The organism is Ensifer sp. D2-11, from assembly GCF_054161295.1.
Genome location: NZ_CP096433.1, coordinates 3,247,672 through 3,305,342 on the forward strand (window position 1 = coordinate 3,247,672; position 57,671 = coordinate 3,305,342).

General features: G+C 62.9%; 48 protein-coding genes (1 of these 48 running past the window's edge). 23 read left to right on the top strand and 25 right to left on the bottom strand.

Translation table 11 applies throughout. The annotated features are described in order from the left end of the window. The 4 genes from M1D34_RS15555 to M1D34_RS15570 all read right to left on the bottom strand — a co-directional run. On the bottom strand, positions 1-89 hold the start of the coding sequence (locus tag M1D34_RS15555; protein ID WP_498779797.1) for a sugar ABC transporter ATP-binding protein. 1,465 nt of this gene lie to the left of the window's left edge; 89 of the gene's 1,554 nt are visible here — the first part of the coding sequence; the start codon lies at positions 87-89; its stop codon lies off the left edge, out of view. A gap of 111 nt (positions 90-200) precedes the next feature. Beyond that, a complete protein-coding gene (locus tag M1D34_RS15560) occupies positions 201-1,190 on the bottom strand; it encodes an ABC transporter substrate-binding protein (RefSeq protein ID WP_003536438.1) in 990 nt (329 codons plus the stop codon). A 108-nt stretch (positions 1,191-1,298) separates the two neighbouring features. Then, the gene (locus M1D34_RS15565; protein ID WP_498779799.1) at positions 1,299-2,318 is read right to left on the bottom strand and encodes an aldo/keto reductase; all 1,020 of its coding nucleotides are present in this window, start codon (positions 2,316-2,318) and stop codon (positions 1,299-1,301) included. Between the two features lie 153 nt (positions 2,319-2,471). Further along, complete coding sequence (locus tag M1D34_RS15570) at positions 2,472-4,007, bottom strand: UxaA family hydrolase (RefSeq protein ID WP_164819206.1); 1,536 nt, start codon at positions 4,005-4,007, stop codon at positions 2,472-2,474. 137 nt (positions 4,008-4,144) lie between these two features. Between M1D34_RS15570 and M1D34_RS15575 the strand changes: the two genes are divergently transcribed. Continuing rightward, entirely contained in the window at positions 4,145-5,023 is an 879-nt protein-coding gene (locus M1D34_RS15575; protein ID WP_003536424.1) for a GntR family transcriptional regulator, read from the top strand. A 12-nt stretch (positions 5,024-5,035) separates the two neighbouring features. Here the strand turns inward: M1D34_RS15575 and hpaI are convergent, their stop codons facing one another. Continuing rightward, the gene (gene hpaI, locus M1D34_RS15580) at positions 5,036-5,836 is read right to left on the bottom strand and encodes a 4-hydroxy-2-oxoheptanedioate aldolase (RefSeq protein ID WP_107607800.1); all 801 of its coding nucleotides are present in this window, start codon (positions 5,834-5,836) and stop codon (positions 5,036-5,038) included. 268 nt (positions 5,837-6,104) lie between these two features. Beyond that, the gene (gene gabD / locus M1D34_RS15585; RefSeq protein WP_498779801.1) at positions 6,105-7,559 is read right to left on the bottom strand and encodes an NADP-dependent succinate-semialdehyde dehydrogenase; all 1,455 of its coding nucleotides are present in this window, start codon (positions 7,557-7,559) and stop codon (positions 6,105-6,107) included. 166 nt (positions 7,560-7,725) lie between these two features. Here gabD and M1D34_RS15590 point away from each other — a divergent pair, with 166 nt between their 5' ends. Then, on the top strand, positions 7,726-8,322 hold the full coding sequence (locus tag M1D34_RS15590) for a nitroreductase family protein (RefSeq protein WP_107607798.1): 597 nt from the start codon (positions 7,726-7,728) through the stop codon (positions 8,320-8,322). 99 nt (positions 8,323-8,421) lie between these two features. On the opposite strand, the gene gyrB is transcribed toward M1D34_RS15590, so the two are convergent. The 5 genes from gyrB to M1D34_RS15615 form a co-directional block, all read right to left on the bottom strand. After that, positions 8,422-10,857 (bottom strand): DNA topoisomerase (ATP-hydrolyzing) subunit B, encoded by a 2,436-nt coding sequence (gene gyrB, locus M1D34_RS15595; RefSeq protein WP_003531714.1) that lies wholly within the window; start codon positions 10,855-10,857, stop codon positions 8,422-8,424. A 134-nt stretch (positions 10,858-10,991) separates the two neighbouring features. Beyond that, positions 10,992-11,369, bottom strand: coding sequence for a helix-turn-helix domain-containing protein (locus M1D34_RS15600; RefSeq protein ID WP_003531717.1), 378 nt, complete (start codon positions 11,367-11,369; stop codon positions 10,992-10,994). Continuing rightward, the gene (locus M1D34_RS15605; RefSeq protein ID WP_027992958.1) at positions 11,366-11,932 is read right to left on the bottom strand and encodes a Smr/MutS family protein; all 567 of its coding nucleotides are present in this window, start codon (positions 11,930-11,932) and stop codon (positions 11,366-11,368) included. Before M1D34_RS15605 ends, M1D34_RS15600 begins: the two co-directional genes overlap by 4 nt. Continuing rightward, complete coding sequence (gene mltA, locus M1D34_RS15610; protein ID WP_498779803.1) at positions 11,925-13,043, bottom strand: murein transglycosylase A; 1,119 nt, start codon at positions 13,041-13,043, stop codon at positions 11,925-11,927. Before mltA ends, M1D34_RS15605 begins: the two co-directional genes overlap by 8 nt. 17 nt (positions 13,044-13,060) lie before the next feature. Beyond that, a complete protein-coding gene (locus tag M1D34_RS15615) occupies positions 13,061-13,762 on the bottom strand; it encodes a Tim44/TimA family putative adaptor protein (RefSeq protein WP_498779805.1) in 702 nt (233 codons plus the stop codon). Between the two features lie 134 nt (positions 13,763-13,896). Between M1D34_RS15615 and M1D34_RS15620 the strand changes: the two genes are divergently transcribed. Both M1D34_RS15620 and secB read left to right on the top strand, forming a co-directional pair. Beyond that, a complete protein-coding gene (locus M1D34_RS15620) occupies positions 13,897-14,460 on the top strand; it encodes an FxsA family protein (RefSeq protein WP_498779806.1) in 564 nt (187 codons plus the stop codon). A gap of 166 nt (positions 14,461-14,626) precedes the next feature. Next, positions 14,627-15,136, top strand: coding sequence for a protein-export chaperone SecB (secB, locus tag M1D34_RS15625; protein ID WP_026169012.1), 510 nt, complete (start codon positions 14,627-14,629; stop codon positions 15,134-15,136). Positions 15,137-15,242: 106 nt separating this feature from the next. Here the strand turns inward: secB and dnaQ are convergent, their stop codons facing one another. From dnaQ to M1D34_RS15650, 5 genes are all read right to left on the bottom strand, one after another. Beyond that, positions 15,243-15,971, bottom strand: a complete 729-nt coding sequence (gene dnaQ, locus M1D34_RS15630; RefSeq protein WP_107607795.1) for a DNA polymerase III subunit epsilon — start codon at positions 15,969-15,971, stop codon at positions 15,243-15,245. A 193-nt stretch (positions 15,972-16,164) separates the two neighbouring features. Beyond that, complete coding sequence (gene coaE, locus M1D34_RS15635) at positions 16,165-16,749, bottom strand: dephospho-CoA kinase (protein WP_003531725.1); 585 nt, start codon at positions 16,747-16,749, stop codon at positions 16,165-16,167. Continuing rightward, positions 16,746-17,606 (bottom strand): shikimate dehydrogenase, encoded by an 861-nt coding sequence (locus M1D34_RS15640; protein ID WP_027992957.1) that lies wholly within the window; start codon positions 17,604-17,606, stop codon positions 16,746-16,748. The genes coaE and M1D34_RS15640 overlap by 4 nt, the downstream gene beginning before the upstream one ends. Continuing rightward, the gene (locus tag M1D34_RS15645) at positions 17,599-18,198 is read right to left on the bottom strand and encodes a Maf-like protein (protein WP_498779810.1); all 600 of its coding nucleotides are present in this window, start codon (positions 18,196-18,198) and stop codon (positions 17,599-17,601) included. The genes M1D34_RS15640 and M1D34_RS15645 overlap by 8 nt, the downstream gene beginning before the upstream one ends. A 47-nt stretch (positions 18,199-18,245) precedes the next feature. Further along, complete coding sequence (locus M1D34_RS15650) at positions 18,246-19,067, bottom strand: pyruvate, water dikinase regulatory protein (RefSeq protein WP_010968285.1); 822 nt, start codon at positions 19,065-19,067, stop codon at positions 18,246-18,248. 405 nt (positions 19,068-19,472) lie between these two features. On the opposite strand from M1D34_RS15650, the gene hemE reads away from it, so the two are divergent. The 8 genes from hemE (at position 19,473) to M1D34_RS15690 (ending at position 28,568) form a co-directional block, all read left to right on the top strand. Further along, on the top strand, positions 19,473-20,504 hold the full coding sequence (gene hemE, locus M1D34_RS15655; RefSeq protein WP_003531729.1) for a uroporphyrinogen decarboxylase: 1,032 nt from the start codon (positions 19,473-19,475) through the stop codon (positions 20,502-20,504). Positions 20,505-20,514: 10 nt separating this feature from the next. Next, the gene (hemJ, locus tag M1D34_RS15660; protein ID WP_003531730.1) at positions 20,515-21,057 is read left to right on the top strand and encodes a protoporphyrinogen oxidase HemJ; all 543 of its coding nucleotides are present in this window, start codon (positions 20,515-20,517) and stop codon (positions 21,055-21,057) included. A 195-nt stretch (positions 21,058-21,252) separates the two neighbouring features. Then, on the top strand, positions 21,253-22,518 hold the full coding sequence (gene rho / locus M1D34_RS15665; protein ID WP_010970587.1) for a transcription termination factor Rho: 1,266 nt from the start codon (positions 21,253-21,255) through the stop codon (positions 22,516-22,518). Positions 22,519-22,871: 353 nt separating this feature from the next. Continuing rightward, positions 22,872-24,191, top strand: a complete 1,320-nt coding sequence (mnmE, locus tag M1D34_RS15670) for a tRNA uridine-5-carboxymethylaminomethyl(34) synthesis GTPase MnmE (protein ID WP_498779814.1) — start codon at positions 22,872-22,874, stop codon at positions 24,189-24,191. A gap of 123 nt (positions 24,192-24,314) precedes the next feature. Further along, positions 24,315-26,186: a tRNA uridine-5-carboxymethylaminomethyl(34) synthesis enzyme MnmG gene (mnmG, locus tag M1D34_RS15675; protein WP_498779816.1), complete on the top strand. Its 1,872-nt coding sequence runs from the start codon at positions 24,315-24,317 to the stop codon at positions 26,184-26,186. Between the two features lie 8 nt (positions 26,187-26,194). Continuing rightward, on the top strand, positions 26,195-26,836 hold the full coding sequence (rsmG, locus tag M1D34_RS15680) for a 16S rRNA (guanine(527)-N(7))-methyltransferase RsmG (protein ID WP_498781733.1): 642 nt from the start codon (positions 26,195-26,197) through the stop codon (positions 26,834-26,836). A 14-nt stretch (positions 26,837-26,850) separates the two neighbouring features. After that, positions 26,851-27,645 carry a ParA family protein gene (locus M1D34_RS15685; protein WP_013844943.1) on the top strand — a complete coding sequence of 265 codons (795 nt, stop codon included), beginning with the start codon at positions 26,851-26,853 and terminating at the stop codon, positions 27,643-27,645. Between the two features lie 32 nt (positions 27,646-27,677). Beyond that, on the top strand, positions 27,678-28,568 hold the full coding sequence (locus M1D34_RS15690) for a ParB/RepB/Spo0J family partition protein (RefSeq protein WP_010970582.1): 891 nt from the start codon (positions 27,678-27,680) through the stop codon (positions 28,566-28,568). 9 nt (positions 28,569-28,577) lie between these two features. Here M1D34_RS15690 and holA read toward each other — a convergent pair whose 3' ends face one another. Genes holA through leuS form a run of 3 tightly spaced genes read right to left on the bottom strand, consistent with a single transcriptional unit; the run spans position 28,578 to position 32,784 of the window. Then, positions 28,578-29,609 (bottom strand): DNA polymerase III subunit delta, encoded by a 1,032-nt coding sequence (gene holA / locus M1D34_RS15695; RefSeq protein WP_010970581.1) that lies wholly within the window; start codon positions 29,607-29,609, stop codon positions 28,578-28,580. 12 nt (positions 29,610-29,621) lie between these two features. Then, entirely contained in the window at positions 29,622-30,167 is a 546-nt protein-coding gene (locus M1D34_RS15700) for an LPS assembly lipoprotein LptE (RefSeq protein ID WP_003531740.1), read from the bottom strand. Beyond that, a complete protein-coding gene (gene leuS, locus M1D34_RS15705) occupies positions 30,154-32,784 on the bottom strand; it encodes a leucine--tRNA ligase (RefSeq protein ID WP_498779819.1) in 2,631 nt (876 codons plus the stop codon). The genes M1D34_RS15700 and leuS overlap by 14 nt, the downstream gene beginning before the upstream one ends. A 263-nt stretch (positions 32,785-33,047) precedes the next feature. On the opposite strand from leuS, the gene M1D34_RS15710 reads away from it, so the two are divergent. Both M1D34_RS15710 and M1D34_RS15715 read left to right on the top strand, forming a co-directional pair. Next, positions 33,048-33,707 (top strand): YggS family pyridoxal phosphate-dependent enzyme, encoded by a 660-nt coding sequence (locus tag M1D34_RS15710; RefSeq protein ID WP_003531743.1) that lies wholly within the window; start codon positions 33,048-33,050, stop codon positions 33,705-33,707. Positions 33,708-33,819: 112 nt separating this feature from the next. Further along, positions 33,820-35,727 (top strand): AMP-binding protein, encoded by a 1,908-nt coding sequence (locus M1D34_RS15715; protein ID WP_498779820.1) that lies wholly within the window; start codon positions 33,820-33,822, stop codon positions 35,725-35,727. A gap of 275 nt (positions 35,728-36,002) precedes the next feature. On the opposite strand, the gene M1D34_RS15720 is transcribed toward M1D34_RS15715, so the two are convergent. After that, positions 36,003-36,701 carry a DUF1013 domain-containing protein gene (locus M1D34_RS15720; protein WP_003531751.1) on the bottom strand — a complete coding sequence of 233 codons (699 nt, stop codon included), beginning with the start codon at positions 36,699-36,701 and terminating at the stop codon, positions 36,003-36,005. Between the two features lie 277 nt (positions 36,702-36,978). Here M1D34_RS15720 and acs point away from each other — a divergent pair, with 277 nt between their 5' ends. Beyond that, on the top strand, positions 36,979-38,928 hold the full coding sequence (gene acs / locus M1D34_RS15725) for an acetate--CoA ligase (RefSeq protein ID WP_498779822.1): 1,950 nt from the start codon (positions 36,979-36,981) through the stop codon (positions 38,926-38,928). 237 nt (positions 38,929-39,165) lie between these two features. Here the strand turns inward: acs and M1D34_RS15730 are convergent, their stop codons facing one another. Next, positions 39,166-39,420, bottom strand: coding sequence for a DUF1674 domain-containing protein (locus tag M1D34_RS15730; protein WP_498779824.1), 255 nt, complete (start codon positions 39,418-39,420; stop codon positions 39,166-39,168). Between the two features lie 130 nt (positions 39,421-39,550). On the opposite strand from M1D34_RS15730, the gene htpX reads away from it, so the two are divergent. The 4 genes from htpX (at position 39,551) to purH (ending at position 45,526) form a co-directional block, all read left to right on the top strand. Then, complete coding sequence (gene htpX, locus M1D34_RS15735) at positions 39,551-40,510, top strand: zinc metalloprotease HtpX (protein ID WP_003531758.1); 960 nt, start codon at positions 39,551-39,553, stop codon at positions 40,508-40,510. Continuing rightward, positions 40,510-41,922, top strand: coding sequence for an RsmB/NOP family class I SAM-dependent RNA methyltransferase (locus tag M1D34_RS15740; protein ID WP_498779826.1), 1,413 nt, complete (start codon positions 40,510-40,512; stop codon positions 41,920-41,922). Before htpX ends, M1D34_RS15740 begins: the two co-directional genes overlap by 1 nt. A 167-nt stretch (positions 41,923-42,089) precedes the next feature. After that, positions 42,090-43,775: a heparinase II/III family protein gene (locus M1D34_RS15745; protein WP_498779828.1), complete on the top strand. Its 1,686-nt coding sequence runs from the start codon at positions 42,090-42,092 to the stop codon at positions 43,773-43,775. 140 nt (positions 43,776-43,915) lie between these two features. Beyond that, on the top strand, positions 43,916-45,526 hold the full coding sequence (purH, locus tag M1D34_RS15750; protein WP_498779830.1) for a bifunctional phosphoribosylaminoimidazolecarboxamide formyltransferase/IMP cyclohydrolase: 1,611 nt from the start codon (positions 43,916-43,918) through the stop codon (positions 45,524-45,526). A 133-nt stretch (positions 45,527-45,659) separates the two neighbouring features. Here purH and M1D34_RS15755 read toward each other — a convergent pair whose 3' ends face one another. Both M1D34_RS15755 and M1D34_RS15760 read right to left on the bottom strand, forming a co-directional pair. Further along, positions 45,660-47,051 carry an MFS transporter gene (locus tag M1D34_RS15755; RefSeq protein WP_498779831.1) on the bottom strand — a complete coding sequence of 464 codons (1,392 nt, stop codon included), beginning with the start codon at positions 47,049-47,051 and terminating at the stop codon, positions 45,660-45,662. 125 nt (positions 47,052-47,176) lie between these two features. Next, positions 47,177-51,964, bottom strand: a complete 4,788-nt coding sequence (locus tag M1D34_RS15760) for an NAD-glutamate dehydrogenase (protein WP_107607780.1) — start codon at positions 51,962-51,964, stop codon at positions 47,177-47,179. Between the two features lie 283 nt (positions 51,965-52,247). Between M1D34_RS15760 and pdxY the strand changes: the two genes are divergently transcribed. Both pdxY and M1D34_RS15770 read left to right on the top strand, forming a co-directional pair. Continuing rightward, positions 52,248-53,129, top strand: a complete 882-nt coding sequence (pdxY, locus tag M1D34_RS15765; protein ID WP_015008003.1) for a pyridoxal kinase PdxY — start codon at positions 52,248-52,250, stop codon at positions 53,127-53,129. 173 nt (positions 53,130-53,302) lie between these two features. Continuing rightward, entirely contained in the window at positions 53,303-53,986 is a 684-nt protein-coding gene (locus M1D34_RS15770) for a carbonic anhydrase (RefSeq protein WP_010970569.1), read from the top strand. Positions 53,987-54,331: 345 nt separating this feature from the next. Here M1D34_RS15770 and M1D34_RS15775 read toward each other — a convergent pair whose 3' ends face one another. Together M1D34_RS15775 and M1D34_RS15780 are read right to left on the bottom strand one after the other, a co-directional pair. After that, on the bottom strand, positions 54,332-55,153 hold the full coding sequence (locus M1D34_RS15775; protein WP_013844939.1) for a lytic murein transglycosylase: 822 nt from the start codon (positions 55,151-55,153) through the stop codon (positions 54,332-54,334). Positions 55,154-55,325: 172 nt separating this feature from the next. Then, entirely contained in the window at positions 55,326-56,360 is a 1,035-nt protein-coding gene (locus M1D34_RS15780) for an aspartate-semialdehyde dehydrogenase (RefSeq protein WP_003531790.1), read from the bottom strand. A gap of 412 nt (positions 56,361-56,772) precedes the next feature. Between M1D34_RS15780 and M1D34_RS15785 the strand changes: the two genes are divergently transcribed. After that, positions 56,773-57,033, top strand: a complete 261-nt coding sequence (locus tag M1D34_RS15785) for an AbrB/MazE/SpoVT family DNA-binding domain-containing protein (protein WP_003531793.1) — start codon at positions 56,773-56,775, stop codon at positions 57,031-57,033. Beyond that, entirely contained in the window at positions 57,030-57,434 is a 405-nt protein-coding gene (locus tag M1D34_RS15790) for a type II toxin-antitoxin system VapC family toxin (protein ID WP_498779835.1), read from the top strand. The genes M1D34_RS15785 and M1D34_RS15790 overlap by 4 nt, the downstream gene beginning before the upstream one ends. The last annotated feature ends 237 nt before the right edge of the window (positions 57,435-57,671 follow it).

A 57,671-nucleotide genomic window follows, 5' to 3' on the forward strand; every position in this document is an offset into this window, starting at 1 on the left:
AGGATGGGTGCGCCCTTCGGAACCGGACGGCCGCCCGCCGCCCTCACCTGTTCGTCATGGCGATGGCTGACCTCTTGAAGCCCTATCATGGCATTGTCCTCCACTTCCCGGATCGCAACGGCCGATCCCCTCGGCCGTTGCACTGTTCTCCTGAAGGCGATGCGCAGCGCCGGTCCTGCGGCGCCGCGCAATTCCGTTCGTCAGTTGACCTTCGGATTCAGAAGCGCGTCGATCTTCGGCTCGCTCATATTGGCCTTGGTGACCAGATTCGCGCCGGTATCGACATTGGCTTCGACCTTCTCGCCCTTGGAGACCGCGAGAGCCGTCTTCACGCCGTCATAGCCCATGCGGTAGGGATCCTGGACGACGAGGCCCGCCAGCACGCCTTCCTTGAGGAAGCCCACGGTCTTCTCGTCGCTGTCGAAGCCGATCACCTTGATCTTGTCGCCGAGCTTGTTCTCGGCGATCGCCTGGCCGACGCCCTGCGCCATGATCAGGTTCGAGGCGAAAACGCCGACGAGGTTGGGGTTGGCGGTGATCAGATCGGTCATGATGTTGAGACCGGTCGTCGCCTGTCCGTCGGCATACTTGTCGGCAACCACTTTCAGGCCCGGATATTTCGTCTTGACCTGATCGAGAAAGCCTTCGCGGCGCTGGTCGAGCGAGCCGACGCCCGGCAGGCTGGTAATAATAGCGATCTCGCCCTCTTCCTTGCCGGTCGCCTCCTTGATGGCGGCGGCAAGACCGTCGGCGGCTATGCGTCCGCCCTGGACGTTGTCCGTGGTCAGGAAGGAGGTGAAGGCCTTCGAATCCGCCCCGGAATCGATGCCGATCACCGGAACCGATTTCGCGGCCTCGTCGACGGGCTTGCCGAGCGCCTTGAACTCCGTCGGCGCGATCACGACCGCGGCCGGCGCGCCCGCAACGGCGTTTTCCAGGATGGTGATCTGGCCGTTGATGTCGGATTCCGACTGGGCGCCGAGCTCCGGCACGTTGACGCCGAGGTCCTTGCCGGCGGCGCGCGCGCCCGCAAGCACGATCTGCCAGTAGAAGGAGGTGGTGTCCTTGACGATGATGGGAATCGTGACGTCCTGCGCGAAAGAGGTCGCGGGGACCATTGCGGCGACGAAAGCGGCGCCGGCCAGGGCGTTGAAGGCACGGCGTGAAAGAATGCGCTTGGCTATGCTCATCGGGTTCTCCTCTCAGTGACACCTTGTTCCGTTATCGACCGGGCCGCCAGGTGCATGCGGGCCCGGTTGCTTATGAGAGTGGCGGCCGCCATCGAGGGCGGCAAAGCATCAGGCCCTTACCGCCTCCGGCCCCAGCTCGGGCGCGACAAGCGTATGGGGTTCGAAGGCCGCGTAATCTTCCGGCGCGATCCCGTAGCGGGTCAGTTCCATGTTGCGCGTCAGGCTCGACGGTTTGGCGGTTCCGAGCAGCACCGAGGCGACGTGAGGATTGGCCAGCGGGAACTGCAGGGCCGGGGCGGCCAGCGGCATGCCGCGCTCTCCGGCGATACGCTCCATCGCCGCGACTTTGGCGCGCACCTCGCCGGTCGCGGGCATGTAATCGAAATGCGCTCCCTCGATCGGTCCGGTCGCGAGAATGCCGGAATTGAACACGCCGCCGACGACCAGCGAGGTGTCCTTCTTCGCGCAGAGCGGCAGGAGCTCGGCAACCGCGGAGCGGTCGAGGAGCGTATAGCGACCGGCAAGCAGGATGCAGTCGATGTCGGCCTGGCGCATGACATCCAGGCAGACCGGCACCTCGTTGACGCCGAGGCCGTAGGCTGAAATGACGCCGCTCGATTTCAGCTCATCGAGTGCTTTCAGGCCGGAATCCAGAAGCTGCCGCAGGTAGACGGCGTTTTTCGCCGCGCCATGCGTGTAGCCGCCGATGTCGTGGACATAAAGAATGTCGATGCGGTTGAGACCGAGACGGGCATAACTCATCTCGACCGAACGCATGATCGCGTCGTAGCCGTAGTCATAGGTGACGTCGAAGTTCAGCGGCTTGACGTAGGAATAGTCAGGGACCTGGTTCTCAGGCACCGGATGAAGCAGGCGGCCGACCTTCGTCGACAGCACGAAGCTGTCGCGCGGCTTGTCGCGCAGGAAGTCGCCGACCCGCCGCTCGGCAAGGCCCAGCCCATAGAACGGCGCCGTATCGAAATAGCGGATACCCGCTTCCCAGGCGGCGTCGAGCGTCACCATCGCCGCTTCGCGGGTACATTCGCGATAGAGACCGCCCAGTCCCGCCGTGCCGAAACTGTATTTGGTCACCGCAAGCGCGGTCCGGCCTATCCTTCTCGTCTGCATTCCTTGTCTCCTCCCTCCAAGGAAAATCTGCCCCTCACCTAACCCTCTCCCTGTACACGGAGCGCACGAGCCGGCGCCGCGAGTCCCTTCTCCCCGCCTGCGGGGAGAAGGTGCCGGCAGGCGGATGAGGGGCAACCATAATCGCCCCTCACCCTAGAGCGTCGCCCCCAGATGCCAGGGCACGAATTCGTTGTCGCCGTAGCCGAAAAGCTCGCTCTTGGTCTTGCGGCCCGATGCGGTCTCTATGATGAGCTCGAAAATCCCCCGGCCGAGATCGGCGATGGTGGTTTCACCCGAGGCGATGACGCCGCAGTCGATGTCCATGTCCTCTTCCATGGCCCGATAGAGCGCCGTGTTGCTGGTGAGCTTGATCGACGGCGCCGGCCGACAGCCGAAACAGCTGCCGCGGCCGGTCGTGAACGCGATGACGTTGGCTCCGCCGGCGACCTGGCCGGTTGCCGAGACCGGATCGTAGCCGGGCGTGTCCATGAAGACCAGGCCGGGCTCGGTCACGCGCTCGGCGTAATTGTAGACAGCCGTCAACGGCGAGCGGCCGCCCTTGGCGACGGCGCCAAGCGACTTCTCGAGAATCGTCGTCAGGCCGCCCCGCTTGTTACCCGGCGAAGGATTATTGTCGAGCGAGGCGCCATGCATCGCCACATAGTCCTCCCACCAAGCGATCAGGCCGTCGAGCTTGACCGCAACCGTCTCGTTGACCGCTCGGCTGCGCAGCAGATGCTCGGCTCCGTAGATCTCGGAGGTCTCGGAAAGGATCGCCGTGCCGCCGGCGGCGGCGAGTATGTCGACCGCCGCGCCGAGCGCCGGATTGGCGGTGATGCCGGAAAGCCCGTCCGAACCGCCGCATTGCAGGCCGACGATGATCTCGCTGACCGGGATCGGCACGCGCCGGGCGGCCGCGACTTCCTTGGCGATTTCGTCGAGAATGCCGAGGGCGCGCTCGACCGAGCGGCGCGAACCGCCGGCCTCCTGGATGTTGAAATGCCGCTTCTCGGCCCCGGCCCCGCTCTGGCCGTAGAGCGTCAGCTGATTGACCTCGCAGCCGAGCCCGACCATCAGCACGCCGCCGAAATTCGCGTGGCGCGCATAGCCGGCGAGCGTCCGGTGCAGGTTCTTCATGCCGTCGCCGGTGGACGACATGCCGCATCCCTGGTCGTGGACGATCGGCACGAAACCGTCGATACCTTCATATTTTGGCAGAATGCGCCTGTTCGCCTCGTCGGCGATCGCGCGACAGACCGTGGTGGAACAGTTCACGCTGGCGACGATGCCGATATAGTTGCGCGTTGCGGCCCTACCGTCCGCCCGGCGATAGCCGAGGAATGTGCGCGCCTTGTCCGCCTCGCTCGCAGTCTCCGGCGGAACGGCGGCGCCAATGGCGAGCCGGCCCTGATCGAAGGCAAGATTATGGGAATGAACGTGCTCGCCGGGCGCGATGGGGGATGTGGCGCGGCCGATCGCCTGGCCGTATTTGACCACCGGCTCACCGACGTCGATCCTGCGGATCGCGGCCTTGTGGCCCGGCTCTATGCGCGCGACCGCCGACACTCCGCCGGCCAGCCGGTCGCCCGGCGCAATCGCCGCGGTGGCGACGACGACGTTATCGTCCGGCGAAAGAAGGATCGAAGACGGTGCGGGCAAATCAAGCTCCTCCCGAACGGTTTCCAACATGTGCAAGCACCAGTTCTGTCTTTTATCTACAATAGACAGATGTTCGTCAATGGCTATTATGGGGCCATTGCGGTCGTCGCGGAACGGAGCCAAGACGTGCCGACACCAGAAACCCGAACCGGGCCGGATCCGCGCCAATGGCGAAGCAAAACACCGTCTTCAAGGATGCCTTCAACCGCTGCCTCGAGCTGTTCGCGGAGACCACCACGCTTCCGTCCGAGCCGGAGCTCGGGCAGGCACTCGGTGTCAGCCGCACGACCGTGCGCGCCATCCTTACGCGCTGCGAGGAACTGAGCCTCATCGCCTGGGACAAGCGCAGCAAGACGGTGCTGAGAAGGCCTGAGCCCTCGGACTACTTCCCGACCGCGGAGACCGATTCGCTCGCCGAAAGGATCGAGCGGAGCTTCATGCGCCGGATTCTGGCAGGCGGCGCCGAGCCCGGCATGCAGATCAACGAGCTCGAGCTTGCCCGCGAAATCGGTGCCGGGACGACCAGCGTGCGCGAATTCCTGATCCGCTTCAGCCGATTCGGATTGATCGAGAAACGGCCGAACAGCCACTGGGTTCTCAAGGGGTTCACGCGCGAATTCGCACTCGAACTGACGGAAGTGAGGGAGATGTTCGAGCTGCGCTCGGCCGCCCGCTTCGTCTCCCTTCCCGACCAGGACCCGGCCTGGGAGGAGCTGAAGAAGATCGAGGCGGTGCATCGGGAGATCCTCGCCGACATCGACAATCGCTATAGCGAATTTTCCGAACTCGACGAGCGCCTCCACCTGCTGGTGCACAAATCGTCGAGCAATCGCTTCATCATCGATTTCTACGATGTCATCGCCATCGTCTTCCACTATCACTACCAGTGGAACAAGGCGAATGCGCGGGAGCGCAACGCCCGGGCGCTGGAGGAGCATCTCGACTACATCGCCGCGCTGCAATCGCGCGATCCCATGCTCGCCGAACAGGCCTGCCGACGGCACCTGAAATCGGCGCGGGAGACGCTGCTCCAGTCGATTTCGTAGTAGGCAGATCGATCAATAGCCGGATTCTATCCGTGTCGGTCCGCTCTCTCCAAGAAATTCCCGGCGCAGCCGCTCCGTTGCGCTGACGAGCAATGTCACGTCGGTGCCGATCGCCATGAAATCGGCCCCGAGGTCACGATAGTCGCGCGCCTGGGCGGGATCGAGGGTCATGATGCCGCGCGCCTTGCCGGCGCGCTCGATCCGCGCGAAGGCCTCGATTATCGCTGTCCGTACCTCCGGATGGCCCGGATTTCCGAGATGTCCCATGTCCGCGGCAAGATCCGCCGGACCGACGAACAGACCATCGACGCCGTCCAGCGCAGCGATGGCGTCGATCGCGTCGAGCCCTGCCCGGCTCTCGATCTGCAGCAGCAGACAGATCTCGTCGTTGGCGTTTTCGAGATAGTCGCCGATGCGGCTGAAGTTCGTTGCCCGGCCGAGCGCGGCACCGACACCGCGAACGCCATGCGGCGGGTAGCGCACGGCGCGCACGAGCTGCCGCGCCTGCTCGACATTGTCGACCATCGGGATCAGCAGCGTTTGCACGCCGGCATCCAGGATCTGCTTGATCATGACCGCGTCGCCGACCGGCAAGCGGACGATCGGATGACTGCCTCCGCCGGCGACGGCGCGATACTGCGCCGCCAGCATGGGAAGGTCGTTCGGCGCATGCTCACCATCGATCAGCAGCCAGTCATAACCGCTGCCGGCCACCACTTCCGCCGCATAGGGACTGGCGAGCGCCACCCAGAGACCGAGCTGAAAGCGGTTTTCGCGGATCGCCGCTTTGAAGGTGTTTTTGGGGGCGGGCATAGTCGTCTCCTCTTGCGTCCGAGTCTGTCTGGTTGGGATGCGGAGAAGTCGTCCGCTTTCTCTGCCCCTCATCCGCCTGCCGGCACCTTCTCCCCGCCTGCGGGGAGAAGGGATATGCCGCACCGCTCCAGTCCCCTCTCCCCGTCTGCAGGGAGAGGGTTAGGGTGAGGGGCAATCCCGAATTTCAAAACGTCGATTAACCTCTTAACGGCAAAAGAAAAAACCGGCCAGAACTTTCCGGCCGGCTTGTTTCCGATCGCGAGCAGCCTCAGGCAATGCCGCCGAGGCAGACATATTTGATCTCCATGAATTCCTCGATGCCGTATTTCGAGCCCTCGCGGCCAAGGCCCGAGAGCTTGACGCCACCAAAGGGTGCTTCGGCCGTGGAGATCAGGCCTGTATTGACACCGACCATGCCGTATTCCAGCGCTTCCGCCACGCGGAAGACGCGGGCGAGGTCCTTGGCGTAGAAATAGGAGGCGAGGCCGAATTCGGTGTCGTTCGCCTGTGCTATCACATCCGACTCGTCCTTGAAGCGGAAGAGCGGCGCTACCGGTCCGAAGGTCTCTTCCCGCGCGACCGCCATCGCCTGGGTCACGTCGGCCAGCACCGTCGCCTCGTAGAAGGTGCCGCCGAGTGAATGGCGACGGCCGCCCTGCACCACGCGCGCGCCCTTCGCAAGCGCATCCGCCACATGCTCCTCGACCTTTTCCAGCGCCGGCTGGTCGATCAGCGGTCCGAGGATGACGCCGTCCTCCATGCCGTTGCCGGTCTTGAGCTTGGCGACGGCCTGGGCGAGCTTGTCGGAGAAGGCCTCGTAGACGCCGTCCTGCACATAGATGCGGTTGGCGCAGACGCAGGTCTGGCCATTGTTGCGGAACTTGGCGATCAGCGCGCCTTCGACCGCCGCATCGAGATCGGCATCATCGAAGACGATGAACGGGGCGTTGCCGCCGAGTTCCAAGCCAAGCTTCTTGATCGTTGCCGCGCTCTGGCGGTAGAGCTCTGCGCCGACCTCGGTCGAGCCGGTAAAGGTAAGCTTGCGGACGGTCGGGTTCGAAGTCATCTCGGCGCCGATCTCGCGCGCGGAGCCGGTAATGACGCTGAAGAGACCTTTCGGCATGCCCGCGCGCTCGGCGAGCACGGCGATGGCGTTGGCCGAGAACGGCGTCTGCGCGGCCGGCTTCAAGACCATGGCGCAGCCGGCGGCAAAGGCCGGCCCGGCCTTGCGGGTGATCATCGCGTTCGGGAAGTTCCACGGCGTAATCGCGGCGACGACGCCGATCGGCTGCTTCATCACCAGAATGCGCTTGTCCTTCTGATGGCCGGGGACGAGATCGCCATAGACACGCCGCGCCTCTTCCGCGAACCATTCGATGAAGCTCGCTCCGTAGACGATCTCGCCTGTCGCCTCCGCTAGCGGCTTGCCCTGCTCCATCGTCAGAATCCGGCCGAGATCGTCCTTGTTTTCGATCATCAGCTCGAACCAGCGGCGCAGCACCGCCGAGCGCTCCTTGGCGGTCCTCGCCGCCCATTCCTTCTGCACCCGCGCCGCGGCCTCGATCGCGGTTCGGGTCTCGGCGGCGCCGAGCTTCGGGACGCGGCCGATGATTTCGCCGGTCGCCGGATTGTTCACCTCGATCGCATTCTTCGGGTCGGCTTCGATCCAGGTCTCGCCCACGAGAGCAGCCTGGCGAAACAGCGACGGGTCTTTCAGATTCATGGCGAGTCCTTCCTCAAAAAATCTACAGAACTTATACAACTTTTTTCGCCGGTTCGACAATCGCATGATTGCCGTTTACGGATCCTTCTCGCCTATATTGAGCTGACGCGCAGGAATGGCGATGCGTCGGACAGGTGCGTATCTGCAAGAATAAGGATGTTCGTTCGTGACAGAAATCAACCATAGAAGAGCCGATCACCCCATCCACTCGATCTTTCTGGAGCGCTGGTCGCCGCGCGCCTTTACCGGCGAGGAGATCGGGGAAAAGGATCTGCTCGCCCTTTTCGAAGCGGCGCGCTGGGCGCCTTCGGCCAGCAATCTTCAGCCCTGGCGCTTCGTCTACGCCCGCCACGGCACCGAGCATTTCGTTCGCCTGCTGTCGACGCTCGACGAGGGCAACCAGCGCTGGGCGAAAAACGCATCTGCCCTGGTCATCATCCTTTCGAAAACCCACAGGGTCACAACGACCGGCGAACTGAGGCCGGCCTTTACGCATGCCTTCGACACGGGAGCGTCCTGGTTCGCGCTGGCGCTGCAGACGCAGCTCGCCGGATGGCATGCCCATGCGATGGCGGGGGTCGACAGGGAGAAGGCCATGCAGGTGCTCGGCGTTCCGGAGCACTACCGGGTCGAAGCAGCCGTCGCGATCGGCAGGATTGCGGATCCTTCCACCCTGCCGGACGATCTGCGGGAACGCGAAAAACCAAGCCAGCGCAAGCCCATCAGCGAACTCGTCTTCGAAGGACGTTTCACGGGCGAATGATCCGCGAGCGATCGAGCTTCCGTAAAGACGAGAGCAGGGCGGAGGACCGCCCTGCTCTTGTCGAAGCTATGATCAAAGTGCTGCGGCTACACTTGCGCGTCAAATATCGAGATTGGCGACGCTCAGTGCGTTTTCCTGGATGAAGTCGCGCCGCGGCTCCACTTCGTCGCCCATCAGGCGCGAGAACAGACCGTCCGCATCCGTCGCATCGGTAACCTTGACCTGCAGCAGCGAACGGACGTTCGGATCGAGGGTCGTCTCCCACAATTGCTCGGCGTTCATTTCGCCCAGGCCCTTGTAGCGCTGCATGGTGAGCCCCTTGCGGCCGGCGGCGAAGATCGCGTCCAGGAGGGCGCGCGGACCGCTGATCTCCTGCGTGCCGTCGCGGCGGCGCAGCACCGGCGGAGCGCCATAGACCTCCTTCAGCCGTGCCTTGAGCTGATCGATATGGCGGGCATCGGAAGAACCGATCAGCGCCATGTCGAGCACGGCCGCTTCCTTGACGCCGCGCACCATGCGTTCGAGCTTCAGCCCGCCTTCCGCCGTCACCGCTGCCTCCCAGCCGCGCTCGGTCTCCTCGGCGATGACATCGAGCCGGCGGGCCACTTCGGCGGCGATCAACTGATATTCGTCGCGTTCGCCGTTGAGTTCCACGTTGAGCGCTCCGGCGATGGCGGCCTGCTCCACGACCGAGCGATTGTAGCGGGAGTGGAGCCCCTCCATCAGCGAGCGCAGGCGCAGCGCGTCGTTGATGACCTCGCGAAGGTCCTGGCCGACGCGCACTTCGCCCGAAGCGAGTTCGAGCGACGCCTCCTCGAGGCCCATGCTGATCAGATAATCTTCGAGCGCCTTCTCGTCCTTGAGGTACTGGACGGACTTGCCGCGCGCCACTTTGTAAAGCGGCGGCTGGGCGATGTAGAGGTGGCCGCGCTCGATCAGCTCCGGCATCTGCCGGAAGAAGAAGGTGAGCAGCAGCGTGCGGATGTGGGCCCCGTCGACGTCGGCATCCGTCATGATGATGATCTTGTGATAGCGCAGCTTGTCGGCGTTGAACTCGTCCTTGCCGATCGACGTGCCGAGCGCGGTGATCAGCGTGCCGATTTCCTGGCTCGACAGCATCTTGTCGAAACGCGCGCGCTCGACGTTGAGGATCTTGCCGCGCAGTGGCAGGATCGCCTGGTTTTCACGCGAGCGGCCCTGCTTGGCCGAGCCGCCTGCCGAGTCGCCCTCCACCAGGAAGAGTTCGGATTTGGCCGGGTCGCGCTCGGAACAATCGGCGAGCTTGCCGGGAAGCGACGAGATGTCGAGCGCACCTTTTCGGCGCGTCAACTCGCGTGCCTTGCGCGCGGCCTCGCGCGCGGCGGCCGCCTCCACGACCTTGCCCACGAGAATCTTGGCATCGGAAGGATGTTCTTCGAGCCAGACGCTCAGGGCCTCGTTGACCAGGCTTTCGACGACCGGGCGGACTTCCGAGGACACCAGCTTGTCCTTGGTCTGCGAGGAGAATTTGGGATCGGGAACCTTCACCGACAGCACAGCCGTCAGCCCCTCGCGGCAATCGTCGCCCGTGAGCGATACCTTTTCCTTCTTGGTGATGCCGGATGTATCGGCATAGGAGGTGATCTGACGCGTGAGCGCGCCGCGGAAGCCGGCCATATGCGTGCCGCCGTCGCGCTGCGGAATGTTGTTGGTGAAGCACAGCACGTTCTCGTGATAGCTGTCGTTCCACCACATTGCGACTTCGACGGTGATGCCGTCCTTCTCGCCGCGGATCGACACCGGCTTCTGCACGAGCGGCTTCTTCGCCCGGTCGAGATAGGCGACGAAGGCCTCGAGACCGCCGTCATACATCATTTCTTCCCGACGGATGTCAGAATGGCGCTTGTCGGTCAGCACGATGCGCACGCCGGAATTCAGGAAGGCGAGTTCGCGCAGTCGATGCTCGAGCGTGCCGAACTCGAACTCGATGTTCGAGAAGGTCTGTTCGCTCGGCGTGAAGGTGACCTCGGTTCCGGTCTCGCCGCCGGCGTCGCCCGTCACCTTGAGCGGCCCGTCCGCTACGCCGTGGGTGAAGCTCATTTCGTGGATCTTGCCGGCCCGGCGGATCTTGAGCTTCAGCGACACGGAGAGCGCGTTGACGACCGAAACGCCGACGCCGTGCAGGCCACCGGAGACCTTGTAGGAATTCTGGTCGAATTTTCCGCCGGCATGAAGCTGCGTCATGATGACTTCCGCCGCCGAGACGCCCTCTTCCCGGTGGATGTCCGTCGGTATGCCGCGGCCGTTGTCCGTCACCGTGACGGATCCGTCGGGATTGAGCGTAACGGTCACGATGTCCGCATGGCCGGCAAGCGCCTCGTCAATCGCGTTGTCCACGACCTCGTAGACCATGTGGTGCAGACCGGAGCCATCGTCTGTGTCACCGATATACATGCCCGGGCGCTTGCGCACGGCATCGAGGCCTTTCAGCACCTTGATGGAATCGGCACCATATTCGGCGATTGCGCCGGCTTCGGTCTCAGAAATATCGGTCATTCGGGCTCAGGTCTTTCCAGGTTTTCGGACGTCGCGATTCATTGCGAATCACAGCGCGAGATGCCTCGCGGACTATAGAAAATTTGTCCAATGGTTCCAAATCCCGACGCGAAGATCTCGGCCGGGAGGGGCTTTCATCCCCTGTCCTTATCAGGAAATGTGGCTTTTTCCAAAACATCTTCCAGCGCCCGAATCGTCTCCGCCGACAGGCCGCGAATCTCCATGCTCAAACGGTTGGCGAAGGCGGTGTGACCGGGCGGAAGGCCGGACGTGTCGAGCACGACTTTCGGGTCTGAAAGATGCGCTATCCGGAAGAGTTCGTCGGCCTCGTCCCAGATCACGTTGAAATAGCCGGCAACGCGCTGGAGGAAGTCGAAGCTCGGCGCTCCCCGCTTGCCGTGTTCGAGAGCGGAGAGATAGGCGGGCGAAACCCCGATCGCCGCCGCCATCTCCTTCTGAGACACGCCCTTGCGCCGGCGAAGTTCGCGCACGGCTTCGCCGAAGGGAGTCATGATGCGCCTCCCTTCGCACGCGCCAGCCGCACATAGAGCGCGCCCTCGCCGCCGTGATTGCGGGCTGCCGGTTCGTAGGACGATATCAATGGCCGGAACTCGGGAAGCGAGAACCAGAGCGGCACGGCCCGCTTCAGGGCGCCGTCGCTGCCGAGCGACGTCCCTTTGCCGGTGATGACGAGGACATGCCTCAAGCCGCGGTCGCGCGCCCTGAGGAGGAACTGCAGCAGCAATCCGTGCGCCTCGCTCTGGATCATGCCGTGCAGGTCGATCCTCGCCTCGAGCGTCAGCCGGCCCTTGGCAAGTTTGCGTTTGACGGGCCGCTCCAGCGGATGATGAGGGCGGTGTTCTGCCTTGTCCCGGCTGAGAGAAAAGCCCCTGCCGGCCTTTTCGGGCGTGCTCGAGGAAGGCGCCGCCTCCGGGCCGGGTACAGCCTTGATTTCCGCGGTCCCGCCCAGCAGCTCCTCGAGATTCTCCAACCGCCCGGGCATGGGCCGCGCCGAACGCGCGACCTTCCCCCAGAGAATGCGGTCCTCGGTGGAAAGCTTCTTGTCCTTAGCCATGGCTGGACGTCGGGCGATATCGGACCGCGGCCGCGCGGGGTACGAAAATGAAGAAGTCTGCGTCGTTGCGCACGCAACCCGCGAGTTCCCCCGCCTGGTCGCCGGAGCCCGTGAAGATATCGCCGCGCGCCGGGCCGACGATGGCTGAACCGGTGTCGAGCGCGAGCATCAGGCGACCGAAGGGATGTCCACCGTCGAGATGGGTCAGGGTTTCGCTCGCGACGTAAAAGGGAACGCCGAATGTGTGGATGAGGCGGTCGACCGCAAGCGAGCGTCCCGGCTCGAGCGGCACCTTGGCAGCCGCCACGGGGCCAAGCCCCTCCTCCTCGACCGGCGCCTCGCGGAAAAAGATGAAGGACCGGTTGTGCCACAGAACCTCGTCCGCCCTGTCGGCATGGGCCGCCAGCCAGCCGCGAATGCTCGCCATCGACACGGTGGCGGCGTCGATCTCGCCGCGATCGATCAAGAGTTTCCCGACGGCGGAAAAGCGGTGCCCGGTTTTGGCGGCATAGGTGATGCGGCGGCGCGATCCGTCCGGATAGATCAACCGCGCCGCGCCCTGCACATGGACGAAGAACACGTCGACCTTGGAGCGGGCATAGGCGATTTCCAGACCGCGGCCGGCGAGAAATCCTTCTTCGATCGCGCGGCGATCCGGAAATTCCTCGATCCTGCCGTCGCGGCGGCGGCCGAAGACGAAATAAGGGTCCATTCCTGCCGGCCGGTTCGTGTCGTCGATGTCGACGAGGTCCGAGGGGCGCCGGTAGAAGGGAAAGCGGAACTCCGCATCCGGCCCAGCCCGTACCTCGATCTCGGGTTCGTAGAAAGCGGTGACGAAGCCGGTCCTTTTCTCTTCCGGGCAGACGCGGAACGGAACGAACTGGGCCTCGAAAAATGCGCGTGCGGCCGCCGCATCGGAGAAATCGCTGCCCGCCGCATCGAAGGCGGGCAGGAGGTCGCCGACCGAAATGCCGAGCGAGCCGGTCTTGTACGGCTTCACCGCCGTTACATGCCGGTGACAGCGCCGAAGCGAAGCGATCACCGGCGCCGGGTCGTCCGCAGACCAGCCGGGCAGCTCCGAAAAGGAGACCGGCTCGAGATGAAAAGCCATGGCCGCCCGCTTCCCGGTCAGTTTTCCGATTCGGTGGCGATCAGCTTCCAATTCGGGTCGCGTGAACGGATATCGCGCGCAAAAGTCCACAGGTCGTTCACTTCGGCAACCGAATCGGCGTCTCCGTCGACCAGTTTCCCCTGCTTGTCGTAGGTCGCGGAAATAAGCTGGCTGATGATCCTGACCGTTATGTTTTCCTCAGCGTCCTTGACCTCCGCGTGCACGATATCGGCTTTGTCGATGCCGACGAAGGTCGACTTGACCACCTCGCCCTTGGCCTCGCGCTCCGCAATCGCGGCCTCGAAGCCCTCGTAGACTTCGCGGGACAGCAAACCCTTGAGGGTTTTGCGGTCGCCATCGGCAAAGGCCATGACGATCATCTCGTAGGCCATCTTCGCACCGTTGAGGAATTCGGCCGGATTGAAGTTGGGATCCGCGTCGGTCATTGCCCGGAGTTGGGCATTCAGCGGAGTTCCCGCTTTGGCGACGGTCTCGATCGCTGCATAGCGCGACTCGTCCTCCGCCGTCTCGCGACGGGGAAGCTGAACGACCTTGCCGTTATCCTTGGCTTCCGGCCCTTGAGCGATATCCCGTGGAGAGTAGGGATCGAAAGGAGGCCGCTCGCTGCCGGTCCTGCGACCTAAGACGCTACGCAATTGCAGGAAGATGACCACGGCAGCGATCAGGAAAAAAAATGTGATGAAATCAAAAGAGCCCATTTCCACCCGGAACCGCTGTTAGAATTTCTCGTACTGTTCCATATAGTCCGGAAGGATAGACCATTCAAACGACGATGTCGCACCCATAAACCGGAGACCGGACAATTGCACTCACCTTCTTGCGAGCACGGGCGATGCGTTTCCTGATCCCGCTCGTCATTCTCGGGCTGCCGCTTGCGGAAATCGCAGGCTTCGTCGCCGTCGGGCGCGAGATCGGCGTGGCGATGACGCTTCTTCTCGTTTTCGCAAGTGCCGTCGCCGGCATCATGCTCCTGCGCATCCAGGGATTCGGCGTGCTCCGGCGCGTGCAGGAGGCGGCGCGGACGGGCAACGATCCGGGGCTGGACGTTCTCGGCGGTGCGCTGATCTTCATCGCCGCTATCCTTTTGATCGTGCCCGGTTTCATCAGCGACCTCGTCGGCCTTCTCATCTTTCTGCCCCCGGTCCGGCGCGCCATCGCCGCCTTCCTGCGCAGAAGGATGACGATTTTGAGCAGCGCAACCGGCTTCTATCGTTCCTCCAGGCGCCAATCCCCTGGCCCTCAATCCTCTGGTCCCCAATCCGCTGGCCCCCAGTCCGCTGGCACCCCTCGCGAGGAGCGCCGCGGCCCGCTGACGATCGATCTCGACGAGGACGAATTTTCGCGCAAGACAAAGGACGAAGATGACCCGCCGCCGCCGGATCGTCCGCCTCATTGATCCGAGCTTCACTTTTTCTGATCCCGGCTCCAATCGGGTCTATAATACGGCTCCCAAAGAAGAGCCGGACGTGCTCTTGCGTCGAGCCAGGTCGGGCCACGAGGGTTGTAAGCCCAGGCCCTAAATGTTAGATGGCCTCACCATTTCGAAGTCCGAGGAAACTCTTATGACGACTGATACCGCATCCAACGGCAACGGCAGTGCCCAGCAGCAGCAGAGCCCGTCGCTCAATATCCTGGCCCAGTACGTCAAGGACCTCTCCTTCGAGAACCCCGGCGCACCGCGTTCGCTGCAGGCTCGCGACCGCTCCCCGTCGATCAACATCAATGTCAATGTCAATGCCAATCCGCTGGCGGAGAATGATTTCGACGTTGTCCTGTCGTTGAGCGCCCAGGCGAAGGACGGCGACAAGATGCTCTTCAACGTCGAGCTCGCCTATGGCGGCGTCTTCCGCGTTGCCGGCTTCCCGCAGGAGCACATGCTGCCGCTGCTCTTCATCGAGTGCCCGCGCCTCCTGTTCCCCTTCGCGCGCCAGATCGTAGCCGACGCCACCCGCAACGGCGGCTTCCCGCCGCTGATGATCGATCCCATCGATTTCGCGCAGATGTTTGCCCAGCGCATGGCCGAGGAAAAGGTCCGCGCGCAGGTGGCCAATACCAACGACACGGCCAACTGATCGGTCCGAATGATTGGAAGACCCGGCTCACCGAGCCGGGTTTTTTTGTGCCGGGTCTATGCGATTCGGCTTGAGAAACCTCGCGGGCGCCGCAATACGGATAGGCCTAGACGGCTTCCGATCTGAGAACGTAATCGGCTTCGCTGTATTTCGACCAGATCGCATTCGCGCCGATCTTCGCGACGAGCGCCGCATGGGCGGCGATCTCGGCCTCCGTCAGCCGTGGCCGTAGGGGCCTTTCCCTTGTGACCACGACGACCGGTCCGTCGTCAGCCTCGATCGGCCGGTCACCTGCCTCCGTCACCACGAGACCGAGCGCGGCCTGGCGCCCGCCGATCATCTCGATATAGACCTCGGCCAGCAGCTCGGAGTCGAGCAGGGCTCCGTGCCTGGTTCGATGGGAGTTGTCTACACCGTAGCGACGGCAGAGCGCATCGAGCGAATTCGGCCCCATCGGGTGCTTGCGGCGGGCAAGAGCCAGAGTGTCGATAACCCGGTCGCTGCCGATCGGCGGCAGGCCGAGCCGCTCGAACTCCGCATTGATGAAGCCGATGTCGAAGGTGGCGTTGTGGGCGACCCAACGGGCATCGCCGAAGAAATCGACGATTTCCTGGGCGACATCGGCGAAGGGCGGCTTGTCCTTCAGGAACTCGTCGGTGATACCGTGGACGGCCAGCGCTTCCGGGTGAACCTTGCGCTCCCCCGGATTGATATAGATATGGATCGTGCGCCCCGTCGGAAACTGGTTCTCGAGCTCGATACCGCCGATCTCGATCACCCGGTCCTCGCGGTTGTCGAGGCCGGTCGTTTCCGTATCAAAGATGATTTCACGCATACGGGAGCCCTGTGGACGCTGTTTCGGGGCGAATCACCCGAAGCCGACCTCCATTCTTAATGGCATTTCGCCGTCATTTGAAGCTTCAGTGCCAGGTTTGCACCGATGATAGCGCATCGGTTCGCGAAGCGATCTAGCTCTTCGAAGTCGCCTCCGGACGGAGACACTGACACTTTTCCTGAAAGTGCGCTAACTAACCGGCCCGCAAATCATCGACGATCGCACGGATCTGCTGCCGCGTGACGTCGAAGCTGTCGCTTGTGTCGACGATATAGTCGGCGCGGGCGCGCTTCTCGCTGTCGGGCACCTGCCGCTTGAGGATCATCGCAAACTTCTCGGCGGTCATGCCCGGGCGCTTCATGACGCGTTCCCTCTGCATCTCCGGATCGCAGGTCACGACGACGATGCGGTCGAGGCGCGCCTCAGCCTTGGTCTCGAAGAGAAGCGGAATATCGAGCAGCACGAAAGGTGCACCGTCCGCTCTGTGCCGCGCAACGAACTCCTGCTCCTTGGCGCGCACCAGCGGATGGACGATCCGTTCCAGCTCGGCCAAACGCTCGGGTGCCGCAACAAGCCGCAGCGAAAGCTCGGCCCGGTCGATGACCCCGCCCTTGGCGACGCCCGGAAAGGCCGCTTCGACCGGAGCCACCGCTTCGCCGCTATAGAGCATATGCACCACTTCATCGGCATCGTTTACCGGCACGCCGAGTTCCCGGAACATGCCCGCAGCAGTCGATTTTCCCATTCCGATGGAGCCGGTAAGCCCGACGATGATCATGCGTGCCTGTCCATATCGCTGATGATGATCTGTCTTAGCGTTTCGTCGACGACCGGCCTCAGACCGAACCATTTTTCAAATCCGGGCACTGCCTGATGCAGAAGCATGCCAAGTCCGTCGACGACGCGGAAGCCCTGCTCTTCCGCCTGCCGCAACAGTGGCGTCTTCAATGGCACATAGACGATGTCGGTGACGACGGCGTCGGGTGCCAGGCCCGAAAAGTCGATCGCCGGCGCCGGCTCGCCGTCCATGCCGAGCGACGTCGTGTTGACGAAGAGGCCGGCGCCGGAAACGACTTCGGGAAGCGCCGCCATCGAATGTGCGTGCACCGCCGTGCCGAAGCGATCGGCCAGTTCCCTCGCCCTCTCGGGCGTGCGGTTCACCACATGGATCGTCTTGACCCCGCGGTCGCGGATCGCCTGGATCACGGCCCGGCTGGCGCCGCCGGCACCGAGAATCACTGCGGCCGAGATGCGGTCCCATCCTTTGGCGCGCTCGTCCAGATTGGCGACGAAGCCACGCCCGTCGGTGTTCGTCGCGCGGATTTTTCCATCCTCGAGCCAGAGCGTGTTGGCCGCACCGAGTTCGGCGCTCAGTTCGTCCGGCCGATCGGCCAGCCGGAAGGCGGCCTCCTTATGCGGAATCGTGACATTGCCGCCGCAGAAGTCGGTTCTTCCTTCCTTGATCTGCCGCATGAAATCGGGAAAGGCCTCGGGCGTAACTTCGTGGGCCCGGTAGCTCCCCCGAATTCCGAACTGTTTCAGCCAATGGCCATGAATGAGCGGCGATCGCGAATGCTTCACCGGATAGCCGGTGACAAAGGCATGGTTAACAAATGTTTCACGTGAATCATGCATCGATCGCACCCAGTTCGCGTAGTTTGGAGAGAAGCGGCAGCATCGGCAGGCCGAGTATGGTGAAATAATCGCCCTCGATCCTCTCGAAGAGCTGGATGCCCTCGCCTTCGAGCTGATAGGCGCCGACGCTTGTCAGCGCCTTCTCGCCCACCCTTGCAAGATGCCGATCGATGAAGCCGTCGCTCAATGGCCGCACGGTCATGTTCGCAGTCGAGACGTGCCGCCAAACGACCTCGTCGTTGCGCACGAGAACGATCGCGCTGTTGAGACTGTGCATCCTGCCCGAGAGCGACCGGAGATGTTCGGCGGCTTCCGTCATGTCCCGGGGCTTGTGATAGACGCGGGTTCCAAGCGACATCGTCTGATCCGAACCGATGACAAGGGCGTCCGGAAAATATCGTGCGACATCCTTCGCCTTGGCTTCGGCCAGCGCCAGCGCGACATCAGCCGGCGAAGCGCCAGACGCTTCCAGCGGCTGCTCGAGCGCACGCTCGTCGATCGCGGCGGCCCGGGCCTCGAAGGCCAGTCCTGCATTGGCAAGCAGAGCGCGACGAAAAGGACTGGCCGAGGCCAATATGAGCAAGGGTTTCATTTTCCGGTTCCGTGTTCGCGACCTGCAAGCTGTTCTTGCGGTTCGCTCTATCTAAGCCGCGGCCGCAGGGCAACGATTGCTGCGGCAGTCTCCTCTATCGAGCGCCGCGTTACGTCGATCAGCGGCCAGTTGTTGCGCGCGCAAAGCGAGCGGGCATATTTAAGCTCCTCGGCGATCGCCGCCCGATCGGTATAGTCTTCCCCGTGGAAGCTCTGCGTCGTTCCGAGCACGCGATGCTGGCGCACCTGGGAGAGACGCTCGGCCGAAGCGATAAGCCCGACGATGAGTGGTTTCGTCGCCTTCAGGAGCGCATCGGGCAGGGGCACGCCCGGCACGATCGGTATGTTGGCCGTCTTTATACCGCGATTGGCGAGATAGATGCTCGTCGGTGTTTTCGACGTGCGGCTCACGCCCACAAGGACCACATCCGCCTCGTTGAAATCGGAGGGGACCTGACCGTCGTCATGATCCATCGTGAAGTTCAACGCCTCGATCCGGGCGAAATATTCGGCATCCATGACATGCTGCGCACCCGAGCGGCGGCGCGAGGGCGAGCCGAGATAGGATTGGAAAAGTTCAATGATCGGGTCGAGGACCGAGACGCAGGGCACGCCGATCTCGCGGCATCTCTGATCGATGAGGCCGGCAAGTTCCCGGTCGACGATCGTGTAGAGTACGATTCCCGGTGCCCCGTCGACCGCGTCCATGACCTGCATCAGCTGCTTCCGGTTGCGGATCAGCGGATAGACGTGTTCCAGCGCATGGGAGGACTGGAATTGCGCAGCAGCCGCTCGGCCGGCGGCGATCAGAGTTTCGCCGGTCGAATCGGAGATCAAATGCAGATGGAAGTAGTTTTTGCGGTTCTCCACGCAATTCTCCGCGGTCTGTTGATAAGGCGGGACAAAAACAGCTAACGGCGGCGCCTGGCTTCAGGCAAGTGGAAAAGCGGCGACTTGTTCACATCTGACACCTAACCGGAAATCTCTTGCCCGGGCATGTGGACAAGACTCATGGCCACGACAAATTGTCACGCAGATCGACTCCTCATCCACAGGAACCGCAAACTCCCGATCGCCGGCAAGGGGCTGACTCTGCAGTGTTTTCCCGGGTTTCCCCGCTTACAGCGCAATTCGGCCGGAATCTCTCCCGCCTCTTTGCCGGAGATTGACGCGGACTGGATAGGATGAGGATTGATTTTAATCCTTGATACCCACCGACTCTAAGAAATAGAAACCTTATAAATTCAGTTTTATTTTTAGATTAGGAAGCGGCAAGTGAGCGAAACGCATCGCAAAGTGCTGGAGGTTTTGAGCGGGAGAGCGCTCACCCCTCCCCCCATCTGGCTGATGCGACAAGCGGGACGCTATCTCCCCGAATACAGGGCGGTGCGCGCGAAGGCCGGAAGCTTTCTCGATCTCTGTTACACGCCGGACCTCGCGGTCGAAGTGACGTTGCAGCCGATCCGCCGCTACGGCTTCGATGCCGCGATCCTTTTCTCCGATATTCTCGTGATACCCGATGGGCTCAAGCGCAATGTTCGTTTCGAAGAGGGACAGGGTCCACGGATGGATCCGATCGACGAGGACGGGATTGCCCGGCTGAGCCCCGATGGCGTCATCGCTCACCTGGCTCCGGTTTTCGAGACCGTCTCCCGGCTGAGACGCGAACTGCCGACGGAAACCACGCTCCTCGGCTTCTGCGGGGCACCGTGGACGGTGGCGACCTATATGATCGCCGGCCGCGGAACGCCGGACCAGGCGCCTGCGCGTCTTTTCGCCTATCGTCATCCCAAGGCTTTCGAGCGGCTTCTGACGCTGCTCGCCGACATTTCCGCCGACTATCTGGTAAAACAGATCGATGCCGGCGCCGATGCTGTGCAGATATTCGATTCCTGGGCCGGCGTGCTCGGCGAGGAGGAGTTCCAGCGTTTCGCGATCGAGCCGGTCCGGCGGATGATCGCATCCGTGCGCGCGCGCCGCCCCTCGGCCAAAATCATCGCTTTCGCCAAGGGTGCGGGCCTCCTGCTGAAGAATTATCGGCAGGCGACCGGTGCGGATGCGATCGGCCTCGACTGGTCGGTGCCGCTCGCCTTCGCCGCCGAATTGCAGAAGGACGGGCCGGTTCAGGGCAATCTCGATCCGGTGCGGGTCGTGGCCGGTGGCGCGGCCCAGGAGCATGGAACCGACCGCATCCTGGACGTCCTCGGCCAGGGGCCGCTGATCTTCAATCTCGGCCACGGCATAACGCCGGACGCCGATCCGGATCACGTTGCCGCACTCGTCGCCCGCGTTCGAGGATCGCGATGAAAGGGCAGCGATGAGAGGGGAACGCCAAACCGACAGCGGGCCGGGCAAACGGGCTCGGCTTCGTGCGGCAATCGCGGTCTCGGCCTTTGCGGCTTTGCTGATCGGCCTCTTCGCCGGGCAGCCGGACGACCTCTATCTGTGGATCAAGGCGCTCCACATCATTGCGGTGATCTCCTGGATGGCGGCGCTGCTCTACATGCCGCGCCTGTTCATCTATCACACCGATGCAGCGCCCGGATCGGAACAGTCCGAGACCTTCAAGATGATGGAACAGCGACTGCTCAAGGTCATCATGAATCCGGCCATGATGATCTCATGGGTGCTCGGACTTTACCTCGCCTGGAGCGTCTATGGCTTTGTCGGGGGTTGGCTGCATGCGAAGATTCTCTGCGTTTTTCTGCTGACGCTGGTGCATGTGCATTTCAGCCGCGCGGTGAGAGCCTTCCAGCGGGACGAGAATCGCCGCGACGCGCGCTATTGGCGGCTGATGAACGAGGCGCCAACCCTGCTGATGATCGCCATCGTCATCCTTGTCGTGGTGAAACCATTTTGAATTCAATCGATTCGCAGCTGCAATAGTTGCTGCTAAATTGCCGCGACCCCTTGCGGCGTTTCACGTGAATCGCTATTTTCCCTCATCTCCTTCTTCCTGTGGCCTGTGACGAAGTTTTAGAGCCTGCCTCTTCCCCCTTGCAGCTCCCTTACAAATCGCGCCGGCTCCCAATCCCCTATCAAGCACGGACCCTTCATGGCTGAAATGAAGCTTCAAGAACTTAAGAACAAGACGCCGACCGACCTCCTGGCTTTTGCCGAAGAGCTCGAGGTGGAGAATGCCAGCACGATGCGCAAGCAGGAGCTGATGTTCGCGATCCTCAAAATGCTGGCTCAGCAGGAAATCGAGATCATCGGCGAGGGCGTCGTCGAGGTCCTTCAGGACGGATTTGGCTTCCTGCGCTCGGCCAATGCGAACTATCTCCCGGGTCCTGACGATATCTATATTTCGCCTTCGCAGATCCGCCGCTTCTCGCTGAAGACCGGCGACACGGTCGAGGGCCCGATCCGCGGGCCGAAGGAAGGCGAACGCTATTTCGCACTTCTGAAGGTCAACACGATCAACTTCGACGATCCGGAGAAGATTCGCCACAAGGTTCACTTCGACAACCTGACGCCGCTCTATCCGAACGAGCGCTTCAAGATGGAACTCGAGGTTCCGACGTCCAAGGATCTCTCGGCGCGAGTCATCGATCTTGTCGCACCGCTCGGCAAGGGCCAGCGCGGCCTGATCGTAGCGCCGCCGCGCACCGGTAAGACGGTGCTTCTCCAGAACATCGCGCATTCGATCACGGCGAACCATCCGGAGTGCTACCTGATCGTCCTCTTGATCGACGAGCGGCCGGAGGAAGTCACGGACATGCAGCGCTCGGTCAAGGGCGAAGTGGTGTCCTCGACCTTCGACGAGCCGGCAACGCGCCACGTCCAGGTCGCCGAGATGGTGATCGAAAAGGCCAAGCGTCTGGTGGAACACGGACGCGATGTGGTGATCCTGCTCGACTCGGTCACCCGTCTCGGCCGCGCCTACAACACGGTCGTTCCCTCCTCGGGCAAGGTTCTGACCGGCGGTGTCGACGCAAACGCCCTGCAGCGCCCGAAGCGCTTCTTCGGCGCTGCGCGCAACATCGAGGAAGGCGGTTCGCTGACGATCATAGCAACGGCGCTGATCGACACCGGTAGCCGCATGGACGAAGTCATCTTCGAAGAGTTCAAGGGCACCGGCAACTCCGAAATCGTGCTCGACCGCAAGGTGGCCGACAAGCGCATCTTCCCGGCTATGGACATTCTGAAGTCCGGCACGCGTAAGGAGGACCTCCTGGTCCCGCGTCAGGACCTGCAGAAGATCTTCGTGCTGCGCCGCATTCTCGCGCCGATGGGCACGACCGACGCGATCGAGTTCCTTATCGACAAGCTGAAGCAGACGAAGACCAATGGCGACTTCTTCGACTCGATGAATACGTAAGAGCGAGACTTTCTTTCTCGGGAGAGAGGCCGGCGTGTCCACCGCCGGCCTCTTCGTGCATCTGGGATGCAGCACATCCTCCTGCCGCCATTCTTTCCCCTGTCGATTGTCCGTCCCGGTCGAGCCCGATGCGGGAGTGATTCACGTGAAACGCCGGGGGAGATGCGCCCGAAACAGGGCGGCACTTGATTTCGAGCTAAGCTCGGTGCATAAGGCCGCTTCGCTTTAGCCCGACGAGCGTCGCACAGTTGCGCTTCCGATTGGCTCTGCCCGATTCCCAATGTTCAAGATGCCATGATGGCGGGTATGGCCTGCGTCGAACCCTGCTCGTCATCCCGTAAACCGGTAAGCTGATGCTATCCACCGATACGATCTACGCGCTTTCGAGCGGTTCGCTGCCTGCAGGAGTTGCCATTATCCGCGTGAGCGGTCCGGAGACCGCTGATGCGCTGGTGCGACTTTGCGGAATCCTGCCCCCGCCGCGCATCGCAACGCTCAGAACGATTCGGACTCGAAACGGTGAAACGCTGGATAGCGGCCTGGTGCTCTATTTCCCGGCGCCGGCGTCTTTCACCGGCGAAGATTGCTGCGAATTGCAGGTTCACGGCGGACGGGCCGTGGTGAGCGCCATTCTCGACGAGCTTGCCGCAACCGGCGGCCTACGGCATGCGGAGGCCGGAGAATTCGCAAGGCGGGCCTTTCAGAATGGCAAGCTGGATCTGGTCGAGGTGGAGGGGCTGGCGGACCTGATTGCGGCAGAGACGGAAATGCAGCGTCGTCTCGCCATAGAGCAGTCCGGTGGCGGGCAGTCCGCACTCTATGCCGGTTGGGCCCGACGGCTGACCCATTCGCGTGCAATGATCGAGGCGGAGCTCGACTTTGCGGATGAGGACGATGTTCCGGGTTCTGTCAGCGCGATGATCTGGGACGATGTCGGCAGGCTCCGACAGGAGATAGATGGACATATCGCGCGCGCCGGCTTGGCCGAGATCATTCGGGACGGGCTCAAGATCGTCATTGCCGGTGAGCCGAACGCAGGCAAGTCGAGCTTGCTGAACGCCCTGGCGCGAAGGGACATCGCTATCGTGACGGAGGTCGCGGGAACGACACGCGACGTACTGTCCGTGGATCTTTCCTTAGCCGGATTCTCAGTTAAACTCTTCGATACGGCTGGGCTTCGTGAAACGGACGAGCTTGTGGAGCGGGAGGGTATTCGGAGAGCGCGGCAGGTTATCGCCGATGCCGATCTTGTCCTCCTATTATCGGAAAAACCGGGATATTTTCGGATTGATGAGGTTCTTCCGGAAAACGTGCCCGTTATTCGGGTCGCAACCAAGGTTGACCGCCCTTCGCCGAGTTGGGCTCCCTCGGATGCGGACATCTTTCTGTCCACGAGGACCGGTGAAGGCATGGCCGATCTGTTGACGGCGCTGCAGTCGCATCTCCCCGATCTGGCCGGTAGGACAGCCTTGGCGATGCCCACGCGGAAGCGCCATGTCGATTGCCTGCGACAGGCCAGTGTGGCACTGGAGCGCAGCCTGATTTCTTCCGACCTCGAACTGCGTGCGGAGCAGCTTCGGCAAGCAGCCGATGCCCTGGGCAGGATAACCGGGCGGGTCGATGTAGAGAACCTTTTGGACGTGATATTCTCCGAGTTCTGTATCGGAAAGTAACCCGGCCGACGATACAACGCAGGCGAGTCATTGCGCGCGTTTCACGTGAAACGCTCTTGACTCAATCGTATGAACTGACAATCAAGGCGGAAGCCGGAAAAGGGTCTAGGCTGGAGCATGTCTATGACGGACTATGATGTCATCGTGATTGGTGGAGGCCACGCGGGCTGCGAAGCTGCCTCGGCTTCTGCGCGGCTCGGCGCCCGTACGGTCCTCATTACGCATAGAATGGATACCATCGGGGTAATGTCCTGTAACCCCGCGATCGGCGGGCTGGGCAAGGGCCATCTGGTCCGGGAGATCGATGCACTCGACGGCCTCATGGGACGTGTGGCCGATGCTGCCGGCATCCAGTTCCGGCTACTCAACCGGCGCAAGGGGCCGGCAGTGCGCGGCCCACGGACGCAGGCGGATCGCAAGCTGTATCGCGAGGCAATGCAGCGGGAGATCAGCGGGATCGAAAACCTCTCGGTGATTGAAGGCGATGCCTTCGATCTGGTGACAGAGGACGGTGTGGTTTGTGGCACGGCTATGAAGGACGGGCGGGTCTTTCGGGCGGCAGCCGTCGTTCTTACGACCGGCACGTTTCTAAAGGGCCTCATCCATATCGGTCAGCGCAAGATTCCGGCCGGACGCGTGGGTGAGGAACCGTCCCTAGGCCTCTCCGGGACACTGCGGCGTTTCGGCCTGCAGCTTGGCCGATTGAAGACCGGCACGCCGGCGCGCTTGGACGGGCGCACGATTGACTGGGACCGCGTCGGGCGCCAAGGTCCGGACGAAAACCCGGTTCCGTTCTCGTTCATGACCGATGCAATCATCAATCGTCAGATTGATTGCGGCGTAACGCGAACCACGGATGCAACGCACAAGATCATCGCCGATAACATTCACCAATCCGCGATGTATTCGGGACAGATCGAAGGCGTCGGCCCACGCTATTGCCCCTCTATCGAGGACAAGATCGTTCGCTTCGGCGAGAGGGACGGTCACCAGATATTTCTGGAGCCGGAAGGACTGGACGATGACACCGTTTATCCGAACGGGATCTCGACCTCCCTTCCCGAGGATGTGCAGGACGCCTTCATTCGTACAATTCCGGGGTTAGAGCAGGTCAAGATTCTGCAGCCGGGCTACGCGATCGAGTACGACCACGTCGATCCGCGGGAGCTGGAACTGTCCTTGGGCGTGCGCAAAATGCCCGGACTATTTCTTGCGGGGCAGATCAACGGCACAACGGGATACGAAGAGGCAGGAGCTCAGGGGCTCGTTGCCGGTTTGAATGCCGCGCTTCGCTCGATCGGCCGCGCTCCACATTTCTTCAGCCGCACCGACTCCTACATCGGGGTGATGATCGATGACCTGACTTCGCGGGGCATAACCGAACCCTATCGCATGTTCACGTCGCGGGCGGAATACAGGCTGTCGTTGCGCGCAGATAATGCGGACATGCGGTTGACTCCGGCGGGTATTACCCTCGGATGTGTCGGCGACGCGCGCCGTCAGCGCTTCGAGGCATGGAAGCATTCCTATGAGACGGGACGCACGCTCCTCCAGTCTCTTTCAGTCACGCCAAGCGAAGGCAAGCGTTTCGGCCTGAAGCTCAATCAGGACGGACAGCGTCGGACCGCTTTCGATATCCTCTCCTACCCGGACCAGTCGATCGCCGCCTTGAAGCCGCTTTGGCCTGAACTTCAAACCATTCCTGCCGGAGTGGTCGAGGCGCTGGAGATCGATGCGGCCTATGCTGTCTACATGGAGCGTCAGGCCACTGACATTGCCGGTGTAAGGCGGGATGAAAATACGTCCATACCGGATGATTTCGACTACGAGGTGCTTCCCGGGCTTTCGAACGAGCTTAAGCAAAAGCTGGCACAACACAAACCGAGGAACCTCGCCCAGGCCATGAAAGTCGATGGCGTGACGCCAGCGGCTATATCTCTCATTTTGTCTTGGCTGCGCAGGCAGGATCGCCAAGCACAACGTGTGGGTGGGTAAGGTATACAATGCAAGCGAGTCTCACTCAGGCACTGAACGGATTGCGTGTTTCACGTGAAACGGTTCAAAAGCTCGAACATTTTGCCGCCCTCTTCCAGAAATGGGCGCGATCGATCAACCTCGTCGCGCCGTCGACGCTAGAGGATTTATGGCGGCGCCATATCCTCGATAGTCTCCAGCTTTACCAACTCTCCCCTGGGCCGAAGACCTGGGTCGATCTCGGAAGCGGCGGCGGATTTCCCGGGGTCATTACGGCGATTTGCCTCTCGGAGGCAGAGGGCGGATGGGCCCATCTGGTGGAGAGTAATAACAAGAAGGCCGCATTCTTGCGCGTTGCGCTGAGGGAAACCGGAGCCAGGGGTTCCGTTCATCCGATTCGAATCGAGGCAGCGCCCGCCGAAATCCCGAGTTGCGACGCGATTTCGGCGCGTGCGCTCGCCGATCTGAGCCAATTGCTCGACTATTGTGCTCCATGGATGCTCGCTGAAGGCTCCGGAACGGTCGCTTTCTTTCACAAAGGGCGGGATTATCAGCAGGAAGTCGACAAAGCCGTTAGCCGCTTTCAATTCGATCTGATAAAACATGCAAGTGTCGTCGAGCCGGATTCGGTTGTGCTCGAGATTGCAAATCTTTCACGTCGGACGAAGTGATAGGCGAGCGAAACATGTTTGGCCCAAAGAATCGGATTATCACTATTGCCAATCAGAAGGGCGGCGTCGGCAAAACGACGACGGCCATCAATCTTGCGACGGCGCTCGCCGCCATCGGCGAAAGGGTGCTGATCGTCGATCTCGATCCGCAGGGCAATGCCAGCACCGGGCTCGGGATCCAGCGTCGTGCCCGGCATCTGTCTTCCTATGAGTTGATGATGGGGACCCATTCCATCGGCCAGATTGCACAGGATACGGCGGTGCCGAATCTTGCCATCGTGCCTTCGACCATGGATCTGCTCGGCGTCGAAATGGAAATTTCCAAGGAATCGGACCGCGTCTTCAGGCTTCGAAAGGCTTTGGCTTCGGTGGATGCCCTCGCCTATTCCTATGTGCTGGTAGACTGCCCGCCCTCCTTCAATCTCTTGACGATGAATGCGATGGCGGCGGCGCATTCGGTTCTCGTGCCATTGCAGTGCGAGTTTTTTGCGCTTGAAGGCTTGAGCCAGCTGTTGGAGACGGTGGATCAGGTGCGGCAGACGGTCAATCCGGGCCTCGATATCCAGGGTATCGTACTGACTATGTTCGATTCCCGGAACAATCTCGCCCAGCAGGTCGTCAGCGACGTCCGCTTGCACTTGGGGGATAAGGTTTATCATACCCTCATTCCCCGCAATGTGCGGGTGTCCGAGGCACCTTCCTATGGTAAGCCGGCCATTCTGTATGACCTTAAATGCGCCGGAAGTCAGGCTTATCTCCAGTTGGCCTCGGAAGTCATTCAGCGCGAAAGGCAGCGGAAGGCCGCCTAATCGTTTCGGTATCGTAATTAATTGGGTGTCAGATGAACGACGACAGCTCCAAGAGGCGTCTGGGTCGCGGCCTTGCCGCTTTGATCGGCGAAATGGATCAGCCGCTGCACACCGGCGCTGCTCCCGCCGCCACCATCAGCGCCGATCGGCGGATCCCGATCGAGTTCGTTTCCCGTAACCCTCGCAACCCCCGCCGGCAGTTCGATGAGGCCGAGCTCCAGGACCTTGCAAGCTCGATCCGTCAGCACGGGATCGTTCAGCCGGTCGTCGTGCGCACCATCGGTCACGAACGATATGAGATCATCGCCGGCGAAAGGCGCTGGCGCGCGGCGCAACTTGCCGGCTTCACCGAAATACCGGTCATCGTGCGCGATGTCGACGACAGGACGGCGCTCGAAATCGCCATCGTCGAGAATGTTCAGCGCTCCGACCTCAATCCCCTCGAAGAGGCCCTGGGCTACGAGCAACTGATCGCGGAACACGGCTACACGCAGAACGATCTCGGCGACATCATCGGCAAGAGTCGAAGCCATGTTGCGAACAGCCTGCGCCTTCTGAAGCTGCCGGAGCCCGTGCGCGACATGCTTTCCGATGGCAGCCTTTCCGCGGGCCATGCCCGCGCGCTTATACCCACATCGGACCCGGTGGCATTGGCGCGCGCGGTCGTCTCGAAGGGTCTCTCGGTTCGCGAGGCCGAACGGCTGGCGCAGAACGATATCAAGTCGCAGAACGATCCCAACTACGCAAAGGGCCGCCAGCGCGAGGAAAAGGACGCCGATACGCTGGCGCTGGAGCGCACCCTGTCGGATAGCCTCGGCCTCGAAGTGAGTGTCAACCACAAGGCCAGCGGCGGGCATCTCAAGATCACATATAAGACGCTCGATCAACTGGAAGAGATTTGCCGGCTGCTCGAACGGCGTTGAAGTACAAACTCAACGCCTCGCCGACTGGATGGTGATCGCCAGGAGATTCTGGATCACCAGGCTTTCCTCGAGGCTCTGGCGGCTGCGGCTTTGATAGATCGTCGCCTGCAGGCGGCCCAATTCGCGTCGAATCGCCGGCCCGGTCCAGTGTTTCAGCGCCGCCTCGACAACCGGCTTGCGGCGGAAGTGCAGGCCGCGGCCGAGGCTTGCGACGACCTGGCCCGCAGACTGGCGGCTCGCATCCATTTCGGCTCGCATCACGTCGAGCTGCTGGAATTGCCTGAGGCAGGCCTGAAGCACCAGGAAAGGCGGCGTCTTGGATGTCGTGATCTTCTTCATCGCATGCAGCAGCGCGTCGGCGTCGCCCTTCAACACCGCATCGACCGCATCGTCGACCGAAATGGCGCTGGCGTCGCCGACGATACCGAGGACGTCATCCTCATCGACCATATCCTTGCCGCGGCAATAGAGGGCGAGTTTGCGAAGCTCGTTGCGCGAAGCCATGCGGTCGCCCCCGAGCGCCTCGACGAGGCGTTCGCGCGCGGCGGGACCGATGCGCAGGCCCGCTTCCGAAAGTTCCGTGTCGACAAGTGCCTGCAGGCCCCTGATGTCGTCGCTGTAGCAGGCGATCGAAGCGACGGAGCGGGAAGTCTCGCCAACCTTCCTGAGCGCCGCCCCCTTCTTGAGGTCGCCGGCTTCGACGATGAGACGGGCGCCGGCCGGGGGATCGGCCGCGAGGATCTGCAGCGCTTCGGTGAGCGCCTTCTCAGCGGACGCGCCGCGCACCCAGACCAGCTTGTCGCCGCCGAACAGGCCGATGGCATTGACTTCGTCAAGCACGCTACCGGCGCCCTGCAACGTAGCTGCGTCCAGCTTGACGACGGCGAAGGGATCATCGAGGGGGATGCCGAAGCTGCCGGCGAGCTCGGACGCGCGTTCCGAGACGAGGCCGCGATCGGGACCGTAGAGCAGGAAAAGCCGGTAGATCGCCGCAGATCGCTGCAGGAAACTATCGAATTCGTGCGACTTGACCTCGCTCATCTGACGATCGGATCAGCGGCCGAGGGCGGCTGCAAGGTCGGCCCCGATAATCTCCGCCAGCTCCTTGGCGGCGCGGTTCTCGCCGTCGCGCACGGCGCGAATCTTGGCGAATTCCTGCTGGGGGAAATCGACCAAGGCGACGGCCGTCCGGTTGCCCGCCTTCACGGTCTCGCCGGTGGCGGTCTTGGTCAGGTTGTAGTCGGCCTTCACGACGATGCGGCCGGCTCCGGCGTCGTCGTCGTCATGGTCATTATCCGTGCTCTCATAGAGCACGCCCATTGTCCGGTGCGAGACGCTAAGCGCCAGATGGTATTGCGGATTGACCGGTTCGCCCTGGCCGCGCGACGTCAGAAAGACGAGGGCATTTCGGACTTCCTGCTCGACGCGGTCGTCGGCTTCCGAAATCTCGATCGCGGCAAGCGCGATCGACGTCGAGCCAGTCGGACCGTCGGAATAAAGGGGCCTGACCTGGCAGCCGCCGAGTACCGCAAGCGACAATGCGCCGGCTACGAAGCCCAAGGACCGAAGACGGAAGCCAGCTATATCAGACAACGACATTGACGATCCTCTGAGGCACGACGATGATCTTCTTCGGGCGGCCGCCGTTGAGCGCGGCCTTGACGGCATCCAGCGCGAGCACGGCGCTTTCGATCGCACTCTGATCTGCGTCGCGCGCGATTGTCAAATCGGCACGCTTTTTCCCGTTGATCTGGACCGGCAGCGTGATCTCGTTCTCGACGATGAGCGCAGGATCGAATTTCGGCCAAGGCCTCTCGGCGATGAGACCTTTGCCGCCGATCTCCCGCCAGCATTCTTCCGCAAGATGCGGCATCATCGGCGCGATCAGGTTGATCAGGATCGCGGCGGCGTCCTTTACCGCAGCAGTCAGAGCGTTGTCCGCCTTGCCGCTCGCGACCTGCGTCAGCGGGGCGGCCATGGCGTTCACCAGCTCGTAGATACGTGCGACCGCCTTGTTGAAGGCGAGCTTGTCATAGTCCGCCTCTACCGCCTTGAGCGTGCGATGTGCGGCCTGGGACACGGCAAGCCCCTCGCCTCCGCTTGCCGGCGCGGCATCGACGGCACGCAGCCTCTCCGCGGCCTCGGTCAGAAGACGCCAGACGCGCTGCACGAAGCGATGGGCGCCTTCGACGCCTGCCTCGGACCAGATGACGTCGCGATCCGGCGGCGAATCGGAGAGCACGAAGAAACGTGCCGTGTCGGCACCGTAGGAGCCGATGATGTCATCCGGGTCGACGACGTTCTTCTTCGACTTCGACATCTTCTCGATCGAGCCGATGGCGACTTCCTCGCCGGTCTCGATGTGGACCGCGCGCCGCTGTCCGTCGACTTCCTCCACGCGGATCTCGGCGGGCGTGATCCATTCCCGCTGCGCGCCTTCGCCGCGGCTATAGGTCTCGTGGACGACCATGCCCTGCGTGAACAGCCCCTTGAAGGGCTCGTCCAGCGCCACATGGCCGGTCGCCTTCATCGCGCGGGTGAAGAAGCGCGAATAGAGCAGATGCAGGATCGCGTGCTCGATGCCGCCGATATACTGGTCGACCGGCAGCCAGTGATTGGCCGCTTTCGGATCCGTCGGGTTGTCCTCCCAGGGCGCCGTAAAGCGGGTGAAGTACCAGGAGGAATCGACGAAGGTATCCATCGTGTCGGTTTCCCGGCGCGCGTCCTTGCCGCATTGCGGGCAGGCGACGTGACGCCAGGTCGGGTGACGATCGAGCGGATTGCCGGGTTTGTCGAAGGTCACGTCCGGCGGCAGCGTCACGGGCAGATCTGCCTTCGGCACCGGAACGACGCCGCAGTCGTCACAGTGAATGACCGGGATCGGGCAGCCCCAGTAGCGCTGGCGGGAAATGCCCCAGTCGCGCAGGCGGAAATTGACCTTGCGCTCCGCGCGCGGCGTGCCGTTCAGCAGATCGTTTTCGAGCCTGGAGGCGACGGTCTCGAACGCCTCTTCCGCCGAAAGCCCGTCGAGGAAGCGCGAATTGATCATCACGCCGTCGCCGTCATAGGCCTCGTCGCCGATCGTGAAGGTCTGCGGATCGGCATCCTTCGGCATCACCACCGGAACGACCGGCAGATCATATTTGCGGGCGAAGTCGAGGTCGCGCTGGTCGCCCGAGGGGCAGCCGAAGATGGCGCCCGTGCCGTAGTCCATCAGCACGAAATTGGCGACGTAGACCGGCAGCTCCCAGTTCGGATCGAAGGGATGCCGTGCGCGTATGCCGGTGTCGATGCCCTTCTTCTCCGCCGTTTCCAGTGCGGCGAGCGACGTGCCGGCGCGCCGGCATTCCTCGCAGAAGGCTTCGATCTCGGCGTTCTTGGCTGCGGCATCCCTGGCGAGCGGATGATCGGCGGAGATCGCCAGGAAGGAGGCGCCGAACAGCGTGTCCGGCCGCGTCGTATAGACCGTGACTTCCTTTTCCTCGCCGGGGACCGTCGCCGGATCGAGCTCCCAGCGGACCGAAAGCCCTTCTGAGCGGCCAATCCAGTTCTTCTGCATCAGCCGCACTTTTTCGGGCCACTCGTCGAGCGTGTCGAGCGCGTCGAGCAGATCCTGGCTGAAGTCGGTGATGCGGAAGAACCATTGCGTCAGCTCGCGCTGTTCAACGAGCGCGCCGGAGCGCCAGCCGCGGCCTTCTATTACCTGCTCGTTGGCAAGCACGGTATTGTCGACCGGGTCCCAGTTGACCTTCGACTGCTTTCGGTAGACCAGGCCTTCTTCCAGGAAATCGAGGAAAAGGTGCTGCTGGCGCTGGTAATATTCGGGATCGCAGGTCGCAAATTCCCGGCTCCAGTCGAGCGAAAGCCCCATGACCTTGAGCTGCGCCTTCATCGAGGCAATGTTCTGGTACGTCCAGCTCGCCGGATGGACGCCGCGCTCCATGGCGGCGTTTTCCGCCGGCATGCCGAAGGCGTCCCAGCCCATCGGGTGCAGCACGTTGAAGCCGCGGGCGCGCTTGTAGCGGGCGACCACGTCGCCCATCGTGTAATTGCGCACGTGACCCATGTGGATCCGTCCGGATGGATAGGGGAACATCTCCAGGACGTAATATTTGTCGCGCGGATCGTCGTTCTTCGTCTCGAAGACCTTGCCCGCTTCCCATTGGTGCTGCCAGCGCGGTTCGGCATCGCGCGGATTATATCGTTCGGTAGCCATGTCTTTGTCGATGTTCCGGAAATTCTGCCGGGCGCGAGCGCCCGCGTGATAGCTGGCGTGACCTTCACCACGAAACGCCCCAAGCGTCAAGTTTTGAAGGTTTCGCCAGGCGGTCCACCCGATTCGCAGTGCAAACGAGGGCAGATGACGCCACGGCCGAGGCGAACCCGCCCGCTCCGGCTTGTGCTGGACTTGGCAAGCGCCGCAAGTTTCAATAAGCCGCTAGCGAAGATGTCGAAACGATCTTGAACAGGAGCGTGGGGATGGAAGTCGAGGAACGGCTGAACGAAGTGCTGAGCCGGATTCGCGCAAGCGAGAAGTCGGCGAACCGTCCGGAAAATGCCGTCAGTCTGGTGGCCGTGTCGAAAACGTTCGACGCCGAGACGATCCGGCCGGTGATCGAAGCTGGCCAGCGCGTCTTCGGCGAGAACCGCGTGCAGGAAGCGCAGGCCAAATGGCCCGCGCTCAAGCGTGAGACCCCCGACATCGAGCTGCACCTGATCGGTCCGCTGCAATCCAACAAAGCTGCCGACGCCGTTGCGCTCTTCGACGTCATCGAGACGATCGACAGGGAGAAGATCGCGCGCGCGGTCGCCGCCGAAATGAAGCGCCAGGGGCGCGACATTCGCCTCTATGTTCAGGTGAACACCGGTCTCGAGCCGCAGAAGGCCGGCATCGCGCCGGAAGACGCGGCCGCTTTCGTCGCGCTCTGCCGTGACGAGTTGGCTCTGAACATCGAAGGACTGATGTGCATTCCGCCGTTCGACGAAAATCCGGGACCGCACTTCGCCCTGCTCGCCAAGCTTGCCGGTCAGTGCGGCCTTTCCAGGCTCTCCATGGGCATGTCCGGTGACTTTGAAACGGCAATCGCCTTCGGCGCCACCGGCGTGCGGGTAGGCTCCGCCATTTTCGGAGCGCGCTGAGTCCCGCTCCCCATTACCCTTTCGTCGGGGTTCCCGTTTACCTCCGTTCGCCTATCTTTCGAAGTGGAGGAACCGGGCTTCTCGTCCGGAGAGCGAGTGGGAGGAAACGGGTATGGCGAGCCGCTATTCCGAAGTGTATGCCGCGTGGAAAACCGATCCGCACGGCTTCTGGGCAGATGCCGCATCGGCGATCGACTGGTTCAAGCGGCCGGAGCGCATTTTCGAGCCTGCCGGCGGCACCTATGGTCACTGGTTTCCGGACGGCGTCACCAACACCTGCCACAACTGCCTGGACCGGCATGTCGAGGCCGGCCGTGGCGAGCAGCTGGCCTTTATATACGACAGTCCCGTCACCGGCCGGATCGAGAGGATCTCCTATGCGGACCTGCTCGCCGATGTGAAGGCTATGGCTGCGATCTACCGCAAGCTGGGCGTCGACAAGGGCGATCGCATCATCATCTACATGCCGATGATCCCGCAGGCGGCGATCGCCATGCTCGCGGCAGCGCGGATCGGCGCGGTGCATTCCGTGGTCTTCGGCGGCTTTGCCGCCAACGAACTCGCCATGCGCATCGATGATTGCCAGGCGAAGATCGTCGTCTCGGCGAGCTGCGGGCTGGAGCCCGGGCGAACCGTCGCCTACAAGCCTCTGCTCGATCAGGCGATCGAAACGGCCAGCCACAAGCCGGCCCGTTGCCTCATCTATCAGCGCGACATGCTCGCCGCCGAAATGGTTAGCGGCCGCGACATCGATTTCGCCGAGGCGCTTGCGGCGGCCAGAGACGCCGGTGAGGAAGCCTCTTGCACGCCGGTCGCCTCCACCGATCCGCTCTATGTCCTCTATACGTCCGGCACGACCGGCCAGCCGAAAGGCGTCGTGCGGGACAATGGAGGCCACATGGTCGCGCTCAGATGGTCGATGGAGCACTTCTTCGGAGTCAATGCCGGCGACGTGTTCTGGGCGGCTTCCGACATCGGCTGGGTAGTCGGTCATTCCTACATCGTCTATGGGCCGCTCCTCAACGGCTGCACCTCGGTCCTCTTCGAAGGAAAGCCGGTCGGGACGCCCGACCCCGGAACCTATTGGCGCGTCATTTCCGAACACGGCGTGGCCGTCATGTTCACCGCGCCGACGGCGCTGCGAGCGATCCGCAAGGAGGACCCGGAAGCGGCCCATGCGGGCCGTTACGACCTGTCGCGGTTCCGGGCGCTTTATCTCGCGGGCGAGCGGGCCGACCCGGACACGATCCGCTGGGCGGAACGGGCGCTGAAGGTCCCGGTCATCGATCACTGGTGGCAGACCGAAACAGGATGGCCCATTGCCGGCAATCCATTGGGTCTCGGCCTCCTGCCGGTAAAATACGGTTCCCCGGCGGTTCCCCTCCCCGGCTATGACGTGCAGGTCGTCGACGACGCGGGCCACCCGGTGGAAACCGGCACGCTCGGCAATGTCGTGATCAAGCTGCCGTTGCCGCCCGGCTGCCTGCCGACTCTGTGGAATGCCGATCACCGCTTCCATGCGGCCTATCTCGAGGAATATCCCGGCTTCTACAAGACGGCGGATGCCGGCTATGTCGACGAGGACGGCTATATCTTCATCATGGCCCGGACCGACGACATCATCAACGTCGCGGGACACCGGCTGTCGACGGGGGCCATGGAAGAGGTTTGCGCCAGCCATCCGGACGTCGCCGAATGCGCCGTGATCGGCATCGCCGATCCCCTCAAGGGGCAGGTGCCGGCGGGCTTCCTGGTCATCAACGCCAATGTTTCCCGTGAAACGGAAGAAATCGAGAAGGAGGTTGTCGGTCTCGTGCGCGAGCGCATCGGGCCGGTCGCCGCCTTCAGGACGGCGGTCTGCGTCAAGCGGCTGCCAAAGACGCGATCCGGCAAGATTCTGCGCTCGACGATCCAGAAGATCATCGACCGACAGCCATGGACGATGCCGGCAACGATCGACGATCCGGCGATCCTGGACGAGATTACCGAACTGTTGCGGTCAAAGGGGATCGGCGTTTAGAGCGGGATGAGGAAAAGTGTGCGCGGTTTTCCGCCCCGCATCCCGCGTCTCAACTTCTTGGAAGCGATCACGTTAATGCTTCTAGGTCGACCCGACTAAAAACATCGTGATCTAGCACTTCCAGGAAGTGTGCGCGGGACTGCACCTCGTCCGCCTGCCGGCAAGCGGGGCCAAAAGACAAGCGGCGCCCGCCTGCGTCGATCCTGTCAGCGACGGTCAATAAAAAACCCGGATCCTGCGATCCGGGTTTTCGCATCTCGCCGATGGCGAAGCGATCAGTAGTCGTCTTCCTCGTCGTCCTTGCGGTCCGACTTCAGCGACTTCAGCTTGGCGAAGACGGCATCGGCGTCGATTTCCTTTTCCTCTTCGCGATCCTGGCCGTAGTCGAGCTTCTCGGTTTCCTGTGCGGATTCGAGCGTTGCGCCGGTCTCGGCTGCCGAAGGCAGCGGGCGCCCCTTGGAGGCGCGCTCGACCTCGAGGTCCAGATCGATCTGCGAGCAGAGGCCGAGAGTCACCGGGTCCATCGGCGTCAGGTTGGCGGAGTTCCAGTGGGTGCGCTCGCGAATCTGCTCGATCGTCGCCTTCGTCGTGCCGACAAGACGCGAGATCTGCGCGTCCTTCAGCTCCGGATGGTTGCGGACCAGCCACAGAATGGCGTTCGGGCGGTCCTGACGCTTGGAGACCGGCGTATAGCGCGGACCCTTGCGCTTGGAGTCCGGGACGCGGACCTTCGGCTCCGAAAGCTTGAGTTTGTGATTCGGATTTCCTTCGGCGCGTGCGATCTCGTCGCGCGAAAGCTGACCGGTAGCGATTGGATCGAGGCCCTTGATACCCTGCGCCGATTCACCGTCGGCAATCGCCTTGACCTCGAGCGGGTGCAGCTTGCAGAACTGCGCGATCTGGTCGAACGAGAGTGCGGTGTTGTCAACCAGCCAGACGGCTGTTGCCTTGGGCATAAGCAGTTGCTGAGCCATGGATATAGTCCTTTTGTCCGTCCGCGCCGGTGTCGCGGGCCGTGGAGTCTACCACTCATTTCCGGGAATTGGGGGTTCTATACCGTTCTTGTCTCGAAATTGCAATTCTTCACTTTCAAATGTGCTTTTGTCTAATTGCGGACCGGAAGCGACCTGCTTATGAATTGTCGCAAAGGACCGGTGGGAGCCGATCCGGGGCGGAATGAGGAAATCTGTGCGCGGTTTTCCGCCGGCATTCCGCCCATGATCTGACCAGAAATGCGCAGGGAGGAAAATTATGGACGTCAAGACCTACCCGGTCCTGGAAGCGGCCAAGAACCGCACGCTGCTCGACAATGCGACCTATCTCGAATGGTATCGCGAGAGCGTTGCCGATCCGGAGAAGTTCTGGGGCGAGCACGGCAAGCGGATCGAATGGTTCGAGCCCTATACCAAGGTCAAGAACACGTCCTTCGAGGGCGATGTCTCGATCAAGTGGTTCGAAGACGGACTGACCAACGTCTCCTACAATTGCATCGACCGCCACCTGAAGACGCACGGCGAAAAGACGGCGATCATCTGGGAGGGAGACAATCCCTATCTCGACAAGAAGATCACCTATAACGAGCTCTACGACAAGGTTTGCCGTCTTGCCAACGTCTTGAAGGAGCAGGGCGTAAAGAAGGGGGACCGCGTCACCATCTACATGCCGATGATCCCGGAAGCAGCCTATGCGATGCTCGCCTGTGCCCGCATCGGCGCGATCCATTCGGTCGTTTTCGGCGGCTTTTCGCCCGAGGCGCTCGCCGGCCGCATCGTCGATTGCGAGTCCACCTTCGTGATCACCTGCGACGAGGGCGTGCGCGGCGGCAAGCCGGTTGCGCTCAAGGAGAACACCGATACCGCGATCGACATCGCTGCCAGACAGCACGTCACGGTCAGCAAGGTCCTCGTCGTGCGCCGCACCGGCGGCAAGGTCGGCTGGGCACCGGGCCGCGATCTCTGGTATCACCAGGAGACCGCGGCGGCAGAGCCGCATTGCCCGCCGGAAAAGATGAATGGGGAGGACCCGCTCTTCATTCTCTATACTTCGGGTTCGACCGGTAAGCCGAAAGGCGTGCTGCACACGACCGGCGGCTATCTCGTCTATGCTTCGATGACGCATCAATACGTGTTCGACTACCAGGACGGCGACATCTACTGGTGCACGGCCGATGTCGGCTGGGTCACCGGTCACTCCTACATCGTCTACGGGCCGCTCGCCAATGCGGCGACGACGCTGATGTTCGAGGGCGTGCCGAACTTCCCCGACGCGGGACGGTTCTGGGAAGTGGTCGACAAGCACAAGGTCAACATCTTCTATACCGCGCCGACCGCGATCCGCTCGCTGATGGGAGCGGGCGACGATTTCGTCAAGCGCTCCTCGCGTTCTTCGCTGCGCCTGCTCGGAACGGTCGGCGAGCCGATCAATCCGGAAGCCTGGGAGTGGTACTATCACGTCGTCGGCGACGAGCGCTGCCCTGTCGTCGATACCTGGTGGCAGACCGAAACCGGCGGCATACTGATCACGCCGCTGCCGGGGGCTACCGACCTCAAACCCGGCTCCGCGACGCGGCCCTTCTTCGGCGTCCAGCCGCAGATCGTGGACAGCGACGGCAAGGTCGTAGAGGGCGCGGCCGACGGCAACCTTTGCATCACCGATAGCTGGCCCGGGCAGATGCGGACGGTCTATGGCGATCACGAACGCTTCATCCAGACCTACTTCTCCACCTACAAGGGCAAGTATTTCACGGGCGACGGCTGCCGCCGCGACGAGGACGGCTACTATTGGATCACCGGCCGCGTCGACGATGTCCTGAACGTCTCAGGCCACCGGCTCGGCACGGCGGAGGTGGAATCGGCGCTCGTCTCGCACAACCTCGTTTCCGAGGCGGCGGTCGTCGGCTACCCGCATCCGATCAAGGGTCAGGGCATCTATTGCTACGTTTCGCTGATGGCCGGCGAGGTCGGAGACGACGAACTGCGCCAGGCGCTCGTCAAGCACGTCCGCTCGGAAATCGGACCGATCGCGACACCGGACAAGATCCAGTTCGCGCCCGGCCTGCCGAAAACACGCTCGGGCAAGATCATGCGCCGGATTCTCCGCAAGATCGCCGAGGACGATTTCGGTTCGCTCGGCGACACTTCGACGCTCGCCGATCCGGGCGTTGTCGACGACCTGATCGCCAATCGTCAGAACCGCGGGTGATGTGAGCCGGGGTATGGGTGGCAACAGCCCCTCATCCCGCTGCCGCGACCTTCTCCCCGCAAGCGGGGAGAGGGGACATTGCGGCCACCGCACTCCCTCGCATTTGCTGTAACCGCATCAGCATCCTCGTCCCCGCTCGCGGGGAGAGGGTTAGGGTGAGGGGCGAAGCGCAAAGCGCTGTACGGGTGGAACGCAGCGGCCGATTCGCCACCGAAACGAAAACCTGACGGCCCACCCTCAGAAATCGATCGCGCGGCCCTTGATCTCCCAATCGCCGAAGCGAGCCGGGTCGAGGCCGCCGCGCCCGCCGAGTTCCGCCGGCATATCCTTCGGCCCTTCGGCACGTCGCCGCTCTTCCGCCTCCTTCAGAGCGCGTAGCGCTGCCGGGGAAAGCGGACGTCTGGGGCGGTCGGGAGAATTGTCGTTGTCGTTCTGCATACCGGTCGCGGTTTCCGTAACGATATTGAAGAGCTGGCCGTTTATCCCCATCATATAGGCACTTCCGTGTGAACGGAAAAGCTTGATTCACGTGAAACCTTCGCGCGTACCGAATGGAACGAAGCGGCTGCAGGCGGCTTTCCAAGAGGCGCGGGAAGGACACCGATTTGGTTGGAGCTCATTCATGAATCTCATGCGCACCGCAATGCTGCTCGCCTTCATGACCGTCCTCTTCATGGCCGTCGGCTATGTCATCGGCGGCCGCGGTGGCATGATGATCGCCCTCGTCATCGCCGCAGGCATGAACTTCTTCTCCTACTGGAATTCCGACCGGATGGTCCTGCGGATGTACCGGGCGCAGGAGGTGGACGAGCACAGCGCGCCGGAATATTACGGGATCGTCCGCGATCTGGCGAAGAATGCCGGCCTGCCGATGCCGCGCGTCTACGTCATCGACAGCCCGCAGCCGAATGCCTTCGCCACCGGTCGCAATCCGGAGAATGCCGCGGTCGCCGCTTCGACGGGACTGCTGCATTCGCTTTCCTACGAGGAGGTTGCCGGGGTCATGGCGCATGAGCTCGCCCATATCCAGTATCGCGACACTTTGACGATGACGCTGACGGCGACGCTCGCCGGTGCGATTTCCATGCTTGGCAACTTCGCCTTCTTCTTCGGTGGCAACCGCGAGAACAACAATCCGCTCGGCTTCATCGGCGTGCTGATCGCGATGATCGTTGCCCCGCTCGCGGCCATGCTGGTACAGATGGCGATCAGCCGTACACGCGAATATTCCGCCGACCGCCGCGGTGCGGAGATATGCGGCAATCCGCTCTGGCTTTCCTCGGCGCTCCGCAAGATCGCCGGTGCCGCTCAGGTCATCCATAACAATGACGCCGAGCGCAATCCGGCGACGGCGCATATGTTCATCATCAATCCTCTCTCGGGCGAGCGGATGGACAATCTGTTCTCGACCCATCCGAACACGGAGAACCGGGTTGCGGCTCTGGAGAGAATGGCCCGCGAGACGTCCACGGGCTCGACGGCGCCGGTCCGCCCTGATAATGCAGGGCGCAAATCGCGCTCTGTCCCGAGAACCGGCTGGGGTCGCGGTGGTTCCGAACCGCCGAAAGGCCCCTGGTCCTGATGCCCGAAGACAATAAGAACGATTCACGTCCGAAACGATCCCGAGAGCACAACCGCTCCGGAGGGGCAGGAGCCCGGCCCGGTGCGGATGCCGCGGCCAAACCGGGCCTGAAGAGCCGCCAGGCGGCTGCCAAGATCCTGGCGGCGGTCGTGGACCGCAACACGCCGCTGGACGGAATGCTCGATCCGGAGCGCGGGAACCCGGCCTATCGCGAGTTGAGCGAAGCCGATCGCGCGCTGGTGCGCGCCATTCTCAACTCGGCACTCCGCCATCTGCCTCGTATTCGTGCGGCCATCGATTCGCTTCTGCAAACGCCTCTGCCCGAGGGTGCGCGGGCTCTCGAACATGTGCTGACCGTCGCCGCCGCGCAAATTCTCTATCTCGACGTTCCGGATCATTCGGCCGTCGACCTCGCAGTGGAACAGGCCCAGTCCGATCCGCGTAACCGCCGGTTCGCAAGCCTCGTCAACGCCGTGTTGCGGCGGCTTTCGCGTGAAAAGGAAGAAATTCTCGAAAAGCTGCGACAAGTCCCGGCGATGCCCGGCTGGTTCTTCGACAGGCTCGTCGCCTGTTACGGTCCCGACCAGGCCGAGCGCATCTCCGAGGCGCAGCTCGTACCCGCCGCCATCGACCTGACCGTGAAGTCCGATGCCGCTTCCTGGGCGGAGCGGCTCGCCGGCACCGTGTTGCCGACCGGCTCCGTTCGTCTTCAGGAATTCTCCGGTTCGATCCCGTCGCTTTCAGGCTTTTCGGAGGGCGCCTGGTGGGTCCAGGACGCGGCTGCCTCCATTCCGGCGCGCCTTTTCGGGGATATTTCCGGAAAGAAGGTGGTCGATCTCTGTGCCGCGCCCGGCGGCAAGACGGCGCAGCTCGTCCTCGCGGGGGCGGAGGTGACCGCGCTCGATCAGTCTTCAAGCCGGTTGCGGCGGCTCAAGGGCAACCTCGAGCGGCTTGGCTTCGAGGCCCGAACCAAGGAGAGCGATATGGCCGAGTTCCGGCCGGAAGAACTCTTCGACGCGGCCCTTCTCGACGCTCCCTGCTCCTCGACGGGCACCACCCGGCGGCATCCCGACGTGCTCTGGACGAAAGGCCCGCAGGACGTCGCGAAGCTTGCCGGGCTGCAGGAACGGCTGCTGCGGCACGCGCTTACCTTGGTGAAGCCCGGCGGTCTCATCGTCTTTTCCAATTGCTCGCTCGACCCGCTGGAGGGCGAGGAGGTCGTCGCCCGCGTCGTCGCCGACAGCGGATGCGAACGGGTGCCGATCGACGCAGCCGATTGGCCGGGGCTCGAAAAGGCAATCACCGCGCTTGGAGAGTTCCGCACGACACCTGCGATGCTGCCGCTGGAACCGCCCTTCGCCGGTGGCCTCGATGGCTTTTATGCCGCCGTGCTGCGCCGTGCGGGCGCCTGAGGGCGCTCATCAACAGACTGTTTTGCTGGAACAATTGACGCCCTCGGACGGCCCGCCTATCAATGGCGGCAGGGTTGATAAATATTTAATGATCTTTCCCGCACGATTCCGATCTTCTGCTTGATCCTCGAATCGGCTCCGGTTCAAGAGGAAACCCACGGGCGCCGATGCCGTTTTCCAGTAAAACAAGGCTCCTATATTTGTATTTGCGCGAAGGCCAACGACGATTGGCGCGCCTGCTTTCGCGCGGAATGACGACGGCGCTGCGCTTTGCGGGCTCTACGCCCGCCCGCCTGATCGTCGCACCCACGGATCTTCGGGCCATCGATCCCTTCGCCGCCGAAGAGATCCTCGCAGGTCGTTTTCCGCTCGCCGGCCGCGTTCTGGATACCGAAGGCGAGTCGCCTTTCGAAATCGACCTGCCGTCGCACGAGTTCGCGGCCCGGCTTCATTCCTTCGGCTGGCTGCGTCACATGCGGGCGATACAGGACGAAGCCGGCTCGATCCGGCTGCGCCAGATCATGGACGACTGGATGGGCAGCCATGGCCGAAGCATCGGCGAAATCTCGTGGGAAGCGGACGTGGTTGCGCAGCGCGTCATCGCCTGGCTGTCCCATTCGCCGGTGGTGCTGCGCAACGCCGAGCACGGTTTCTATCGCCGCTTCCTGAGAAGCCTTGCCCTTCAGGTCCGCTACCTCCGGAATGTCGCCGAGACCGTTTCCGATGGAGAGGCGCGCCTGAGGGTTCGCCTGGCACTCGCCATGGCCTCCGTTTCGATGCCGGCTACGCCTTCGGCGATCCGCAAGGCGTCGCGTAATCTGGATCTGGAGCTGGAGCGGCAGCTTCTGCCCGACGGGGCGCATTTCTCCCGAAACCCCCGCGCCGGGCTCGAGCTGCTGCTCGATCTGCTGCCGCTGCGCCAGACCTATGTCAATCTCGGACACGACGTGCCCGCGAGGCTCATTCCCTGCATCGACCGCATATATCCGGCGCTCCGCTTCTTCCGCCACCAGAGCGGGGAGCTCGCCCTTTTCAACGGCGCGACATCGGTTCTCGCCCATGAGCTCGCCTCGGTGCTCAGATATGACGAGACGTCCGGCGAGCCGTTCCGGTCCTTGCCGCACGCCCATTACGAACGTCTGGCGATGGGCGATACCGTCATCATCATGGACACCGGACGACCGCTTTCGGTCGACCTATCGCGCAGCGCCCATGCCGGCTGCCTCTCCTTCGAGATGTCCTCCGGCAGGAACCGCTTCGTCGTCAACTCCGGCGCGCCGAAATTTGCCGGCGATCGATTTCGGCAGATGGCGCGCACGACCGCCGCGCATTCCACAGTCACCGTCGACGACACGTCCTCCTGCCGCTTTTCGCAGTCGCGGTTCCTCGGTCCGGTCATGATCAGCGGCCCCTCGCGCATCGTGATCGAGAGGAAGGACAAGCCGGGAGCCATCGAGCAGGTCAAAGCGAGTCACGACGGCTACCTTGCTCCCTTCGGCCTGATCCACGAGCGCGACATCGGAATTCTCAATGGCGGGCGGCTGATCCGCGGTCGCGACCGCCTGCTGCTGGAGGATGGCAGCGATCCGGAAAATGACGACGACGCGACCGCTGTCGCCCGTTTCCACATCCATCCGGCAATCGGCATGCGCCGGCACAGCGAGAGCGAGATATATCTGACGGCACCCGATGGAGAGGCATGGCTCTTCGCCTGTCGCGACGGTGCGCTCGCGATCGAGGAGGACATTTTCTTCGCCGATCCCTCCGGCGTGCGCGCCTCGTCGCAGATAAGCGTGACCTTCTCTGCCGCCTCGCAGCCGGAAATTCAGTGGACTTTCACGCGCGAGGGATGATCCCGAAATTGCGCCGGGCCTATTTTCCCGTTGCGCGGCGCCGAAGGTTCCTTCCGGGAACAAGCTATGCTAACGGGCAGCCATCCCAATCGCCGGAACCTCCTCACTACGCGTCCGGCGCTGCCAAAGGAGCAAGGTCGATGGCTGTCGCCTCCAAGAAAATCCCCGCCCCGGACGAGGTCCGGATCAAAACCGCCCTCCTTTCGGTCTCCGACAAGACGGGCATCGTCGAACTCGCCCGCGCCCTCAACGACAAGGGCATCCGGCTCATCTCGACCGGCGGTACGCACAAGGCGCTTGCGGAGGCCGGCCTTCCCGTCAGCGACGTGTCGGAGCTGACCGGCTTTCCGGAAATCATGGACGGGCGCGTCAAGACGCTTCACCCCGGCGTCCATGGCGGTCTTCTCGCGATCCGCGACGACGCGGAGCATGCGGACGCCATGAGCGCGCACGGCATCACCGCGATCGATCTCGCCGTCATCAATCTCTATCCCTTCGAAGAAGTCCGCGCCAAGGGCGGCGACTATCCGACCACGGTCGAGAATATCGATATCGGCGGCCCCGCAATGATCCGGGCATCGGCCAAGAACCATGCCTATGTGACGATCGTCACCGACCCGGCTGACTATTCGCCGCTGCTGGAGGAAATCGCAGACGGCGCGACGCGCTACGCCTTTCGCCAGAAAATGGCGGCCAGGGCCTATGCCCGCACGGCGGCCTATGATGCGGCGATCTCCAACTGGTTCGCCGAAGTGCTCGACACGCCCATGCCGCGCCACCGCGTTCTCGGCGGCGTGCTCAGGGAGGAGATGCGCTACGGCGAGAACCCGCACCAGAAAGCCGGATTCTACGTGACCGGCGAGAAACGGCCGGGAGTGGCCACGGCGGCGCTGCTACAGGGCAAGCAGCTCTCCTACAACAACATCAACGATACCGATGCCGCCTTCGAACTGGTGGCGGAATTCCTGCCGGAGAAGGCACCGGCCTGCGCCATCATCAAGCATGCCAACCCCTGCGGCGTTGCGACCGCGCCCTCGCTCGCCGAAGCCTATCGCCGGGCGCTCGCCTGCGATTCGACCTCGGCATTCGGCGGCATCATCGCGCTCAACCAGGAACTGGACGCCGAGACCGCGGAAGAGATCGTCAAGCTCTTCACCGAGGTGATCATTGCGCCTTCGGTCAGCGACGAGGCGAAAGCCGTCATCGCCCGCAAACCGAACCTGCGGCTGCTTGCGGCCGGCGGCCTGCCGGATCCGCGCACGCCCGGCCTGACGGCGAAGACGGTCGCCGGCGGGGTGCTCGTCCAGACGCGCGACAACGGTATGGTCGAGGACCTGGAGCTCAAGGTGGTTACCAAGCGTGCGCCGACGGCGCAGGAGCTCGAAGACATGAAGTTCGCCTTCAAGGTGGCGAAGCACGTCAAGTCCAATGCCATCGTCTATGCCAAGGACGGCCAGACGGCGGGTATCGGCGCCGGCCAGATGAGCCGCGTCGATTCCGCGCGCATCGCTGCCATAAAGGCGGAAGAAGCGGCCAAGGCACTGGGCCTCGCCGAGCCGCTCACGCGCGGTTCGGCCGTCGCTTCGGAGGCCTTCCTCCCCTTCGCCGACGGGCTTCTGTCAGCCATCGCTGCCGGCGCAACCGCCGTCATCCAGCCGGGTGGTTCGATGCGCGACGAAGAAGTGATCGCGGCGGCGAACGAGCACGATGTCGCGATGGTCTTCACAGGTATGCGGCATTTCCGGCACTAGATCACGATGTTTTTGGGTCGGGTCGACCTAAGAACATGAACGTGATCGAGTCCAAGAAGTCGAGACGCGGGATGCGGGCGCATAACCGCACAAACTCTTTCTCGTCCCGTTCTGAGCCTCCTGCGCGAAATTCCTATAGCGGCCGGTGCGCCGGATAGGGGGTCCGCAGGAGGATCACGAGACCGACGGCGAGAAAGGCGACCAGCGCCATCATGCCGATCCGGGCCGAACCGGTCACAAGCGTGATCGTCGCGACCGAGGCGGGCGCCAGGAACGAGGTGGCGCGGCCGGAAAGAGCGTAGAGACCGAAATAACGCCCGGCTTCGTCGGGCGAAACACTGCGCGCGAGGTAGGATCGGGATGAGGCCTGGACCGGCCCGAAGGCCACGCCGACCAGGAGTCCATACAGAATATAGGCCTTTTCGGCGGCGGTGCCGAAGAGGCCGCCCGAGTCCGTCGAGCCAAGCGGGACAAGCCCGAAGAGCGTGAAACCGGGCCCGGTCGAGACGATGCCGAGCGTGGCGATCGTCAGTGAGACGAGGCTTGCGACGACGATCGTCTTGGAGCCGAGCCGTGCATCCAGCCTGCTCGCATAAAGGCAGCCGAAGATCGCCACGACATTCAGGATGATGCCGTAGAGCCCGAGTTCCATCGTCTGCCATCCGAACATCCCGGCGGCGAAGGTGCCGCCGAGCGCGAGCAGCCCGTTGACGCCGTCCTGCAAGATCATCCGGGCGATCAGGAACCGCAAGATGCCGGCCCTCTCCTTGAGTTCGGCAAGCGTGCCCTTCAGTTCTTCGAAGCCCCGAGCGGTTGCCTTAGCCATGGACATCCTTGCCCTGGTCGCATCCGGCGTGAAGAGGAACATTGGCAGGATGAAAACGAGGTACCAGGCGGCGGATATGGGGCCGGTGATCCGGGCGTCTTCGCCCTTTGCCGGATCGAGCCCGAACAGAGGCTCGAGTCCGATCGCCGTCTTGCCGGTCTGCGGGCTTCCGGCAATCAGCGCGACCACGGCGATCAGCACGATCATGCCGCCGAGATAGCCGAGGCCCCAGGCGATGTTGGAGATGCGTCCCACTTCCTTTTCGCTCACGAGCCGCGTCATCATCGAATCGTTGAAGACGATGGAAAATTCGGCTGCCACGGTCGCCAGCGCAAGAAAGATCGCCGTATAGATCAGGGATGAGCCCGGTGCCGCGTTCCAGAGCAGGGCGAGCGAGATGATCTTCACGGCGGCGAAAAAGGCGATCCACGGCTTTCGTGGGCCGGACGCATCGGCAATTGCGCCGAGGACCGGCGAAAGCAGGGCAATCACGATCCCCGCGACGGTCAGCGTATAGCCCCAGACCGCCTGCCCATGTGCGGGATCGGCCGTTAGCCGGGAAACAAAATAGGGCGCGAAGATGAAGGTGGTGATGACGGTGAAGAAGGGTTGCGCGGCCCAGTCGAACAGCATCCAGCCGGCAATGCCGAGACGCGAAGTCCGAGGCCGCTCCTCCATTCGCCCAGCCGCGATATCCACTTCATCCCTCCCCGGCACTTGCGCAAGCGCGCCGCGTTCGTAGGCGGCGGGCAGGGCAATGAAGAACAACCTTCAACCGGAGCGGAATTGGGCCCTCCGGCTTATTTACGGCCGGAGGGACTGTGTCATTTCGTCCAGCCGCGTGCAAGATCGCTGAGGAGACCGGCTGCAACAGTGACCTTGGCGAGGGTCGTTTCGCCCTTTTCGGTCAGCAGCCTCAGCTGGTCGCCGACAGTGGCGACGCGTTGGCGATCGCGGTCCTGCCAGGCGAGAACGGGGTTTCGGTCGCCCTTATGCTCGACGAGGGCGGCGATGGTGATATCGCGGCGTGCGGTGCCGATATCGCCGACCGCCCGCGAGAGCGCCATCGACTCGAACTGCTCGGTGGCGGGCACGCGGTCGGCGGCCGCCAGCAGGCGGTTGATCCTCAGGCTCTCGGTGACGGTGAAATAGGCTTGGGCGGTGCGGCTCAGCGGCTCGCCGGTTACCGTGGCGATCTGCATGATCTCAGGGACCAGGGTCATGAGCGACAGTTCGGCGATTTCCTCGGCAAGCTTTGCCGGCACGCCGTTTTCGATGAAGCCAGCGGCCCTCAGGCGCGCTTCCTCGGCACCCTCCCTGGATATCGCCGCCCGCATGGTGCCGCGCAGCTTCTGCAGCCCGTCGCGAAGCCGGGCAACCGCTTCGGCCACGGAGCCCTCGGAGGCGCGGGTGCGCAGCGCCCTTTCGGCGACGAGCGCAAAGATACGCCCCACCTCATGATAGAGCCTGTTCTGGATCGCGCCGCTGATCCTGTTGTCGAGCGCGTCGATCTCGCCGTAGATGCGCGGCAGATCGAAGCCATCCAGGGCCAGCACCGCTGCCTTCACGACGTCGGCGGATAGGAAGCCGGTGGCATCCGTCAGCGTCGAGACGAAAGCGGGGCCGCCGCGGTTTATCGTTTCGTTGGCGAGCACGGTCGCGATGATCTCACGGCGCAGCCGGTGCCCGTGAATGTCGCCGGCATAGGCCTTGCGCATCTTTGCGGGGAAGTAGCGCTCCAGGGTCGCCGTGAAATAGGGGTCGTCCGGAAGCTCGCTGACGATCAGCTCGTCGAAGAGCACCAGTTTCGCATAGGAGAGCAGCACGCCGATCTCCGGGCGCGTGAGCGGCCGGCCCGCCTGGTAGCGCTCGCTCATCGCCTGATCGGTCGGCAGGGTCTCGACCTTCCGGTTGAGGTGACCGTCGGCCTCCAGCCGCGCCATCAGCCGCGCCAGCGGCGTGCGGTTGGCGAGGCCCTGCATTTCGGTGAGCGAGATCGCCAGCGACTGCTGGTAGTTGTTGCGCAGCACGAGATGTCCCACCTCGTCCGTCATCGATGCCAGAAGCGTGTTGCGCTTGGGCCGGGTCAGGCGGCCGTCGCGCATGGCCGAGGCAAGCGCGATCTTGATGTTGACCTCGACGTCGGAGGAATTGACGCCGGCCGAGTTGTCGATGGCATCGGAGTTGCAGCGCCCGCCATTGAGCGAGAAGCCGATCCGGCCTTTCTGGGTGACGCCGAGATTGGCCCCCTCTCCGATCACGCGCGCCCGCACGTCCTCGGCGGAGACGCGGATCGCGTCGTTGGCGCGGTCGCCGACCTCCGCATCCGTCTCGTTGGCGCCGCGCACATAGGTGCCGATGCCGCCGAACCAGAGCAGGTCGACCGGGCTCTTCAGGATTGCGCTCATGATCTCGAAGGGCGTTGCCTTCGGCTTGTCGATGCCGATCGCCGCCATCGCTTCGGGGGTGAGTGTCACCAGTTTTTCCGAACGCGAGATGATCATCGCGCCGGGCGAGAGCGCCTTGCGGTCATAATCCTGCCAGCTGGAGCGTGGCAGCGCGAACATTCGCTTGCGCTCGGCAAAGGAGAGATCGATATCCGGCTCGGGATCGATGAAGATATCGCGGTGATCGAAGGCGGCGATCAGCCGGATCTTTTCCGAAAGCAGCATGCCGTTGCCGAAGACGTCGCCCGACATGTCGCCGACGCCGGCGACGGTGAAGGGCGTCGTCTGGATGTCGACGTCCATTTCGCGGAAGTGCCGCTTGACGGCCTCCCACGCGCCGCGTGCGGTAATCCCCATCTTCTTGTGGTCGTAGCCGGCGGAGCCGCCTGAAGCAAAGGCGTCGTCGAGCCAGAAGTCCGCTTCCTGGGCGAGCGCATTCGCCGTGTCGGAGAAGGTTGCCGTTCCCTTGTCGGCGGCAACGACGAAATAGGGGTCGTCGCCGTCGAGCCGTAACGTGTCCTCAGGGGGAACGACCTCCTGGCCGATGATATTGTCGGTAACCGAGAGCAGCGTGCGGATATAGGTCTTGTATGCTTCCGTTCCCGCCTTGAAGATCTCGTCGCGGCTGCCGCCGACAGGCAGCTGCTTGGGATAGAAGCCGCCCTTGGCGCCGACCGGAACGATGACGGCGTTCTTCACCTGCTGCGCCTTGACGAGACCGAGCACCTCGGTCCGGTAGTCCTGTGCCCGGTCGGACCAGCGAAGCCCGCCGCGCGCTACCTTGCCGAAGCGCAGATGGACGCCTTCCACTTCCGTGCCGTAGACGAAAATCTCGCGGAAGGGCCGCGGCTCCGGCAGGCCTTCGAGCTGCTTCGGATCGAGCTTGAAGGCAAGAACCGCGCGCGGCCTGCCCTCGGCGTCCTTCTGGAAATAGTTCGTCCGGAGCGTCGACTGGACCGCATTGACGTAGCGGCGCAGGATTCTGTCCTCGTCGAGGCTGGGCACGGCAGACAGCGCCTCCTCGATGCCCGCCAGCAAGGCGTTGCACTTCTTCGTGCGCGCCTTCACCTCCGTCGTCGGATCCATGCGCGTGGAGAAGAGACGGAAGATGTCGGCGGCGATCGTCGGATATTTGTTCAGGGTATCGGCGATATAGCCCTGGGAATAGGTGATGCCGGCCTGGCGCAGATAGCGCGCATAGGCGCGCAGTACCGTGATTTCGCGGGCGGTGAGCCCGGCAAGCAGGACCAGCCGGTTGAAGTTGTCGTCCTCCGTCGTGCCGTTCCAGGCCGCGAGGAAGGCCTCCTCCAGTGCCGGGCCGATCCTGGCGAGGTTGAGCGTGTGCCCGTCGCGGTGGATCAGTTCCATGTCGTGAAGGACGACCTCGCGGGGCTCGTCCCCATGGACGTGCACGCCGATGTCGTAGGTCTGCTCGCTGATGACACGGAAGCCGAGATTTTCGAGAAGCGGCACGCGGCGCGACAGCGAAACGGGCGTGTCGGCATGGAAGATCTTCAGTTCCAGCGTATCCGGCCGCTCCTGATGCCGATGGTAGAAGGAGATGCGGATCGGGTCGCCAGCCGTGCAGGCGGCGATGTCTCCGAGGTCGGCATAGGCTTCGGCGGGCGTGAAGGCCGCCTGATAGGCCTCACCGACCGATATCTCGGTGCCCTCCTTGCGGGCGAGCAGATTGAACCGATCGATCCAGCGGGTGACGATGGCGCGGACCGCCTCTTCGAGCTTCGCCTGGGGAACCCGTGGCGTCTTGCCGCCCGAGCGGCCGATGATGAAATGGACGCGTGCGAGCCCGCCTTCGGGAAAGGCCGGGTAATAGGCCGAGACCCGGCCGTCATAGACGGTCTTCAGATAGTCGCCGATCTTTTCGCGGACATCGGAATCGTATTGTTCGCGCGGCACGAACACGATGACCGACACGAAGCGGTCGAAGTGGTCGATGCGCGGCAGCACCCGTACCCGCGGCCGGTCGCCGAGTTCGTTGATCTGTTCGCAGAAGGCGGCGAGAAGCCCGACATCGATCTGGAAAAGATCGTCGCGCGGATAGGCTTCCAGCGTGTTCGCCAGCGTCTTGCCGGAATGGCTCTGCGGATCATAGCCGAAATGATCGACGATCTTCTCTATTTTGTGCCTGAGCAGCGGGATCTCCGACGCCTGGCGCGTGTAGGCCGTCGAGGTGAACAGACCGACGATGCGCAGCTCGCCGACGACGTTGCCGGAGGCGTCGAAGCGCTTGATGCCGATATAGTCCATATGGGCACGTCGGTGGACGACCGACTTCACATTGGCCTTGGTGACGATCAGGAAGTCTGGGCCCTCGAGGAAGGCGAGGATTTCCGGCGTCGTCAGCACCGCATCCTTGCCCTGGCGCAGGACCCGCACGTCCGGATTGGACAGGATGCCGAGCCCCCTGCCCTTGCCGCGCTCGACGGTCGCCCGTCCGCCCTTGCCGGAATAGGTATATTCCCGCATGCCGAGGAAGGTGAAGTTGCTATCCCTTAGCCAGCGAAGGAACGCCAGCGCCTCGTCGCGGTCGCTCTTCTTGCGGGAAGCGTTGTAGTCCTCGAGCTCCCGCATTGCCTGGTCGAGCAAAGCGGTCATTGCCGGCCAGTCGTGTACGGCTTGATGAACCTGCTCCAGCACATCCGAGATGCGCTTGCTCAGTGAGCGTGCCTCGAGCGGCGTCAGCCTGCTCAAGTGGATTTGAATATGGCTGACGCGGTGCTCGGGCGCGCTTTCCTCGTCCGGATCGAAGAGCTTCACGGGCTTGCCGGATTCCATCACCAGAATCGGGTGGATCGCCAGGTGGATGTCGCGGTGGGTGCTCGTCACCTCTCCCATCACCGAATCGTAGAGGAAGGGCATGTTGCGCTCGGTGATCGCGATGATCGAAACCTCGATACCACCCGGTGCGACCCCTGCTACCGTCTCCACCGAGACCTGCGGCTTGCCGCCGTCCCAGCGCGCGAGCTCGCCGCGCGCGTGGGCAGCGGTGAGCGCCAGCATCTCAGGCGTGTAACGGTCGAGGTCATCGTTGCTCGCTCCGCCGAAGAGGATTTCCGGTGGCAGTGTCTCGGCCCCGAATCTGGACCCTGCCGCCCGGGCCGCATCGATGTGCCGATCCCGCTTCGGATTATGCTTCACGCCCATGAAATCGCTCTCCACTCATGATGGTTGAACCTACCAGAACCATGCCCAATGGCGACCGTTTTTATGATGGATTTCGGCAAAATGGAGCCGGATTTTGGAGAAAATCACGTAGATTCGACCTAAATCCATTTAAATCGAAGGTAATTTTGCAAAAATTTCCCGAAAAACCGCAAAAACGAACGAAAACGCCGAAGTTTCTTCACGCGTGGTCTGCAAGAGCAGCTGTTGACAGGCCGTGAGGGGCGGGCGATCACACTTCGAAAGCGAATAATGGGGTCTCCCGATGTCCGACACGCCTGCCGCGCCCGGTGCCGTCATCGTCATTTCGAGTCATGTGGTCCGCGGCGCGGTCGGCAACCGGGCTGCCGTCTTCGCGCTGGAAATGCTCGGCCATCGGGTCTGGGCTTTGCCGACGGTCGTGCTCCCCTGGCATCCGGGACACGGCCGGTCGACGCGGGTGACCATGCCCGACGAGGACTTCCGCTCGATCATCGACGATCTCGTCGCCGCGCCCTGGATCGGCGAGGTGCGCGCGGTGCTGTCCGGCTATCTGGGTTCCCCCGAACAGGCGGCGGCCGTTGCCGGCCTCGTGAAGGCGCTGCGCCGGCGTGATCCCGCGCTCTTCTATGCCTGCGATCCGATTCTTGGCGATGCGGGTGGCCTCTACGTCCCGGTGGAGATCGCCGGCGCCATCCGCGACCTGCTGCTGCCGCTTGCGACGCTCGCCACGCCCAACCGGTTCGAGCTCTCCTGGTTGGCAGGTGCTTCGCTCGAGACGAATGCGGCTATCCTCGACGCGGCGGTCGACCTCGGACCGTCACGGGTGCTGGTGACATCGGCGATACCGATGATGAGCGGCGGCACGGGCAATCTTTACCTGTCCGGACGCCATGCGCTGCTTGCCGAGCACCGCCTGATCGACAATCCTCCGAACGGCACCGGCGACCTGCTCTCGGCCGTATTCCTCGCGCGCCTCCTGGAAGGGCTTCCGGAGGAACGCGCGCTGCAGATGGCGACCGCCAGCGTCTACGAGATCATCGCGAGAAGCCGCAAGCGCGATTCCGACGAGCTGACGCTCGAACAGGATGCATCGAGCCTCGCGACACCGATGGCAATGGTGCAGATGCGCCGCCTCATGCATCCGAGCCAAGCGCGGAAGAAATAGCAGCGGAAGAAATAGCATCAGATACGGAAGAAATGCCTCATGGACGCATTTCGCCCTTTCGAATGGCGGGAGCTCGCTGTAACAGTTCGACGCTTCATGGTTCCCGGTGCGTCTTTCAGACACGCTACCCGCATGTTTCCTTGAATCCCGATCAAAGAAGGAGCACCAGGACGATGCCGCAGGAACGAGTGGATGAAACGGGGTTACCGATGGATATACAGGGCTTTCCGGAACATCTTCTGACCGGCTACCGCAATTTCATGAGCGGTCGCTTCAACGAACAGCAGCAGCGCTACAAAACGCTCGCCGAGAGCGGTCAGAAACCGAAGACGATGGTCATCGCCTGTTGCGACTCCCGCGCCGCACCCGAAACGATTTTCGATTCCGGCCCGGGAGAACTCTTCGTGGTGCGCAACGTCGCCAACATGATGCCGCCATACGAACCGGACGGACATTATCACTCGACCTCGGCCGCGCTCGAATTCGCGGTCCAGTCGCTGCGGGTCACCAACATCGTGGTCATGGGCCACGGGCGCTGCGGCGGCATCAAGGCGGCCCTCGACCCGGACGCCGAGCCCCTCTCCCCGGGCGATTTCATCGGCCGCTGGATGAACCTCCTGAAACCGGCCGCCGAGCAGATCCAGAGCAACGACGTGATGACTCAGGCGGAACGGCAGCGCGCGCTCGAGCGGGTCTCGATCCGCAATTCGATCGCCAATCTGAGGACGTTTCCCTGCGTGAACATTCTCGAGTCGAAGGGAAAGCTGCGCCTGCACGGCGCATGGTTCGACATCTCGACCGGCGAGCTCTGGGTCATGGACGCGAAGACCGGCGACTTTTCCCGACCGGGAATGTAACGGCCGCCAGTCAGGCCCCTCATCCGCCTGCCGGCACCTTCTCCCCGCAGGCGGGGAGAAGGGACAAGCGGCGCCGACTGAACCCCGCATTCACCGCCCGCCCGAGGGAGCGAGCGGGCGCGGCATATCCCTTCTCCCCGCCTGCGGGGAGAAGGTGGCGGCAGCCGGTTGAGGGGCAACCCCGACCGAGCGGGGTTGAGGCGGTTGGGTTCCCGAGGGATCCCCTTCATGAGCAGTATCCGCCGCACCGGCGCGCAAGAGATATGTGCATGCCGTAGCCCGCATGCGGGGAGAGGGTTAAGGTAAGGGGCAAATTGCAACCGGTTACGCCGGTGAGTCTTTCTGTCACCCGCCGTCGATTTCGGCGCCGATGATGGCGATCGCCTGCTGATAGACGCTGGCGGCGTTCCAGCCCTGGATGGCGGCGAAGTTGACCTCGCCCGGCTGATAGCCGCCGCCCGGCTGCCAACCATGGCCGCGCAGGAAATTCGCCGTCGAGGCAAGCGCATCCGCTTTGGAGCGGACCATGTCGACATGGCCGTTGCCGTCGCCGTCGACGCCGTATTTCAGCACGTTCACCGGGAGGAATTGGGTCTGCCCGATCTCGCCGTGCGCTGCCCCGCGGGCGGCCGGGCTGAGATCTCCGCGCTCGACGAGCTGGAGGGCGGCATAAAGCTGATTGGTGAAATAATCCGAGCGGCGACAATCATAGGCGAGCGTCGAGACGGCGGAAAGCGTGTGTTCCTTGCCCAGGAACGAGCCGAAGCCGGTCTCCATGCCCCAGATGGCGATCAAGGGGCCGGCGGGGACGCCGTAGCGCTGCTCGATGCTCTGGAAGAGCCTGGCATTCTGCGCCCGCAGCTTCTTGCCGCGCGAAATGATCACCTGACCGCCGCGCTTCTGCATGAACTGGTCGAGCGACAGCTTGAAACTCTTCTGGCCACGATCGGCGCGGATCGTCGCCCTGCTGTAGGAGACGTTGGCGAGCGCCTGGTCGACCACCGAAGGGCTGATGCCGTTCCCGGCGGCTTCGCGCTTGAATTCCGACAGCCAGGCGGAGAAGCCGCTGCCGTCATTGCCGCACTGCGCCGCAGAGGCGGCCGCCGGAAGAACTACGGTTGAGATCAGGGCCGCCAGGCCCGCTGCTGCGCTCTTCACCCTATGCATGGAATACCCCGTCGATTGCCCGAATCTGTTGCCTTCGAAATTCCCGCTTCGTTTTCCGCTCTTCGCCGGCACGCGGTTTCACGTGAATCCATTGCCCGCCGACGAACTGCGGACCCCGCCTGTCGCCATAACGAGGCAGGCGGGGCTTGAAATTTTGCCCGACCGAGGCCGCTCAAGCCGCCTGCTTGCGCGGCTTGATCAGGCCGCGGTTGATCAGCAGCTCTGCGATCTGCACCGCGTTGAGCGCCGCGCCCTTGCGCAGGTTGTCCGAGACGATCCACATGTTGAGGCCGTTTTCGACCGTCGCATCCTCGCGGATGCGCGAGATATAGGTCGCGTCCTCGCCGGCGCATTCGTAAGGCGTCACATAGCCGCCGTTCTCATGCTTGTCGACGACCAGGCAGCCCGGCGCTTCGCGCAGGATCTCGCGCGCCTCGTCGGCGGTGATCTCGTTTTCGAATTCGATATTGACCGATTCCGAATGGCCGATGAAGACCGGAACGCGCACGGCCGTGCAGGTCACCTTGATCTTCGGGTCGAGCATCTTCTTGGTTTCGGCCAGAACCTTCCACTCTTCCTTGGTGTAGCCGTCTTCCATGAAGACGTCGATGTGCGGAATGACGTTGAAGGCGATGCGCTTGGTGAACTTCTTGCTCTCGATCGGATCGGCGACGAACACAGCGCGGGTCTGGTTGAAGAGCTCGTCCATGCCGTCCTTGCCGGCGCCGGAAACCGACTGATAGGTCGAAACGACGATGCGCTTGATCTTGGCGTGGTCGTGCAGCGGCTTCAGCGCCACCACGAGCTGCGCCGTCGAGCAATTCGGATTGGCGATGATGTTCTTCTTGGAGAACTGCGCGATCGCGTCCGCGTTCACCTCCGGTACGATCAGCGGAACATCGGCGTCGTAGCGCCAGGCCGAGGAATTGTCGATAACGACGCAACCCTCCCGGCCGATCTTCGGCGAATACTTCTGCGAGACGGCGCCGCCGGCCGACATCAGGCAAATGTCGGTGTCGGAGAAATCATAGGTGTCGAGGTTCGTCACTTTCAGCGTCTTGTCGCCGTAGGAGACCTCGGTGCCGACCGAGCGCGAGGAGGCGAGCGCCACCACTTCGTCGGCCGGAAAGCCGCGCTCGGAAAGAATGTTCAGCATCTCCCGGCCGACATTGCCGGTGGCGCCTGCGACAGCAATTTTGAAACCCATGATCTAAGCTCTCTTTCTGTCTCTCCTCGTCTGGTGGAGGGGGAAACCGCGCGGTCCGACCGCGAAGTTCCTGTCCCCGGCCTTACCGGGGAGAGAGCGGAGGGCCAGAGACGTCAGACGGTTTTCGTCGTCGTTTTGGCCGTGGTTTTGCGAGCGAGCGAGAAATAGCTGATCGGCCCGGCGTGGTGGGCCGGCAAATTCAGCGCAGCGATGGACGAACCCTTCGGTCGCATGGCGGTTTCCTCGTTCGCCGCTGCTCTTACCGGCTTTTCGGCAAGAGTCAAGCCGCGGAGGCCTCCCCAGCGATCCGAATGCAGGGCAACGCGGTTTCGCGTTTGCTCGGAAGTCTTGAACCGTGAGGCGAAAGAGAGTATATACACGGAAGTAGATACGGAAGTGGGAGGCGACCACCATGCCCCATCTTGCACGGGTGTTCCAGTCCGGAAATTCGCAGGCCGTCCGCCTGCCTAAGGAATTCCGCTTCAACGTCGATCGCGTCGAAATCACGCAGGAAGGCGACGCGCTCATTCTCCGCCCGCACGTCGAGCAAGGCGAGCAGTGGTCATCGCTTAAGGCGGCACTTGCCCGTGGCATGAGTGAAGACTTCATGATGTGCGGGCGCGAGCAGCCGGAACAGCAGGATCGGCCGGAACTCGACGCGGTATTTCGGTGATCTCCCATATTCTCGACACCAACGCCGTCATCGCTCTGATCGGGCGCAAATCGGATGCATTGGTCACCCGTGTACTCCATAGCCCTCAGGGCATTATCGGACTCCCGTCGGTCGTCGCGTATGAACTCTATTTTGGAGCGCAGAAAAGCGCGAAGGCCCAACACAATCTCGAAACCCTGCGTTTGTTGATGGCGGATTTTCCGATCCTCGACTTCGACCGGAACGATGCCTTTGTCGCAGGCGAGATCCGGGCCGCCCTTGCCGCGACGGGTACGCCCATCGGACCTTATGACGTGCTGATTGCGGGACAGGCCAAAGCCCGTGGATTGACGCTCGTCACCAACAATGTCGGCGAGTTCAATAGGGTTGAGAACCTGCGCGTGGAGGATTGGTCGCTCTAGGACCTGTGGACGCTTATGGATAGGGATTTGACGGCCCATATTGCGAGGGACTTTCGTGGAAAATCCGGCGCCGCAGGCCGTCCGCCTGCAAGCCGGATTTTTCGCGACAAGGCACCGCAATATGGGCCGCCCGAAGGGTTTTGCACAATCGCCCACTGCCGGCGGCTTTTCCCTTGCAAAGGGGGCATCCCTTTGCTGCGGAAAAATCCTTGGCATTGACCGATTTGTGCAAAATCA

What these genes read in the sequence shown, in the direction of transcription:
- M1D34_RS15615 (WP_498779805.1), bottom strand. Translation starts at nt 13,762, where the DNA reads ATGGGCTCTTTTGATTTCATCACATTTTTTTTCCTGATCGCTGCCGTG.
- M1D34_RS15715 (WP_498779820.1), top strand. Translation starts at nt 33,820, where the DNA reads ATGGCGAGCCGCTATTCCGAAGTGTATGCCGCGTGGAAAACCGATCCG.
- M1D34_RS15770 (WP_010970569.1), top strand. Translation starts at nt 53,303, where the DNA reads ATGCCGCAGGAACGAGTGGATGAAACGGGGTTACCGATGGATATACAG.
- M1D34_RS15780 (WP_003531790.1), bottom strand. Translation starts at nt 56,360, where the DNA reads ATGGGTTTCAAAATTGCTGTCGCAGGCGCCACCGGCAATGTCGGCCGG.
- M1D34_RS15575 (WP_003536424.1), top strand. Translation starts at nt 4,145, where the DNA reads ATGGCGAAGCAAAACACCGTCTTCAAGGATGCCTTCAACCGCTGCCTC.
- leuS (WP_498779819.1), bottom strand. Translation starts at nt 32,784, where the DNA reads ATGGCTACCGAACGATATAATCCGCGCGATGCCGAACCGCGCTGGCAG.
- M1D34_RS15745 (WP_498779828.1), top strand. Translation starts at nt 42,090, where the DNA reads ATGCCGTTTTCCAGTAAAACAAGGCTCCTATATTTGTATTTGCGCGAA.
- hpaI (WP_107607800.1), bottom strand. Translation starts at nt 5,836, where the DNA reads ATGCCCGCCCCCAAAAACACCTTCAAAGCGGCGATCCGCGAAAACCGC.
- secB (WP_026169012.1), top strand. Translation starts at nt 14,627, where the DNA reads ATGACGACTGATACCGCATCCAACGGCAACGGCAGTGCCCAGCAGCAG.
- holA (WP_010970581.1), bottom strand. Translation starts at nt 29,609, where the DNA reads ATGAGCGAGGTCAAGTCGCACGAATTCGATAGTTTCCTGCAGCGATCT.
- purH (WP_498779830.1), top strand. Translation starts at nt 43,916, where the DNA reads ATGGCTGTCGCCTCCAAGAAAATCCCCGCCCCGGACGAGGTCCGGATC.
- M1D34_RS15605 (WP_027992958.1), bottom strand. Translation starts at nt 11,932, where the DNA reads ATGGCTAAGGACAAGAAGCTTTCCACCGAGGACCGCATTCTCTGGGGG.
- M1D34_RS15645 (WP_498779810.1), bottom strand. Translation starts at nt 18,198, where the DNA reads ATGAAACCCTTGCTCATATTGGCCTCGGCCAGTCCTTTTCGTCGCGCT.
- rho (WP_010970587.1), top strand. Translation starts at nt 21,253, where the DNA reads ATGGCTGAAATGAAGCTTCAAGAACTTAAGAACAAGACGCCGACCGAC.
- M1D34_RS15560 (WP_003536438.1), bottom strand. Translation starts at nt 1,190, where the DNA reads ATGAGCATAGCCAAGCGCATTCTTTCACGCCGTGCCTTCAACGCCCTG.
- M1D34_RS15570 (WP_164819206.1), bottom strand. Translation starts at nt 4,007, where the DNA reads ATGTTGGAAACCGTTCGGGAGGAGCTTGATTTGCCCGCACCGTCTTCG.
- rsmG (WP_498781733.1), top strand. Translation starts at nt 26,195, where the DNA reads ATGCAAGCGAGTCTCACTCAGGCACTGAACGGATTGCGTGTTTCACGT.
- hemJ (WP_003531730.1), top strand. Translation starts at nt 20,515, where the DNA reads ATGAGAGGGGAACGCCAAACCGACAGCGGGCCGGGCAAACGGGCTCGG.
- M1D34_RS15710 (WP_003531743.1), top strand. Translation starts at nt 33,048, where the DNA reads ATGGAAGTCGAGGAACGGCTGAACGAAGTGCTGAGCCGGATTCGCGCA.
- coaE (WP_003531725.1), bottom strand. Translation starts at nt 16,749, where the DNA reads ATGATCATCGTCGGGCTTACCGGCTCCATCGGAATGGGAAAATCGACT.
- M1D34_RS15740 (WP_498779826.1), top strand. Translation starts at nt 40,510, where the DNA reads ATGCCCGAAGACAATAAGAACGATTCACGTCCGAAACGATCCCGAGAG.
- M1D34_RS15620 (WP_498779806.1), top strand. Translation starts at nt 13,897, where the DNA reads ATGCGTTTCCTGATCCCGCTCGTCATTCTCGGGCTGCCGCTTGCGGAA.
- acs (WP_498779822.1), top strand. Translation starts at nt 36,979, where the DNA reads ATGGACGTCAAGACCTACCCGGTCCTGGAAGCGGCCAAGAACCGCACG.
- htpX (WP_003531758.1), top strand. Translation starts at nt 39,551, where the DNA reads ATGAATCTCATGCGCACCGCAATGCTGCTCGCCTTCATGACCGTCCTC.
- M1D34_RS15775 (WP_013844939.1), bottom strand. Translation starts at nt 55,153, where the DNA reads ATGCATAGGGTGAAGAGCGCAGCAGCGGGCCTGGCGGCCCTGATCTCA.
- mnmE (WP_498779814.1), top strand. Translation starts at nt 22,872, where the DNA reads ATGCTATCCACCGATACGATCTACGCGCTTTCGAGCGGTTCGCTGCCT.
- M1D34_RS15565 (WP_498779799.1), bottom strand. Translation starts at nt 2,318, where the DNA reads ATGCAGACGAGAAGGATAGGCCGGACCGCGCTTGCGGTGACCAAATAC.
- dnaQ (WP_107607795.1), bottom strand. Translation starts at nt 15,971, where the DNA reads ATGCGTGAAATCATCTTTGATACGGAAACGACCGGCCTCGACAACCGC.
- M1D34_RS15760 (WP_107607780.1), bottom strand. Translation starts at nt 51,964, where the DNA reads ATGGGCGTGAAGCATAATCCGAAGCGGGATCGGCACATCGATGCGGCC.
- M1D34_RS15720 (WP_003531751.1), bottom strand. Translation starts at nt 36,701, where the DNA reads ATGGCTCAGCAACTGCTTATGCCCAAGGCAACAGCCGTCTGGCTGGTT.
- mltA (WP_498779803.1), bottom strand. Translation starts at nt 13,043, where the DNA reads ATGGCTTTTCATCTCGAGCCGGTCTCCTTTTCGGAGCTGCCCGGCTGG.
- M1D34_RS15685 (WP_013844943.1), top strand. Translation starts at nt 26,851, where the DNA reads ATGTTTGGCCCAAAGAATCGGATTATCACTATTGCCAATCAGAAGGGC.
- gyrB (WP_003531714.1), bottom strand. Translation starts at nt 10,857, where the DNA reads ATGACCGATATTTCTGAGACCGAAGCCGGCGCAATCGCCGAATATGGT.
- pdxY (WP_015008003.1), top strand. Translation starts at nt 52,248, where the DNA reads ATGTCCGACACGCCTGCCGCGCCCGGTGCCGTCATCGTCATTTCGAGT.
- M1D34_RS15600 (WP_003531717.1), bottom strand. Translation starts at nt 11,369, where the DNA reads ATGACTCCCTTCGGCGAAGCCGTGCGCGAACTTCGCCGGCGCAAGGGC.
- M1D34_RS15690 (WP_010970582.1), top strand. Translation starts at nt 27,678, where the DNA reads ATGAACGACGACAGCTCCAAGAGGCGTCTGGGTCGCGGCCTTGCCGCT.
- gabD (WP_498779801.1), bottom strand. Translation starts at nt 7,559, where the DNA reads ATGAATCTGAAAGACCCGTCGCTGTTTCGCCAGGCTGCTCTCGTGGGC.
- mnmG (WP_498779816.1), top strand. Translation starts at nt 24,315, where the DNA reads ATGACGGACTATGATGTCATCGTGATTGGTGGAGGCCACGCGGGCTGC.
- M1D34_RS15640 (WP_027992957.1), bottom strand. Translation starts at nt 17,606, where the DNA reads ATGCATGATTCACGTGAAACATTTGTTAACCATGCCTTTGTCACCGGC.
- M1D34_RS15700 (WP_003531740.1), bottom strand. Translation starts at nt 30,167, where the DNA reads ATGTCGTTGTCTGATATAGCTGGCTTCCGTCTTCGGTCCTTGGGCTTC.
- M1D34_RS15730 (WP_498779824.1), bottom strand. Translation starts at nt 39,420, where the DNA reads ATGATGGGGATAAACGGCCAGCTCTTCAATATCGTTACGGAAACCGCG.
- M1D34_RS15785 (WP_003531793.1), top strand. Translation starts at nt 56,773, where the DNA reads ATGCCCCATCTTGCACGGGTGTTCCAGTCCGGAAATTCGCAGGCCGTC.